This is a genomic window from Tenacibaculum amylolyticum, assembly GCF_964511145.1.
In the GTDB taxonomy this organism is placed as follows: Bacteria; Bacteroidota; Bacteroidia; order Flavobacteriales; family Flavobacteriaceae; genus Polaribacter; species Polaribacter amylolyticum.
Genome location: NZ_CAZEFZ010000076.1, coordinates 230,686 through 288,356 on the forward strand (window position 1 = coordinate 230,686; position 57,671 = coordinate 288,356).

60 protein-coding genes and 1 tRNA gene (2 of these 61 only partly in view) are annotated in these 57,671 nt (G+C 31.0%); 37 read left to right on the top strand and 24 right to left on the bottom strand.

Annotated elements, in window-relative coordinates:
- From ACKTTC_RS18960 to ACKTTC_RS18970, 3 genes are all read left to right on the top strand, one after another.
- On the top strand, positions 1-119 hold the 3' portion of the coding sequence (locus tag ACKTTC_RS18960) for an SsrA-binding protein (protein WP_408041441.1). 34 nt of this gene lie to the left of the window's left edge; only the last 119 of its 153 coding nucleotides appear in the window; its start codon lies off the left edge, out of view; its stop codon occupies positions 117-119.
- Positions 120-133: 14 nt separating this feature from the next.
- Positions 134-361 (top strand): putative signal transducing protein, encoded by a 228-nt coding sequence (locus ACKTTC_RS18965; RefSeq protein WP_408041442.1) that lies wholly within the window; start codon positions 134-136, stop codon positions 359-361.
- 44 nt (positions 362-405) lie between these two features.
- A tRNA-Arg gene (locus ACKTTC_RS18970) sits at positions 406-479 on the top strand.
- 115 nt (positions 480-594) lie between these two features.
- On the opposite strand, the gene ACKTTC_RS18975 is transcribed toward ACKTTC_RS18970, so the two are convergent.
- The gene (locus ACKTTC_RS18975) at positions 595-1,395 is read right to left on the bottom strand and encodes a hypothetical protein (protein ID WP_408041443.1); all 801 of its coding nucleotides are present in this window, start codon (positions 1,393-1,395) and stop codon (positions 595-597) included.
- A gap of 173 nt (positions 1,396-1,568) precedes the next feature.
- On the opposite strand from ACKTTC_RS18975, the gene ACKTTC_RS18980 reads away from it, so the two are divergent.
- The 5 genes from ACKTTC_RS18980 to ACKTTC_RS19000 all read left to right on the top strand — a co-directional run bounded on the left by ACKTTC_RS18980 (position 1,569) and on the right by ACKTTC_RS19000 (position 5,164).
- Positions 1,569-2,006: a MarR family winged helix-turn-helix transcriptional regulator gene (locus tag ACKTTC_RS18980; protein ID WP_408041444.1), complete on the top strand. Its 438-nt coding sequence runs from the start codon at positions 1,569-1,571 to the stop codon at positions 2,004-2,006.
- Positions 2,007-2,069: 63 nt separating this feature from the next.
- Positions 2,070-3,008, top strand: coding sequence for an NAD(P)H-dependent oxidoreductase (locus tag ACKTTC_RS18985; RefSeq protein WP_408041445.1), 939 nt, complete (start codon positions 2,070-2,072; stop codon positions 3,006-3,008).
- Between the two features lie 35 nt (positions 3,009-3,043).
- Positions 3,044-3,742 (top strand): SDR family oxidoreductase, encoded by a 699-nt coding sequence (locus ACKTTC_RS18990; RefSeq protein WP_408041446.1) that lies wholly within the window; start codon positions 3,044-3,046, stop codon positions 3,740-3,742.
- A gap of 35 nt (positions 3,743-3,777) precedes the next feature.
- A complete protein-coding gene (locus ACKTTC_RS18995; RefSeq protein WP_408041447.1) occupies positions 3,778-4,863 on the top strand; it encodes an ankyrin repeat domain-containing protein in 1,086 nt (361 codons plus the stop codon).
- A gap of 1 nt (position 4,864) precedes the next feature.
- A complete protein-coding gene (locus tag ACKTTC_RS19000; RefSeq protein WP_408041448.1) occupies positions 4,865-5,164 on the top strand; it encodes a putative quinol monooxygenase in 300 nt (99 codons plus the stop codon).
- 99 nt (positions 5,165-5,263) lie between these two features.
- Here the strand turns inward: ACKTTC_RS19000 and ACKTTC_RS19005 are convergent, their stop codons facing one another.
- The 3 genes from ACKTTC_RS19005 to trxA all read right to left on the bottom strand — a co-directional run bounded on the left by ACKTTC_RS19005 (position 5,264) and on the right by trxA (position 7,542).
- A complete protein-coding gene (locus ACKTTC_RS19005; RefSeq protein ID WP_408041449.1) occupies positions 5,264-5,968 on the bottom strand; it encodes a LytR/AlgR family response regulator transcription factor in 705 nt (234 codons plus the stop codon).
- A complete protein-coding gene (locus ACKTTC_RS19010; RefSeq protein ID WP_408041450.1) occupies positions 5,968-7,056 on the bottom strand; it encodes a sensor histidine kinase in 1,089 nt (362 codons plus the stop codon). The genes ACKTTC_RS19005 and ACKTTC_RS19010 overlap by 1 nt, the downstream gene beginning before the upstream one ends.
- 165 nt (positions 7,057-7,221) lie before the next feature.
- Complete coding sequence (trxA, locus tag ACKTTC_RS19015; protein WP_408041451.1) at positions 7,222-7,542, bottom strand: thioredoxin; 321 nt, start codon at positions 7,540-7,542, stop codon at positions 7,222-7,224.
- A 201-nt stretch (positions 7,543-7,743) separates the two neighbouring features.
- Here trxA and ACKTTC_RS19020 point away from each other — a divergent pair, with 201 nt between their 5' ends.
- From ACKTTC_RS19020 to ACKTTC_RS19040, 5 genes are all read left to right on the top strand, one after another.
- Positions 7,744-9,114 carry a dihydrolipoyl dehydrogenase family protein gene (locus tag ACKTTC_RS19020; protein WP_408041452.1) on the top strand — a complete coding sequence of 457 codons (1,371 nt, stop codon included), beginning with the start codon at positions 7,744-7,746 and terminating at the stop codon, positions 9,112-9,114.
- On the top strand, positions 9,111-9,830 hold the full coding sequence (locus ACKTTC_RS19025) for a glycosyltransferase (RefSeq protein WP_408041453.1): 720 nt from the start codon (positions 9,111-9,113) through the stop codon (positions 9,828-9,830). The genes ACKTTC_RS19020 and ACKTTC_RS19025 overlap by 4 nt, the downstream gene beginning before the upstream one ends.
- Positions 9,831-10,075: 245 nt before the next feature.
- Positions 10,076-10,981, top strand: a complete 906-nt coding sequence (locus ACKTTC_RS19030) for a hypothetical protein (RefSeq protein ID WP_408041454.1) — start codon at positions 10,076-10,078, stop codon at positions 10,979-10,981.
- Between the two features lie 101 nt (positions 10,982-11,082).
- Positions 11,083-12,624 (top strand): glycine--tRNA ligase, encoded by a 1,542-nt coding sequence (locus ACKTTC_RS19035; protein ID WP_408041455.1) that lies wholly within the window; start codon positions 11,083-11,085, stop codon positions 12,622-12,624.
- A gap of 81 nt (positions 12,625-12,705) precedes the next feature.
- Positions 12,706-12,921 carry a hypothetical protein gene (locus ACKTTC_RS19040; protein ID WP_408041456.1) on the top strand — a complete coding sequence of 72 codons (216 nt, stop codon included), beginning with the start codon at positions 12,706-12,708 and terminating at the stop codon, positions 12,919-12,921.
- 53 nt (positions 12,922-12,974) lie between these two features.
- Here the strand turns inward: ACKTTC_RS19040 and ACKTTC_RS19045 are convergent, their stop codons facing one another.
- Positions 12,975-14,639, bottom strand: coding sequence for a G-D-S-L family lipolytic protein (locus ACKTTC_RS19045; protein WP_408041457.1), 1,665 nt, complete (start codon positions 14,637-14,639; stop codon positions 12,975-12,977).
- 16 nt (positions 14,640-14,655) lie between these two features.
- Complete coding sequence (locus tag ACKTTC_RS19050) at positions 14,656-17,487, bottom strand: TonB-dependent receptor (protein WP_408041458.1); 2,832 nt, start codon at positions 17,485-17,487, stop codon at positions 14,656-14,658.
- Between the two features lie 182 nt (positions 17,488-17,669).
- On the opposite strand from ACKTTC_RS19050, the gene ACKTTC_RS19055 reads away from it, so the two are divergent.
- Both ACKTTC_RS19055 and serS read left to right on the top strand, forming a co-directional pair.
- Entirely contained in the window at positions 17,670-18,605 is a 936-nt protein-coding gene (locus tag ACKTTC_RS19055) for a bifunctional riboflavin kinase/FAD synthetase (protein ID WP_408041459.1), read from the top strand.
- A 54-nt stretch (positions 18,606-18,659) separates the two neighbouring features.
- Positions 18,660-19,934, top strand: a complete 1,275-nt coding sequence (gene serS, locus ACKTTC_RS19060) for a serine--tRNA ligase (RefSeq protein ID WP_408041460.1) — start codon at positions 18,660-18,662, stop codon at positions 19,932-19,934.
- Between the two features lie 75 nt (positions 19,935-20,009).
- Here serS and ACKTTC_RS19065 read toward each other — a convergent pair whose 3' ends face one another.
- Entirely contained in the window at positions 20,010-20,153 is a 144-nt protein-coding gene (locus ACKTTC_RS19065) for a hypothetical protein (RefSeq protein WP_408041461.1), read from the bottom strand.
- A 120-nt stretch (positions 20,154-20,273) separates the two neighbouring features.
- On the opposite strand from ACKTTC_RS19065, the gene ACKTTC_RS19070 reads away from it, so the two are divergent.
- From ACKTTC_RS19070 to ACKTTC_RS19145, 16 genes are all read left to right on the top strand, one after another.
- A complete protein-coding gene (locus ACKTTC_RS19070; RefSeq protein WP_408041462.1) occupies positions 20,274-22,049 on the top strand; it encodes a tetratricopeptide repeat protein in 1,776 nt (591 codons plus the stop codon).
- 59 nt (positions 22,050-22,108) lie between these two features.
- A complete protein-coding gene (locus ACKTTC_RS19075; RefSeq protein WP_408041463.1) occupies positions 22,109-22,438 on the top strand; it encodes a DUF4286 family protein in 330 nt (109 codons plus the stop codon).
- Position 22,439: 1 nt separating this feature from the next.
- On the top strand, positions 22,440-23,171 hold the full coding sequence (bla, locus tag ACKTTC_RS19080) for a subclass B1 metallo-beta-lactamase (RefSeq protein WP_408041464.1): 732 nt from the start codon (positions 22,440-22,442) through the stop codon (positions 23,169-23,171).
- Positions 23,172-23,188: 17 nt separating this feature from the next.
- A complete protein-coding gene (gene rsmA / locus ACKTTC_RS19085) occupies positions 23,189-24,001 on the top strand; it encodes a 16S rRNA (adenine(1518)-N(6)/adenine(1519)-N(6))-dimethyltransferase RsmA (RefSeq protein ID WP_408041465.1) in 813 nt (270 codons plus the stop codon).
- Positions 23,982-25,331 carry a magnesium transporter gene (gene mgtE / locus ACKTTC_RS19090; RefSeq protein ID WP_408041466.1) on the top strand — a complete coding sequence of 450 codons (1,350 nt, stop codon included), beginning with the start codon at positions 23,982-23,984 and terminating at the stop codon, positions 25,329-25,331. Before rsmA ends, mgtE begins: the two co-directional genes overlap by 20 nt.
- A gap of 272 nt (positions 25,332-25,603) precedes the next feature.
- Positions 25,604-26,461 carry an SMI1/KNR4 family protein gene (locus ACKTTC_RS19095; RefSeq protein ID WP_408041467.1) on the top strand — a complete coding sequence of 286 codons (858 nt, stop codon included), beginning with the start codon at positions 25,604-25,606 and terminating at the stop codon, positions 26,459-26,461.
- Positions 26,462-26,491: 30 nt separating this feature from the next.
- Positions 26,492-26,920, top strand: coding sequence for a hypothetical protein (locus ACKTTC_RS19100; RefSeq protein WP_408041468.1), 429 nt, complete (start codon positions 26,492-26,494; stop codon positions 26,918-26,920).
- Between the two features lie 122 nt (positions 26,921-27,042).
- Complete coding sequence (locus tag ACKTTC_RS19105; RefSeq protein WP_408041469.1) at positions 27,043-27,798, top strand: SDR family NAD(P)-dependent oxidoreductase; 756 nt, start codon at positions 27,043-27,045, stop codon at positions 27,796-27,798.
- 132 nt (positions 27,799-27,930) lie between these two features.
- Positions 27,931-28,848: a helix-turn-helix domain-containing protein gene (locus ACKTTC_RS19110; RefSeq protein ID WP_408041470.1), complete on the top strand. Its 918-nt coding sequence runs from the start codon at positions 27,931-27,933 to the stop codon at positions 28,846-28,848.
- Between the two features lie 114 nt (positions 28,849-28,962).
- Positions 28,963-29,517: a Crp/Fnr family transcriptional regulator gene (locus ACKTTC_RS19115; RefSeq protein ID WP_408041471.1), complete on the top strand. Its 555-nt coding sequence runs from the start codon at positions 28,963-28,965 to the stop codon at positions 29,515-29,517.
- A gap of 161 nt (positions 29,518-29,678) precedes the next feature.
- A complete protein-coding gene (locus ACKTTC_RS19120) occupies positions 29,679-30,440 on the top strand; it encodes an SDR family oxidoreductase (protein WP_408041472.1) in 762 nt (253 codons plus the stop codon).
- Between the two features lie 9 nt (positions 30,441-30,449).
- Entirely contained in the window at positions 30,450-31,673 is a 1,224-nt protein-coding gene (locus ACKTTC_RS19125; protein ID WP_408041473.1) for an acyl-CoA dehydrogenase family protein, read from the top strand.
- A complete protein-coding gene (locus ACKTTC_RS19130; RefSeq protein ID WP_408041474.1) occupies positions 31,673-32,737 on the top strand; it encodes a phosphotransferase family protein in 1,065 nt (354 codons plus the stop codon). Before ACKTTC_RS19125 ends, ACKTTC_RS19130 begins: the two co-directional genes overlap by 1 nt.
- A gap of 64 nt (positions 32,738-32,801) precedes the next feature.
- Entirely contained in the window at positions 32,802-33,620 is an 819-nt protein-coding gene (locus ACKTTC_RS19135) for an SDR family NAD(P)-dependent oxidoreductase (RefSeq protein ID WP_408041475.1), read from the top strand.
- Between the two features lie 258 nt (positions 33,621-33,878).
- Positions 33,879-35,396: a hypothetical protein gene (locus ACKTTC_RS19140; protein WP_408041476.1), complete on the top strand. Its 1,518-nt coding sequence runs from the start codon at positions 33,879-33,881 to the stop codon at positions 35,394-35,396.
- Between the two features lie 64 nt (positions 35,397-35,460).
- Positions 35,461-36,936 (top strand): hypothetical protein, encoded by a 1,476-nt coding sequence (locus ACKTTC_RS19145; protein WP_408041477.1) that lies wholly within the window; start codon positions 35,461-35,463, stop codon positions 36,934-36,936.
- A gap of 53 nt (positions 36,937-36,989) precedes the next feature.
- Here ACKTTC_RS19145 and ACKTTC_RS19150 read toward each other — a convergent pair whose 3' ends face one another.
- Positions 36,990-37,667 (bottom strand): LysE family translocator, encoded by a 678-nt coding sequence (locus tag ACKTTC_RS19150; protein ID WP_408041478.1) that lies wholly within the window; start codon positions 37,665-37,667, stop codon positions 36,990-36,992.
- A 14-nt stretch (positions 37,668-37,681) separates the two neighbouring features.
- Complete coding sequence (locus ACKTTC_RS19155; RefSeq protein ID WP_408041479.1) at positions 37,682-38,728, bottom strand: 2Fe-2S iron-sulfur cluster-binding protein; 1,047 nt, start codon at positions 38,726-38,728, stop codon at positions 37,682-37,684.
- Between the two features lie 163 nt (positions 38,729-38,891).
- On the opposite strand from ACKTTC_RS19155, the gene ACKTTC_RS19160 reads away from it, so the two are divergent.
- The 5 genes from ACKTTC_RS19160 to ACKTTC_RS19180 are packed head-to-tail and all read left to right on the top strand — an operon-like array spanning position 38,892 to position 41,917.
- Positions 38,892-39,230, top strand: a complete 339-nt coding sequence (locus tag ACKTTC_RS19160; protein ID WP_408041480.1) for a PadR family transcriptional regulator — start codon at positions 38,892-38,894, stop codon at positions 39,228-39,230.
- Between the two features lie 20 nt (positions 39,231-39,250).
- Positions 39,251-39,913, top strand: coding sequence for a hypothetical protein (locus ACKTTC_RS19165; RefSeq protein ID WP_408041481.1), 663 nt, complete (start codon positions 39,251-39,253; stop codon positions 39,911-39,913).
- The gene (locus tag ACKTTC_RS19170) at positions 39,897-40,568 is read left to right on the top strand and encodes a hypothetical protein (RefSeq protein ID WP_408041482.1); all 672 of its coding nucleotides are present in this window, start codon (positions 39,897-39,899) and stop codon (positions 40,566-40,568) included. The genes ACKTTC_RS19165 and ACKTTC_RS19170 overlap by 17 nt, the downstream gene beginning before the upstream one ends.
- Positions 40,569-40,571: 3 nt before the next feature.
- Positions 40,572-41,225 (top strand): hypothetical protein, encoded by a 654-nt coding sequence (locus ACKTTC_RS19175; protein ID WP_408041483.1) that lies wholly within the window; start codon positions 40,572-40,574, stop codon positions 41,223-41,225.
- Entirely contained in the window at positions 41,225-41,917 is a 693-nt protein-coding gene (locus tag ACKTTC_RS19180) for a hypothetical protein (protein ID WP_408041484.1), read from the top strand. The genes ACKTTC_RS19175 and ACKTTC_RS19180 overlap by 1 nt, the downstream gene beginning before the upstream one ends.
- Here the strand turns inward: ACKTTC_RS19180 and rsmI are convergent.
- Positions 41,914-42,588 (bottom strand): 16S rRNA (cytidine(1402)-2'-O)-methyltransferase, encoded by a 675-nt coding sequence (rsmI, locus tag ACKTTC_RS19185; protein ID WP_408041485.1) that lies wholly within the window; start codon positions 42,586-42,588, stop codon positions 41,914-41,916. The two genes, ACKTTC_RS19180 and rsmI, sit on opposite strands and share 4 nt — an antisense overlap.
- Before the next feature lie 178 nt (positions 42,589-42,766).
- On the opposite strand from rsmI, the gene dxs reads away from it, so the two are divergent.
- Entirely contained in the window at positions 42,767-44,539 is a 1,773-nt protein-coding gene (dxs, locus tag ACKTTC_RS19190; protein ID WP_408041486.1) for a 1-deoxy-D-xylulose-5-phosphate synthase, read from the top strand.
- Positions 44,540-44,746: 207 nt separating this feature from the next.
- Here dxs and ACKTTC_RS19195 read toward each other — a convergent pair whose 3' ends face one another.
- The 14 genes from ACKTTC_RS19195 to ACKTTC_RS19260 form a co-directional block, all read right to left on the bottom strand.
- The gene (locus tag ACKTTC_RS19195; protein ID WP_408041487.1) at positions 44,747-46,978 is read right to left on the bottom strand and encodes a hypothetical protein; all 2,232 of its coding nucleotides are present in this window, start codon (positions 46,976-46,978) and stop codon (positions 44,747-44,749) included.
- 91 nt (positions 46,979-47,069) lie between these two features.
- Complete coding sequence (locus tag ACKTTC_RS19200; RefSeq protein WP_408041488.1) at positions 47,070-47,609, bottom strand: energy transducer TonB; 540 nt, start codon at positions 47,607-47,609, stop codon at positions 47,070-47,072.
- 114 nt (positions 47,610-47,723) lie between these two features.
- A complete protein-coding gene (gene atpG, locus ACKTTC_RS19205) occupies positions 47,724-48,584 on the bottom strand; it encodes an ATP synthase F1 subunit gamma (RefSeq protein WP_408041489.1) in 861 nt (286 codons plus the stop codon).
- Between the two features lie 71 nt (positions 48,585-48,655).
- Complete coding sequence (gene atpA, locus ACKTTC_RS19210; protein WP_408041490.1) at positions 48,656-50,236, bottom strand: F0F1 ATP synthase subunit alpha; 1,581 nt, start codon at positions 50,234-50,236, stop codon at positions 48,656-48,658.
- A gap of 60 nt (positions 50,237-50,296) precedes the next feature.
- Complete coding sequence (gene atpH, locus ACKTTC_RS19215; protein ID WP_408041491.1) at positions 50,297-50,854, bottom strand: ATP synthase F1 subunit delta; 558 nt, start codon at positions 50,852-50,854, stop codon at positions 50,297-50,299.
- A 9-nt stretch (positions 50,855-50,863) separates the two neighbouring features.
- On the bottom strand, positions 50,864-51,361 hold the full coding sequence (locus ACKTTC_RS19220) for a F0F1 ATP synthase subunit B (RefSeq protein ID WP_408041492.1): 498 nt from the start codon (positions 51,359-51,361) through the stop codon (positions 50,864-50,866).
- 107 nt (positions 51,362-51,468) lie between these two features.
- A complete protein-coding gene (gene atpE, locus ACKTTC_RS19225; RefSeq protein WP_004569351.1) occupies positions 51,469-51,657 on the bottom strand; it encodes an ATP synthase F0 subunit C in 189 nt (62 codons plus the stop codon).
- 42 nt (positions 51,658-51,699) lie between these two features.
- Positions 51,700-52,866, bottom strand: a complete 1,167-nt coding sequence (atpB, locus tag ACKTTC_RS19230) for a F0F1 ATP synthase subunit A (protein WP_408041493.1) — start codon at positions 52,864-52,866, stop codon at positions 51,700-51,702.
- A 124-nt stretch (positions 52,867-52,990) separates the two neighbouring features.
- Entirely contained in the window at positions 52,991-53,371 is a 381-nt protein-coding gene (locus ACKTTC_RS19235) for a DUF6168 family protein (protein WP_408041494.1), read from the bottom strand.
- Positions 53,364-53,582: an AtpZ/AtpI family protein gene (locus tag ACKTTC_RS19240; protein ID WP_408041495.1), complete on the bottom strand. Its 219-nt coding sequence runs from the start codon at positions 53,580-53,582 to the stop codon at positions 53,364-53,366. The genes ACKTTC_RS19235 and ACKTTC_RS19240 overlap by 8 nt, the downstream gene beginning before the upstream one ends.
- Positions 53,563-53,997 carry a bactofilin family protein gene (locus ACKTTC_RS19245; RefSeq protein WP_408041496.1) on the bottom strand — a complete coding sequence of 145 codons (435 nt, stop codon included), beginning with the start codon at positions 53,995-53,997 and terminating at the stop codon, positions 53,563-53,565. Before ACKTTC_RS19245 ends, ACKTTC_RS19240 begins: the two co-directional genes overlap by 20 nt.
- 6 nt (positions 53,998-54,003) lie before the next feature.
- A complete protein-coding gene (gene porW, locus ACKTTC_RS19250) occupies positions 54,004-56,235 on the bottom strand; it encodes a type IX secretion system periplasmic lipoprotein PorW/SprE (protein ID WP_408041497.1) in 2,232 nt (743 codons plus the stop codon).
- An 89-nt stretch (positions 56,236-56,324) separates the two neighbouring features.
- Positions 56,325-57,020, bottom strand: coding sequence for an ABC transporter ATP-binding protein (locus ACKTTC_RS19255; protein ID WP_408041498.1), 696 nt, complete (start codon positions 57,018-57,020; stop codon positions 56,325-56,327).
- A 19-nt stretch (positions 57,021-57,039) separates the two neighbouring features.
- Positions 57,040-57,671: the final stretch of a DUF5687 family protein gene (locus ACKTTC_RS19260; RefSeq protein ID WP_408041499.1), read on the bottom strand. 838 nt of this gene lie beyond the right edge of the window; only the last 632 of its 1,470 coding nucleotides appear in the window; the start codon falls outside the window, past its right edge; its stop codon occupies positions 57,040-57,042.

Genomic DNA, 57,671 nt, shown 5'->3' on the forward strand with positions numbered 1-57,671 from the left:
TTAACAAAGCTCTACTACCTTCCTTTACCAAAAGGCAGTTAGATATTTCCAAAGCCTCAAAGTTACAGTTAGCAATAATTGGCTGGAGGGCTTTTATAACAATGAATTCTTTAGATTAATAAAAAAATGAATTATGAGTGATTTTATGAAAGTGTTTTCAGGAACATCTATTTTAGTGAATAGATTAGCTTACATGCTAGATGAGTTAGGTGTTGCATCTATGATTAAAGATAATAAAGAATCTGGCAGATTAGCAGGTTTTGGTACTTTAGGACAATCTGTAGATTTATTTATTAATCCATCAGATTTTGATAAAGCAAAAGAAGCTATTCAAAATTTTGAAAAAGAAATTTCGAAATAGTTTTTCTATTTAAAAAAATAAACTATATTTGCATCCGCAAAAACGGCCTCGTAGCATAACTGAATAGTGCACTTGATTACGGCTCAAGAGGTTGCAGGTTTGAATCCTGCCGAGGTCACAAGGAGTAAAATCCAAAAATATAAGCCTTACAAATCATCAGATTTTGTAAGGCTTTTTTTATGGTCAATTATATTTAATGTATTCTTATAGTTCTACTTATATTAAACGTCAAACTATATCTTAAATTCTTTTAAAAATAGTGGTCCTTTCCTTTTTATCTTTTGAATAACCTTTAAGTTTTCTTCTCTTTGCACATCTCTTACTATTTCTTCATCAATACAATAGTCTAAAAACTTAAACAATTGGTCTTCTGGTATTTTTAATTCATGAATTAAATTATGTTTTCCTACAATAGCAATTATCCTTTCTGGCAGATGATCTCTAAACACTTCTTTTTTCAATCTTTGTCCTAATCTTTTTTCCTCATTAGAAGTAAATATTGAAAAACGCAACAAACTAACACCTTCAAATGCTAAGATCGGATCAGTATTACGTTCTACAATGGTTGCTATATCTTCTCCTCCTTCTTGCTGTAAAATCACTCTTTTATCGGCATCAACCATAGTAAAATTTGCAGCTTTCTTAGACTTTTCTACTCCTTGGTTTACAGGTGTTTTTTTAATATCAGTAGTTAATACTTGTTGTAATTGTGTCTTTTTAACTTCGATCTCCTCAAGAATGTGTTGCTCTAAAACTAACAGAATATTTATTTTTTTCCTTTTCATAGAAATACTAGATACCTTCATTTTTTTAGTATAATGCTGAATAGAAGTCACCTGTAAAATATCCCCTAGTTTGGCATCTATAAAAAACTGTCCTTTATCGTCTGAAAAGGTTCCCTCCTTTGAAGTTTCATTTATTACGTGTGCATTGGCAACAATACCAATTCTGTCTGATATTACTCCTTCAATAGTAGTTCTTTGGGCTATTAACTGACAAGAAATTAAAAGAAGTATAAATGTGATTTTTTTCATAAGTAAGGCATTTTAAAGAATTGATTTCCCTTTTAAAATACAACAATAATTTGTTTTTTACTATGCTATTTATTTTAAAAAAGTATTAAAATACTAGCTTTTTAAATTCATTTACTCAAAAAAATATTTGTATGTACAACTAATTTTATATCTTTGTACTAAAATAATTTTATATGAGTGAATCTAATAGTACATATCATGAGTGCTGCCTTTACTTTACTGCTAATTCATTATCCAGATACATGAATGCTATGACTGACAATGCTTTTAGAATTACAGGGCTGGCTCCTGCTTATGCTCATTTAATGCTATTATTAATAGAAGAACCTGGATTAAGTCATAATGAGTTAAGTAATAAAATGAATGTAAAAGCATCTACAATGACTAGATCTATAGATAAATTATTAGCTATGGGTTATGTAGAACGTAAACAAGAAGGAAGAAATGTATATGTTTACCCTACTCCAAATGGTATTCATTTAAAAGAAAAAATTAACGAAGCTTTATCTATTTTGTTTAAAGAATATTGTAATGTTTTAGGTGAAGATTTTGCCGTAAAATTAACTGCAGATATTCATAAAGCAAATGAAATCTTAAAACAAGAAGAATAGAATTCATTGAAAAATAAATTCTATTTTTTAAAAAAACTTGTATGTACAACTAATAATTTAAAAATGAAAACAGTAATGATTTTAGCACATCCAAATTTAGAAGGATCGGTAGCTAACAAGAGAATTTCTGAGCAATTATCTCAAAAATTCGAAAACTTAGACATCAGAAATATTTTTGAACTTTATCCTGATTACAAAATAAATGTAGCCGCAGAACAAGAAGTGCTATTAAATGCAGATACTATTATTTTTCAATATCCTTTTTACTGGTATAACATGCCAGCGATTTTAAAGCTATGGTTTGATGAAGTATTCGCATACAATTTTGCTTATGGTTCTGAAGGTGATAAATTAAAAGGAAAAAACTTCCAGTTGAGTATTACCGTAGGCGGACCAAACGAATCTTATACTCCACTAGGTTACAACCATTTTACTATTGAGCAATTTACTAAACCATTGGAACAAACAGCATATTTAGCTCAAATGAATTTCTTACCTCCAATATACGAACATGGTATGGTGTATATTCCAGGAGTATATAACTCTAAAGAAATTGTTGAACAGAGAGCTGATAAACAAGTTCAAAAATTAACAAATGTTTTATCAGGATTACAAAACGTAACTCCAGAAAAAAGAATCAAAAATTTTGCAATAGAGTGGTTTCAAAACTTCGATATTTTAGCTGAAGATAATTATTTTAATAAGCATATTACAAGCAGTACAAAACTACATTTTCCAGAAGGTTTGTTTATTGGAAACGAAGGGTTCAGTGAATGGTATTCTGAAATTAAAAAGACAATTAAGCCCAACAACGAACATCGAATAGAGTCGATACATGTCTCAGAGAACAATGGGCATTTTGATGTTGATTTAGCTGTAAAACTGAAGGCCGAAACATACCAAAATGAGAGCATTCAACTCAATGTAAAAGAGAATTGGAAAATAGAAATCACTGCTGATGATTCTATTAAAATTCATGAATATCTCGTAAAGGAAGTCTAATCATAAAATTTAAAGTTCTGCTAAAATAAAACATCATGAAACAACAAATAGCATTAGTTACAGGTTCTAATAGAGGTATTGGTTTTGCCATTGCTAAAGGACTACTTCAAAAAGGCTACGCTGTTATAGCTACAGCAAGAAAAGAGATAGATGGGTTAAAAGCCAAGAGCAAATTAGAAAAATATGGCGATGTGCACTTTCATGTTTTAGATGTTTCTAATGCAGATAGTGTATATGCTATAAAAACGTTTGTTCAAAAAGAATTTGGCCATTTAGACATTCTAATTAATAACGCTGGAATTAATTACGACACTTGGCAAAATACCATTAATGCAGATTTAGAAGAAGTTGAAGAAACTATGAATACAAATTTTATGGGAGCTTGGCGTATGGCTCAAGCATTTATTCCTTTAATGAAAAAACAGCATTATGGACGTATTGTAAACGTATCTAGTGGTGCTGGAGCTATTAATAATATGGGAAGCGGAACTCCTGGCTATAGTATTTCAAAAGCAGCTCTAAATGTCCTTACAATACAGCTAGCTGCAGAGTTATATCGTCAAAACATTTTTGTAAATGCAGTTTGTCCTGGCTGGGTTCGAACAGACATGGGTGGAATGGGAGCAACCCGAAGTCCCGAAAAAGGTGCAGAGACTATTATTTGGGCAGCAATGCTTCCTGATAATGGCCCTACTGGAAAATTTTTCAGAGATAAAAAAGTAATTGAATGGTAAATCAATCATACAAAAAATCAAATTATTATAAAACTATGAGAAGCTATCAAACCATAACAATCGTAATCTTAGCACTTTTTATGTATAACTGTGCTAACTCAAAAAAAGAGACAACGGTGAAACCTCAAGATAAAAAACAGACAATAACACCAACAGGATTACCTGAATTGCATCAAGCAATTATTGATAACGACGAAATAAAAGTATTAACTCTTATTAAAGCTGGTGCCGATGTAAACCAGCTGGATTCACGTATGGGAAATGCTCCTCTGCATATTGCAGCACAAGGTGACAATCCTAAAATGATTGAAATTTTGTTAGAAAATGGCGCATTTGTAAATCTCCATACACCACATGCGGGTCATACTCCATTAATGGTTGCAGCTTGGTATAGCAAACCAGAAAACATTAAAGCTTTATTAAAAGCTCCAGATATTAACGTATATGCCAAGTCTCCTTACAGAGGTTCAACAGCAAGAAATTTTATAGGAGGCTTTGATAAAAATCGTACTTCAGAAGAAAATGCTAGATATGAAGCACTAACTGCAATTTTTGATGCATACGAAGAACAACTTAAAAATAAGATTGAGGATCAAAAAGTATATCAAGTTGTAGTAGATAATAAGTTAAGTGATTCTCAAAAAGCAGAGAAAATCCAAGAGTTAATTACGCAAGGAATTAATGTAAATACTGAATATTTTATTACGGGAAATGGTAATGATAAACATTCTCCATTATTAGTTGCTTCTAGAAATAATTATCCTGAAGTAGCAAAAGTTTTATTAGAGGCCGGCGCAGATATTGGACAAAGAGGATATTTAATGAATGCCATTGCTTTTCATAAAGCTGGATACATGGGAAATACAGAAATTATGGAAATGCTAGTCAACCATAAAGATGCGCAGAAATACATCAACGATCAAGGTTTAAATAATGGATATACCCCTTTACACGATGCAATTTGGCATGGAAATACAGAAGCTGCAAAAATATTAATAGATGCTGATGCTAGATTAGATTTAAAAACATATGAAGGTGACACACCTTTGGATTTAGCTAAAAGGTATAACTATAATGATATTGTAGACTATATAGAAAAGAAAAATAATTTAAATCAATAAAATGATCATACTCACAGTAAAAGCGACTCCACTTAAAGAACACAAACAAGATTTCATAAATGCCTTTCATGAAATTATCGATTTAGTATATGCCGAAGAAGGTTGTGTAGAATATGAACTACATACCTCTACTAAAAACGATAGTGAGTTATTTATTTTTGAAAAATGGACATCTAAAGAAGCACAAGAAAATCATATGACTACAGCGCATATGGTTGATTTTTTCAAGAAAATTGAGCCTTGGTTTGATACAGAAGCAATTATGCAGTTGTACAATGTAATAGAAGAAAAAACTTCTTAAAAACTTTTTATAATCCCCTTTTTAACTTTAAGTGTGTCCAACAAAGCCAATCTTTATAAAAGGTTGGCTTTTATTTTTTCATTCAAGAGAACTCTCAAACTATAACTTATTTGTTTCTAAATACGTTTTTAATCGATCTCTATAATTACTCCCTACCGGTATTTCGTGTTGTTCAATAAGAACACATTTACTATTGTACTGTAGTATTTTGTCTAAAGGCACAATATATGATTTATGTATTCTCATAAAGTTATAATTTAGAAGTGTGGCTTCTATAGATTTCAATGTTTTTAATGCTAAATAATAATTATTACCACATACTATTTTTGCATAATCTTTCATTCCTTCAATATAATCTATATCAGATACTTTAACCTTTACAAATTCGTCTCCTTCTTTTATAAAAAAAGATTGTGCTTCCTCTTTTACTTTTTCTACATTTGATTTTAATTGACTTTTAAAACGTTCAATAGTTTTTGTAAATCTTTCAAAAGAAACTGGTTTCAGTAAATAATCTATGACATCTAATTCAAAACTTTCTATAGCATATTCACTGTAAGAAGTAACCATAACAAATTTAGTTTTGCTTTGTGTTAACTTTACCAATTCTGTTCCAGACATTTCTGGCATTGCAATATCTGTAAAAACTAAATCTACAGTATTTGTACTCAAAAAAGAAAAGGCTCCTACAGGATTTACAAAAGTTTTTACGACTTCTATATCAGGAAATCGCTCCAAATAATGTAATAATACATCTATTGCTAAAGGTTCGTCGTCTATTATAACAACTTTATAAGAGATCATTATAATACGTTTATTTTAAGTTCAGCTAAAAATACATCGTTTTTCTCAGTTACTTTTAAACTCGAAGTTTTAGGGTATAATAATTTTAACCGCTTTTTTAAGTTTTCTAAACCTGTACCTTCTCTTTCACTAATCTGAAAATGCTGTTTTTTCTGAATACTGTTCTCTACAGAAAAAGACAATTCTTTATCTTTTATAGTTGCATTTATAAAAACAAAAGCTTTTGCATCATTAGTATAAAACCCATGTTTAAAAGCATTTTCAACAAGTGTTATTAATAATAATGGCTCTATTTGAATAGTCGATGCATCTCCAGTAACTTCAAAACGAATGTTAGCTTGTTCCCCAAAGCGAATCTTTTCAATTTCAATATATTCCTTAATAAAAGTAAACTCTTGAGTTAGCTTTATATTACTTTTTGCTGTATCATCTGTTAGAAACCGCATCATTCTTGAAAGTTTCAAAATAGTATCTGGAGTCTTTGGGTTGTTTTTTAAAGACATACTATACAACGAGTTAAATGCATTGTATAAAAAATGAGGATTAAATTGTTGTCGCAGTAATTTACTTTCTGCTTCTTCTAAGGCCTTTTTCATTGACCAAAAACGAGTATTAAAAATAAGATAAGGTTTATCTAATAGCCATAAAAAGGAAAATAAAATAGTACTTAATCCTATATAAAGCACTAAGTTTTCTAATGTTGAAAAGATTATATTATTTGGCGGTACTTCTTTAAAAACAGAATTATCTGAATACATAATAACGAACGTTTTACCACCAACTTCCTTATTATAAGCCATAATACCTAGAACGAATACTCCAAGCAATGCCCATTTTAGTTTACTTAAAAACAATCTATCTGAACGATAGATTAAATAGTAAAACAAATATGTAAGTAATGTAATTATGCTACCTTCAAATACATCTCTACCAAAAACTTTTTTATTAAAAAGATCATCTAAAGAATAGTTGTACCCAAAAGACATAATAGCTATAAATCCAGCAAAATAAACAACATGAAAACCTATCTTAAATCGTTTATACCACTTCTCATTTTTTTGCTCTATAGTATTAAAAATCAAATTCATTTTACCTTAAAAAATTATTGCTATTGTAAAAGTAGTATAAAACAGTACTTCTTTGTCGATCATAAAATATCAGTCATCGATTTATAAACTCTGTTTATCTACTATAGCTTTTTTTAAAAGGCAAAATGAATTCTAGGGATTGATTTTAATCAACTAATAAATCTATTATGCAGATTTTTGCTTATCAAGCTTACTTCTCAAGTCTTTTTCTGTAACTAACCCAACAATTCGTCCAATTTCTTTTCCGTCTGTTAATTGTACTAAAGTAGGAATGCTACGAACACCAAAAGCTGCTGCCAATTGTTGGTTCTGATCTACATTTACCTTTTTTATAGTTACTTCTCCTTCGTACTCTTTTGCTAATTTCTCTACAGTTGGTAATAATGTTTGACACGGTCCACACCAATCTGCATAAAAATCGATAAGTACATTTCTTTTATTTTCTATCGTTGTTTGAAAATCTTTTTGATCTAATTGAATATCCATAATCTATCTTTTTATTGCACTACAAAGATCTATCATATAAGCTTTTCAAAAAATGGACAAAAGTTCCTTATAGTTGGACAAACTCCTAAAAAAGAAAAACTTAACTTTACAATAGATCAAACACAAAAACCTTCTTGTAAGTTTCATCAATTATTTTAGTCTTATTTAAAAACTTAACTTTATAAAAAATCAATAACCCTTATGTTAGAATATGATTTAATTGTGATTGGTGCCGGTTCTGGTGGTTTAGTTGCTGCTACAACTGCCCAACGAAAAGGATTAAAAACTGCCTTAATTGAAAAAAATAAAATTGGTGGTGAATGTACACATTATGGTTGCGTACCCAGTAAAGCTTTATTAAATGCAGCTAAATCTTATAAAAATTTATCTAAAATGGATGCACTTGGTATAGCCGTAGAACAGCCTCCAGTAGACTTCAAAAAAATAATGGAGCAAGTAGATGCAATTGTACTAGGAATTTACCAACACGAAACTCCAGAAGTTTTTGAAAATATGGGAATTGATGTTTTTGTAGATTCATCTGGGGCAAAATTCATCGATCAACATACGATTGCTATTGGTTCAAAAACACTACAGGCTAAAAACTTTGTAATAAGTACAGGTTCTTCACCAAGGTTACCAGTTATAGAAGGCATAGAAAACGTAAAAATTCTTCATAATGAAAACTTTTGGGCATTAAGAGAGTTACCTCGTAAAATTGTATTCATTGGCGGCGGTGTTATTTCTGTTGAATTAGGACAAGCTTTAGCTCAATTAGGTTCAGAAGTTTGTATTATGGAACGTAACAGTCGTATTTTAAAAGTTACCGATCCTGAAGTAGGAGGTTATTTAACTAATGAATTAGAGAAAGATGGAATTGAATTATTATTAAATGCCACTGTTTCAAAATTTACAGATGCAAATACGTTAGCATATACAGAAAACGGAGAAACTAAAACAGTTACAGCAGACTATTTCTTTTTAGCAGCTGGTAGAATTCCAAATGTAAATGGATTAGATTTAGAAAACGCAGCAATAGAATATTCCTCTAGAGGAATTGTAACCAATCAATATTTACAAACTTCTACACCTCACATTTTTGCTTGTGGAGATGTAACAACACGTTTTAAATTTACACACACAGCTTCACATCAAGCCAATATTGTAATTGATAATATCTTACAACCAAATTCAAAAGAAAACGACTTAAGTGTATTACCGTGGGCTGTTTTTACAAATCCTCAAATAGGACATGTTGGTTTAACAGAGCTAGAAGCAATAGAAAAATATGGTAAAGAAAATATTGCTATTTTTAAAGTAGATGCAGCCATAGATAGATTTATTACAGATAGAAGTACTGGAGGATTTTTAAAGGTTCTATTCAACACAAATAATGAAGTAATTGGTGCAGAAGCTGTTGGTGCTTATGCTGGAGAATGGATACAAATTTTAACCATAGCTATAAAAAATAAAATTCCTGCAGCACAAATGGCAGATACTATATTTGCATATCCTACCTATACAGAAATTGTAAAAAAGGTATTTACAAGATACTTAAGAACCTTAGAATGAAAAACCTTCCTAAAATAACTGCCATTATTGTAGCTTACAATGAAGAGTTAATGATAGAGCAGATCATTTCAGAACTTAAAAAACAAAATTATAACGGTGAAGTAGAATACATCTTAGCAGATGGTGGTAGCAACGATCAAACAGTTGAGTTAGCTAAAAAACACCACCTTAGTATAGTTCTTAGTAAACAAAAAGGAAAAGCAGTTCAAATGAACACTGCCGCACAAGCTGCAACAGGCGATGTATTATTTTTTGTTCATGCCGATATGCAATTCCCCAACAATACATTTACTTCCATAATAGATGTTATAACACAAGGATATGCTGGAGGTGGATTTGCAAATGTATTTGATAGTCAAAATGAAAAGATTAAAAACCTTGGAAACCTTTTAAATCTTAGGTTTTTAGATAAAAGAGAACAATCCGATAAAGGTGTTTTTTATGGAGACAATGCAATTTTTGTACTAAAAGATGCGTTTCATACTCTAGGAGGATTCAAAGAAATACCAATTATGGAAGATTTTGATTTTTCTAAAAGGCTAAGTAAAAAATACAAAACCTTTAAAATAAGAGAGCCACAAATTATTGTTTCCTCAAGAAGACATATTAAAGCAGGCTTTATTAAGACAAGGTTACAATGGGTATTCATCAGGATTTTTTTCCAATGGGGAGTATCTCCTTTTTTACTAGCAAAATGGTATAAGGATATTCGATAAATATGATTTATTTTTTTAAATTGTACAACTAACTTTAAACTCAACAACTAAACTTTTATGGAAACACTTCTTTTAAATAAGCGAATCGCGAAAAGCATTGATCTATTATAATAAATAGTATCTTTAAAGGCTGTTTTTTTTGATTTAATTCAATTAATTGTATCTTGGCAGCCCTAATTAATATTCTATAACCAATTGGTTATTAGATTAATTTCACTAAAGTTCAACACCCAATAAGTAATATAATGAGTACTAAGATCCCCATGAAGCCAAACGGTTTCAAGTATTTAATTGCAGCATTGGTCATTCTATTGATTATATATTCGTTTAAGTTAAATAGCGATTATCAGAAACTAGAAGACGCTTTTTCAGAACAGAAAATAGAACTTCAGGCGGAATTAGATGAAATCATAGAAGACTACAGAAATGTTAATGTGAAGAATAAAGATTTATCTCAACGACTGGTTAAAGAGATAAATAAAATTATTCTTCTGAGAGATTCTATCAAAAATCTCAAAAAATCTAATTACAATTTAATTGTAAAATACTCTCGCAGAATTGTAAAGCTTGAAAGAGAGAACAGAAGGTTATTCATACAAGTGGATTCTCTAAACAAGCAAAACTTCGAGTTATTACAAGAAAACATTGTAGTAAAACAACAATTAGACGAAAATAATAAGTCTAATAAAACGCTGCTTAGAAAAAACAAAAACTTAGAAAAAGAGCAAGTAAAACTAAAAGCAAAAGTAGATATTGCTGGTATTATAAAAGTTAATAACGTTATTGCTGAAGCGATGAAAGAAAGAAGCAGCGGTAAATTAACAAGTACTTCAAGATCTAGAAGAACAGATGCTTTTAGAGTTAAATTTGATTTATTAGCAAATCCAGTTACTACTCCAGGAAAGAAAGAGATTCTTATCCAAATTTTAGATGAAAATAAAAAAGTAGTAGCATCAAAAGGAAATAAAAAAATAAAAAATGGTTCTACTGTTTTCTTTAGCGATAACATGTCTGCTAACTACGATAACAACCAATTAGGTGTTGTATCTTTAATTTTAGTAAACAGAGATGATATTAAAAGAGGAATGTATACAGTTAATGCTTATGTTGATGGCATTTTTTCAGGCAAAACACAAGTAAAGCTCAGGTAGATTCAGATAAAATACAAGTATAAAAAAGTGAAGAATCTTATTTTCTTCACTTTTTTATTTTTAAAATACTATAAATTAAAACCATATTATATTTTTGCACCATGGCAAAACAAGAAGATCAATTTAAAAAGGTAATTTCACACGCTAAGGAATACGGATATATTTTTCAATCTTCTGAAATTTATGACGGTCTTAGTGCTGTATACGACTATGCTCAAAATGGAGTTGAGTTAAAAAAGAATATCAGAGACTATTGGTGGAAAGCAATGGTACAAATGCATGAAAACATTGTAGGTATCGATGCTTCAATCCTAATGCATCCAACTACATGGAAAGCATCTGGCCATGTAGATGCCTTTAATGATCCTTTAATTGATAACAAAGACAGTAAAAAAAGATATAGAGCAGATGTTTTAGTAGAAGACTATTGTGCTAAAATTGAAGCTAAAATCGAAAAAGAAGTTAAAAAAGCTGCTAAAAGATTTGGAGACTCTTTTGATAAAGATCAGTTTTTAGCAACGAATCCAAGAGTTCTTGGATATCAAGAAAAAATAAACTCGATTCTTTCTAGGTTAGCAAAATCTTTAGAAAATGAAGATTTAGCAGATGTAAAAGCATTAATTGAAGAGTTAGAAATTGCAGATCCATTAACTGGTTCTAAAAACTGGACAGATGTTAAGCAATTCAACTTAATGTTTGGTACGCAATTAGGAGCTTCAGCAGATAGTGCAATGCAAGTATATTTACGTCCAGAAACAGCACAAGGTATTTTTGTAAACTTCCTAAATGTTCAGAAAACAGGAAGAATGAAAATTCCTTTTGGAATTGCACAAACAGGAAAAGCATTCCGTAACGAAATTGTAGCAAGACAATTTATTTTCAGAATGCGTGAATTTGAACAAATGGAAATGCAATTCTTTATAAAGCCAGGAACACAAAAAGAATGGTATAAACACTGGAAAGAAGCACGTTTAAAGTGGCACTTATCTTTAGGAATGGGTGCTGACAATTATAGGTTTCACGACCATGAAAAATTAGCGCATTACGCTGATGCTGCTGCCGATATTGAATTTAAGTTCCCATTTGGTTTCAAAGAATTAGAAGGAATACACTCACGTACTGACTTTGATTTAAAAGCACATGAAGAGTTCTCTGGAAAGAAATTACAGTACTTCGATCCAGAAGAAAACAAAAGTTATGTTCCTTATGTTTTAGAAACCTCTATTGGTTTAGATCGTATGTTCTTAGCTGTTTTCTCTAAATCTTTACAAGAAGAGGAATTAGATAACGGAACTACAAGAACTGTACTTAAGTTACCTGCTGTTTTAGCACCAACAAAAGCTGCTGTATTACCATTAGTTAAAAAAGATGGTTTACCAGAAATAGCTAGAAAAATTATAGATGACTTAAAATGGGACTTTACTGTCGCTTATGACGAAAAAGATGCTGTAGGGCGTCGTTACCGTCGTCAAGATGCTGCAGGGACTCCTTTCTGTATTACAGTAGATCATGATACATTAGAAGATAATACAGTTACAATTCGTCATAGAGATACTATGGAACAGAAACGTGTTAAAATAGAAGAATTAAGAGCAATTATCAAAGAAGAAGTAGATATGCGCACTTGGTTAATGAAAATGTAATAAAACACTCTTAAAATACATTTAAAACCTATCAATAGCTTTGGTAGGTTTTTTTATTTTTACCTCTTTAAAAGTTACGATATGAAAACCTTAGTTAAAATACTATTCATCATATTTCTAATTTGGATGATTATAGGCGTTTATTTACTAAACACCCAACACCCAAAAGCGCAAATTGTTATGGGCTTAGGTGTATTATACATGTCATTTATACTCATGCCTGTTTTTATATATCATCGTTATAGAAAAGGAAAGTATAAAAAGTACATTATAAATAACGATCAACAGAAAAAATAAAAGGTTGAGGATTTATTCCTCAACCTTTTATACATTATGATATTAAAAATACTCTACCTTAATAATGGCGAGTAATTTGTTGGGAAATTATTTGCATTAGCTAAACCATCTGTAGCCTCAGCAAAATTACTTCCATATGTTGTATCAATAGCTTCTAAAAACTTATTCGCCATTAAAGCATATCCTCTAGCAGTTAAATGCACACCATCTAAACTTATCAAACCACCAGTAACTAAATTAGTAGTCATGATAAAATCATCAAATGGTAATCCATTTGTAGCAGCTTCTTGTAAAATTGTTTTAAAATCAACAAAAGCTAAACCTTTGCTATCTGCAATTGTTTTTATCGTAGTATTATACGAATCTGTAGCTGTTTTTATCTCAGCTTGCTCTTGAGGTGTTAACACCCACTTATCAGCTAAAGGAAGTGTAACTCCTTCAGCAGAAAATTGCCCTGCTAAAGTTGCTGGTAATAATCCTCCACTATCAGCAATTAAAGAAGCAGCCTTTGCTTCATTAACTGTACCAATAATAGAACTACTTGGCAACACAAATAAATCGTTAGCTGTTGCAGATCTTGCCTTTCCGTATTGTTCTCCTAACAACTGCGCTACTAATGGTGCAGCAGCAGCAGGTAAACCTAAAGACTGTACAAAAGGAACAAAAGTAGGACTAGCTCCTAATGTTGCAGTAATAGCACCAGATAAATCTCTAGCATCTTCATCAAAAATAACTAAAGGGTTTGTTGCATCCGTAGCAAAAACAATTGATCTTTCTGCTTCTCCAGCTCCAGCATAAACCTGATTAATAGCTCCATACACTGTATTTAATAACGGGATTTGAGCTGCTAGTTGAGCCCCAGCATCTGTTGCTGCAGTTGGATCTAATGGATTGTAAGGAACTGTTGTAAAGTGTGCTAATGAAGTAATATATGGAATATTAGCCATTACTCCTTTAACTTCAGGATTTGTTGTTAAAGTGTTTACCATAGTATTTAAAACACTTGTAAATACATTTGGATCTGTAATATCAGCAGAACCATATGTAGAAGCGTCAAGATTTCCTAATTGGTTTACACCTGTACCTCCAGATAATGCATAACCTAAAACATCATTTCCTCCAATTTCAGATAATGTGAAAAATGTCGGATTATTTGCCATTGCATCACCTAAAACTGTTGCTGTCTCAGAAGACGAAAATCTAGCAAAATAAGGATTTGCTCTTTGCAATGGTACTGCATTTACACTTCCATATCCTGGTGCAACAAAGTGATAACTTTTTGCTCCCGGTATACCAAAGTTATTTGTTTGACTTGGTAGTTTTACTGTTACATCTGTAGTTGGTGTAGCATCTAAAACAGCAGGCGCAGAACCATTAAAAAATAATCTTGGGGCTTGAATTACATTAGGACCAAATAATAATCCTCCAATATTGTCATTCATTAAAGGTTGAGAAAAATCTCCTCCTCCTGCCATTTGAAATTTCTTTGCCATTGTATTTGGAAAAGAATTTTCTTGTGCAGCTATAAACAATGCATTATCTGTAAAACCAGCAGTAAAAGATGCTCCAATAGAAATATAATTTGAAAAATCTAATCCTGTTGCGCTAATTTCAACCACAGGTGTTTCTATTGCTGGAATTGGTTCTAAATCATTATTAACATCACATGCTGTTAAACCTAACAATGCAATTGGTAACCAGCTATATTTAAATTTCATTTTTTTCATCTTTTAGTTAGTTATTAATTGTCCAAGAAATGTAATATTGAGAACCTATTGCTCCAACACCAGGTGCACTAATATATTCTTGACCTGTTAAGTTTGCTCCTCCAATTTTAAATACTGACTTTATAGAAGGAACTCTATAATTCACTTGTGCGTCTAACACTGTTCTGGCATCAACAATACCATCTAAGAAAGTAGATTGCCATAAAAACTCATCTTGCCATCTTACATTTACATTAAATCCAAAGTTTTCAAAAACATTTGAATGTCCAAATTGGAATTTAACTTTGTGCTCTGGTGTATTAAATCCTGGTTCAAAATCTGGATCAGAGGCTTGGTTGAAATCAAACTTAGACCATGTATAATTTAAAGCAACATTAAATCCGTTAAATACTTTAGTAGTTAAACCTAATGTAGCTCCATAAGAACTAATATCTGCACTAGAATTTGTGTAAGCATTGAATACAGCTCTATCTCCGTTTGCTAAAGCCGCAAGTGCCAATGGAACTTGTGCTCCTCCTGGACCAATTGGTGCAGTATCAGAAAGATTTACATTACCATAAAGTGGTGCTACCACATTTTCTACAGAGATAAAATCTTCATAGTCGTTATAATAGATACTTAAATCAACACCTAATTTATTATCTCCAGTAGGAATCGCACTACGATATCCTATTTCATAAGCAGTAACTTTTTCTGGTTTTACTAAACCAGCATTAGCCGCTTCAGGATTTCCAGCTAAAACAGATGATAAAGAGAATGCATTTTCATAAGCCACTCTACCTGATAAAGACATCGTTGGAGCACCTACAATAGCAGCTCCAGCTCCACTTAATGTTATTGCTGGCGTAGTATATCTATCTAAGTTATCTGGTGCAGAACCTACTAAAAACGCTCTACCAACATCTAAACCAATATATTGATCTTGCGTAGTTGGGTTTCTAAAACCAGTTTGGAAAGAAGCTCTGAAATTATGATTTCTTTGCTCTCCTGCTGCATATGCAAATGAAATTCTTGGAGAGAAATTTCCATCAAAATTTTGTGCTTTATCATAACGGATAGATCCAGTAAGCTTTAACCTATCATCCATTAATTTTTTCTGTACTTGTGTATATACACCATACTCATCGTACGTAATTGGTCCATCAAAGTCTGTATAAATAGTTCCACTAGAACGTAAGTTATATTCTCTATAAGAACCTCCTACTTGCACTTCTGCAAAATCAATATATTCTTTTAAATTTAAGTTTGCATCAACGTGACGGATTTGAGATCTATCTTGGAATTTAGAACCTCTCGTTAAATCTGGTTCTGAAGTTACTGTATTAAAAGCGTTTTGGAATGCTGCAGTTCCAGGAACTAAAGCTCCTTGTTGTGCAGTATTTCTAGCGATAACATGTGCTTGATCGTTTGTAGCACCTCCTAAAACTGCTCCTAAATATCCTCCTACATATTCACCAAACCAAGTTTGATCATCTTTCCAACTTCTGTTAATGTTAATTGCAGTAAATCGTGTATCGTAAGAATCTCCTGCATCTTCAGAAGTAAGGTAACCTCTAACAAAGAAATACTTTCCTCTCAACTCTAATTTATGTTGCTCCATAAAGAAGTTCTTAATATAGTAGCGGTTTGCACCTTGGTAAATCGTATTACCTCTACCATATTTAGTATTCCATATAATTTCTAAGCGATCGTTACCCCAAGGACGGTAATGTAAAGATCCTCCAAATTTTAAACTTCTAGCATCATAATCCATTAAATCTCTCTCTTCATAACCCGTTCTACTTACATCGACACTTGGTACTAATGCTGAAGCACCAGCAGGAACAACTCCTAATCCTTCTAATATTTGAGCAACACCTCTAATATTTGTAGAAACCTCATCACCATAAACGTTTAATCCATCATAATTGATATCAGTTTCTCTTGTTCCAGAAGTATAAGCTCCATTAACTGTATTTCTGTAATCTGTAGCAAACCACTCTGTACCCTTTAAATAAGATAAGCTAGCTTTTGCAGCAAAATAATCGTCGAATGTATATGCCATACGAACACTTGCATCGTAAAATTCATTATCTCCAGCTGCTTGTTGACTTGTTAAACCTGTTTTAACTACAGCACTAATCCCTTGATCATTGAAAGGATTTTTACTTGTCATAAACATAATTCCATTAAAAGCATTTGCTCCATATAAAGCAGAAGAAGCTCCTGGTAATAATTCTACGCTGTTTACATCTAATTCAGACAACCCTAATAAATTACCTAACGAGAAGTTTAATGCAGGTGATGCATTATCCATTCCGTCAACTAATTGCATGAAACGCGTGTTAGCAAAAGTGGCAAAACCTCTTGTGTTTACAGACTTAAATGTTAAACTATTCGTATTTACATCTACTCCTTTTAAGTTTTCTAAACCATCATAAAATGAAGGAGATGATGTATTTTTAATTGCTCTCGAATCAAACCTTTCAATTGTTACTGGAGACTCCATCACTCTTTCAGGTGTTCTCGAAGCAGAAACTACAACTTCATCTAACGCTGTAGCATTTTCTTTTAATGCAACTTCAACAACTTGGTTGTTTTGCGTAATCTCTACTGTTTGTGACTGATACCCTAAAGAAGATATTACAATCGTAAATGGTGGTGTATCAGAAACAGTTAAAATAAATTTCCCGTCAAAATCGGTATTTGTACCCACCGCTTTTCGGGAAACTTTAATATCGGCCCCTGGTAAAGGACCTCCAAGACTCGCATCATTTACAGTACCTGTAATGGTAGTTTGTGCGATCATTAATGAGCTACCAAACAACGTAAACGCTGCCAATAATAACTTTTTTATCATAATGTAAATAATTTGTTAACTATTACGCAAAATACAATTTTTTTTCATTCCTAAAATATTTTGTCAGTTTTTATTAATTTTCATTCAATATTTATCGCTTTTTTTATCATTATCACATTTTATTCTCAAAAATCTCTATTTGGCATTTTAACTTGTAAATTTGTCCAAATTATATTTTCAATTTGGAAACAGTCCATTCAATTTTCAAGTTTATTCCTACACAAGAAACTTATGTTACCATAGGAACTTTTGACGGCGTACATATAGGTCATCAAAAAATTATTAAAGATTTGGTCGCCCAAGCTAAGGCTTATAATAAAAAATCTGTTTTGCTTACCTTTTTCCCACATCCAAGAATGGTACTTCAAAAAGAATCATCGGTAAGACTTATTAATACAATTGATGAACGCATTCAATTATTAGAAAAAACAGGACTGGATTATTTAATTATACATCCATTTAGTAGAGAGTTTTCAAGGCTTACTGCACTAGACTTTGTTAGAGATATTTTAGTTAACCAACTCAAAATATCAAAATTGATAATTGGTTATGACCATCACTTCGGGAAAAACAGAGAAGGTAATATTGAGCAATTAACTGAATATTCACACATCTATAATTTCGAAGTTCAAGAAATTCCTGCTCAAGACATAGATAATGTATCTGTAAGTTCTACTAAAATTAGAAATGCCTTAAAAGAAGGAAAGCTGAAAACAGCAAATGACTATTTAGGTTATAATTTTTCTATAAAAGGCAAAGTAGTTGATGGAAAAAAGATTGGAAATACGATTGGCTTTCCAACTGCTAATATTGAGATTGCAGAAGATTATAAAATTATTCCAAAAGCAGGTGTATATGTTGTGAAAGCAATAATAGCAGAACAATCTTACTTTGGTATGATGAACATTGGAAATCGTCCAACACTAAATGGCGACTCTCAAACTATTGAAGTAAACTTTTTTGATTATTCTGGAGATTTATATGGTACCTACATTAATGTAGAGTTACTTTACTTCCTAAGAGAAGAACAAAAATTTGACTCTATAGAAGCGCTTACCAATCAATTAAAAGCTGATAAAGTACAATCATTAAATTACATTCAGAATAATATAAACTAGCCGTTGTTTAAATGTTAGGCTTCTTTTATCTTTGTCGCCTAAATTTTAAACATCATGTTACAAGTTCAATTTATTCGAGACAACAAACAAACTGTTTTAGAGGGATTGGCAAAAAGAAATTTTGCGAATGCCGAAGAAATTCTTGAGGAAGTATTAAAAGTTGATGAAACTAGAAGATCTACTCAGGTTTCATTAGATACTACTTTAGCTGAGTCGAATAAATTGTCCAAAGAAATTGGTAGTTTATTTAAGTCTGGAGAAGTTCAAAAAGCAAACTTACTTAAGGAGAAAACAGGTCAATTAAAAGAAAGTTCAAAAACCTTAACAGAAGAATTAAATACGGCTACTGCTAAACTTCAAGAATTATTATATCAAATTCCTAATGTTCCTCACACTTCTGTGCCTACTGGAACTAGTGAAGATGATAATGAAGAAGTTTTTCGTGAAGGAACTATTCCTGACTTAGGAGAAAAAGCATTACCGCATTGGGAGCTTGCTAAGAAATACGATATTATCGATTTTGATTTAGGTGCTAAAGTAGCTGGAGCTGGTTTTCCTGTATACAAAGGAAAAGGAGCTAGCTTACAACGTGCTTTAATTAATTATTTTTTAGATAAAAATATAGCAGCAGGATATAATGAAGTACAAGTACCTCATTTAGTAAATGAAGCTTCTGGTTTTGGTACAGGGCAGTTACCAGATAAAGAAGGTCAGATGTATCACGTAACTGCAGATGATTTATATTTAATTCCAACTGCAGAAGTGCCTATAACAAATATGTTTCGTGGCAATTTATTAAAAGGCTCGGAATTACCAATTAGTGTTACTGGATACACACCTTGTTTTAGAAGAGAAGCTGGAAGTTATGGTGCACATGTACGTGGATTAAATCGTTTACACCAGTTTGATAAAGTAGAAATTGTTCGTGTAGAACATCCTGAAAATTCATACAATGCATTGAATGGTATGGTAGAGCATATCAAAGATATTTTACGTGAATTAAAATTACCATATCGAATTTTACGTTTATGTGGTGGAGACACAGGATTTACATCTGCACTTACTTTCGATTTTGAATTGTATTCTACTGCGCAAGAAAGATGGCTAGAAATTAGTTCTGCTTCAAACTTTGAAACGTTCCAAGCGAATCGCTTAAAATTACGTTTCAAGAATAGCGATGGAAAAAGCCAATTAGTACACACATTAAATGGTAGCTCTTTAGCATTACCACGTGTATTAGCTGGAATTTTAGAAAATTATCAAACAGAAGAAGGAATTAAAATACCTGAAGTATTAGTTCCATATTGTGGGTTCGATATTATCAATTAAATTAGTATTTAGATGTTCAGTAATCTGTGCGCGCCTCAGATTACTGGATTTCTTCAAACAAAATTTATATATCAATTAATTGGCTGCAATCGCAGTCATTAATTTTTTGTATCTATTCATTTCAAGCAAAGCTTCAAAATATTGAGATATTTGTCCATTCTTCATAAACTCCTTTGCTTTTTTATTTGTAACGTCGTATTGTCTAGATAAGTTTTTCATAATTAAATTGGTTTAGTTTCTACAATAGAGACAAACTTCGTGCCAAAATATTACAGTCCTTTTATAAAAAACTAGAGGATTTAATTAAATTTTAACATTTATGTTCCTTATTTTTGATTGATGAAAGTACGATTCCTACTACTTATTTTATTGATATATAACACTTTTAGTTATGCACAAGCTAGCACTTTTGCCTTAGCTGAAAATTATTTTAGAAATAACGAATTTAAAAAAGCTGCTCAGCTTTATAAACAACTGGTAGATAAAAGTCCATATAACACTACGTATCTACAACGACTTATCTCTTCTTATCATGAAATTAATCAGTTTGAAACCGCAGAAAAATTACTAGCTGACAAACTAAAAAACAGACCTAACCTTGCTCCTTTGTATGTGATATTAGGATACAATTACGAAAAGAAGCAAGATACTGTAAACGCAAATGTTAATTATAAAAAAGCAATTAACGGTATTATTAAAAACCCAGGTTATGGTGGTAGTATTGCAGATTTACTCAGAGGATATAATAAATTAGATTTGGCTATAAAAGCTTATAAAAAAGCTTCTGAAATAAATAAAAATGCAAATTACGGCTTTCAAATAGCCCGTATTTACGGAGAAAAAGGTGATTTTGAGTTCATGTTTAATGAATATATTAATTATCTGGATAAAAATGACAGCTATCTAAATTTTGTAAAACGAAATGTTGCTAGATACATTACAGATGATAGTGAAGATGAAAATAACATATTATTTAAGAAAGCTTTGCTACGTAAGTCGGCAAAGAATCCTAAAGATGTTTGGAATGATTTGTTAAGTTGGCTTTTTATCAAACAAAAAGATTATAGCAAAGCTTTTATTCAAAACAAAGCACTATACCAAAGAAATAATGATCGTTTGGCTGGCATTTATCAATTAGGTGAAATTGCTTTTGAAAATAGTGACTACGAAACGGCTAAAAAAGCATTCGATTTTACCATTGCTAATACAAGTTATCAGCGAGATAAATTCAATGCAATTCTAATGAATTTGCATATTGCCGTAGCTACTAAAGATCCTGAAGTAGCACAAAAATTCAAAGCTGTTTTTGATGAGTTTGGTATCAATCGAAATACGTTCCCAATACAAGTTGCTTACGCAGATTATCTAACCTTTCAGAAGAATCAACCAGAACAAGCTAAAAAAGTATTAGAAACTGCACTTCCATTTGCTACCAATAAATTTCAAAAGGCACGGGTAAAATTAAAATTAGCCGATGTATTAGTCTATCAAAACATTTTTAACAAAGCACTTATTTACTATTCTCAAATTCAAACGCAGTTAAAAAATCATGAACTAGGACAATTAGCAAGATATAAAGTGGCACAAACTTCATATTTCAAAGACGATTTTAAATGGGCCAAAGCACAATTAAAAGTTTTAAAAGGTTCTGCTACACAATTAATTGCTAATGATGCTGCTGATTTATTCCTAGTCATTTCTGATAACGAACCAAAAGACAGCATACCTTCTGGTTTAAAAGCATATGCTAAAGCGGACTTATTATCATATCAAAACAAAAATGAGGAAGCTTTAACTATTCTAGATAGTATATTAAAAAATTACAAAGGACAATCTATAGAAGATGAAGCGTTGTTTAAGCAAGCTTCTTTGTATGTAAAAAAAGAATTGTTTGATAATGCTTTACAAAATTACGAAGCTATTATTGCTTTAGATCCACAAGGTATTTTAGCTGACGATGCATACTATCGAATTGCTGAAATCTATGCCAATAAATTAAACGACATAGAAAAAGCAAAAGAATACTATCAAAAAATTATTTTTGAGTATCCATCTAGTATTTACTTAGTAGATGCCAGAAAAAAGTACCGCAAACTACGTGGTGATACTATATAATATTAGTTACTTTGCCACTTTAAAGAAGGAAACACGAGTTTTCTACAAAACAAATTAGAATGTATATATATAACGTTACCATAAATATAGACGAAAGTGTTCATGACGAATGGATTACGTGGATGCAATCACATATTCCAGAAGTATTAGCAACAGGTAGATTCTTAAGTGCTAAAATGGCACAAGTATTAGTAGAAGAAGAAATGGGAGGAGTAACCTATTCTATTCAATATACTGCAAAAACAAGAGAAGACTTAGATAATTACTATAAGCACGATGCTGAAAAACTACGTTCAGATGGTATGAAAAAGTTTGCTGATAAAATGGTAGCTTTCAGAACAGAATTAAAAGTTGTTGAAGAATTTTATCCAACAGTTACTAGTAATTAAGATGAAAAAAATCATTTTACTTTTTCTACTAGTATTAGTATCAAATTGTAAAAGTAAAATAGAAAATTATAAATCCGATATTTTAGAAATCTCTAAGATATCGGATCATGTATTTTTACATACCTCCTTTTTAAAAACTGAGAGCTACGGAAATGTCCCTTGTAATGGTATTGTAATTTATAATGAAAAAGAAGCGATTGTTTTTGACACTCCTGCAAATGAAAAAGCATCAAAAGAGCTTATAAATTGGTTACAAACTAATTTAAAAATCACGGTTATTGCTGTTGTTCCTACACATTTCCATGTAGATTGTTTAGGTAGTTTAGATTCTTTTCATCAACAACAAATTCCTTCTTATGCTTCTAATCTAACAATTGACTTGGCAAAAGGTAACAATACTACACTTCCTCAAATAGGATTTGATAATATTAAAAAATTTCAGATAGGAGATGAAAACATTATTGTTCAATACTTTGGAGAAGGACATACAAAAGATAATGTTGTTGTTTATTTTCCTAAAGACAACTTATTATTTGGTGGTTGTTTAATCAAATCCCTAAAAGCTAAAAAAGGAAACCTAAATGATGCCAATACCACGGCATGGCCAACAACTGTTTCTAAAATTAAAAACACGTATCCAAAAATTACAACTGTGGTTCCTGGTCATGGAAAAATTGGCTCTACTGCACTTTTAGATTATACCATTAAACTATTTACTAAAACCCCTGAATAAGTTGCTATCTTTGCCACATGAGTGTAAGAGCAAAAAAACATTTAGGACAGCATTTTTTAACTGATGAAAACATTGCTAAAAAAATAGCAGATTCATTAACGGGGCAAGGATATGAAAACGTATTAGAAATTGGTCCTGGAATGGGTGTTCTAACAAAATACTTATTAGAAAAGAAATCAAAAGTTACCGTATTAGAACTCGATTCAGAATCTGTAACCTATTTGCAAGAAACTTTTCCTATAGAGCACATTACACTCAACACTTCTAAAGAACATTTTTCTATTATAGAAGGCGATTTCTTAAAACAAAATTTACGTAAACTTTTTAATGGTGCGCCTATAGCTATCATTGGAAACTTCCCTTATAATATTTCTTCTCAAATAGTTTTTAAAGCTTTAGAGTATAGAGATCTCGTTCCTGAGTTTTCTGGAATGTTTCAAAAAGAAGTAGCACAACGAATTGCTGAAAAGAAAGGAAGTAAAACTTATGGAATTTTATCTGTTTTAGCCCAAGCTTTTTACGATGTAGAATATTTATTTACTGTACCTCCAACAGTATTCAACCCACCGCCAAAAGTAGACTCTGGAGTAATGCGTATGATTCGAAAAGAGAATTATACACTTCCTGTAGATGAAAAACTATTCTTTAGAGTGGTAAAAACTGCATTTAACCAACGAAGAAAAATGCTTCGTAGTAGTTTAAAATCATTTAATCTTTCGGATACCTTAAAAGAAGACCCTATATTTGCCATGCGTCCCGAACAATTATCGGTACAAGAATTCATAGTATTGACGGACAAAATTGCAAACAATGGCAATAGAGATCACTAAAGAGCTTCTTGAAAACGTTTCAAACCTAATCGCAAATCAAAAAGATTCGCAGCTTTCTGACCTATTTATAAATGTACACCATGCAGATATTGCAGAAGTACTAGATGAATTAACTTTTGATGAAGCTGTGTACATTATACGTTTGTTAGACAGTGAAACTACTTCGGAAGTTTTAATGGACGTAGACGATGATGTTCGTGAAAAAATTCTACAGCAATTATCTGCCAAAGAAATTGCAGAAGAAATTGAAGAATTAGATACCGATGATGCTGCCGATGTAATTGCTGAACTTCCTGAAGGTCGTAAGCAGGAGGTAATGAATCAGATTGAGGATGAAGAGCATGCCAAAGAAATTGTAGAATTACTTCGTTTTGATGAGAACTCTGCTGGTGGACTAATGGCCAAGGAATTGGTAAAAGTTAACGAAAATTGGTCTGTTTTAGGTTGCGTTACTAAAATGCGAGAACAAGCTACAGAAGTAACCCGTGTACATTCTATTTATGTTGTAGATGATAGCGGAAAATTAAAAGGTCGTTTATCTTTAAAAGATCTTTTAATGGCTTCTACCAAAGCTAAAATTGCCGATGTATATATTCCAAGAGTAGATTATGTAACTGTACATGATAGCGCCGAAGATGTTGCTAATAAAATGCGTAAATACGATTTAGAAGCAATTCCTGTAGTAGATGAATTAGGTATTTTAGTAGGAAGAATTACCATTGACGACATTGTAGATGTAATTAAAGAAGAAGCAGATAAAGATTATCAATTAGCAGCGGGTATTACACAAGATGTAGAAGCAGACGATGGTATTATGGAACTTACTCGCGCTCGTTTGCCTTGGTTATTTTTAGGGTTAATTGGAGGAATTGGTGCTTTTCTTATTATGGGTGGTTTCCACGATGCCTTTAAAGAAAATGCTGTTTTATTCTTTTTTACGCCATTAATTGCTGCCATGGCAGGAAATGTAGGAGTACAATCTTCTGCAATTATTGTACAAGGTTTAGCTAACGACGATGTAAAAGGAAGTATTAATAAACGTTTAATTAAAGAAATGCTTTTAGCTACCTTAAACGGATTGGCTTTAGCCATAGTACTCTTTATCTTTATTTTATTATACGACGGTGATTTTCAGAAATCTTTTGCTGTATCTGTCTCTTTAGTTGTTGTAATTATTGTTGCTGGGCTAATTGGTACATTTATTCCTTTATTTTTAGATAAGAGAGGAATAGATCCGGCGATTGCTACTGGACCGTTTATAACAACTAGTAACGACATTTTTGGTATCTTAATATACTTTAGTATTGCGAAGTTAATTCTAGGAATATAATACTTATTTAACAAAAACTTCAAATTAATCATCACTTCTAAAATTTCCATTCGTCTATACAAAACGAAACTTTTCCTTCAAATAAATGGCATTTTATCGTATTGATTATGAGTTATTAAAAAAAAATCCGAAATTTACATTGTAAGTTTAATGGGGAGCTAATATTAAAGTAATAAATTTTATTAGGTAGAGAGGATTCAAAGACCATTGAATAAAATAGTGCGAGCTAAGATTTTATCCCCCATAAAAGTAAGTTTTCAAACATTTTATTTATGAACAAGTACACCCACCAAATCGAGAGGATACAATCGAAGCTAAAAAAAGCAGCTACAATTGATAAAGATCAACAAGTTTTTGGCGCAGACAGACATCAATACATAGTAAACGATCCCGTTACTACAGATACTGTTACTGCTTTTGAACAAAAATATGCGCTACAACTACCCGATTCATACAAAGCATTTATTTTACAATTAGGAAATGGAGGAAAATCATTTGCAAATTCTGCAGCAGGTCCTTTTTATGGAATTTATCCGTTTGGAGAGCAAGTAGATGAGCTTATTTATGAGAATACGGAAGTTAATTTAAAAAATGATTGTGTCTTACACCCTGTAATGTCTGATAGTTATTGGGAAAATCTTATAGCTATTGCTGAAGATGATGACACTTCAGATGATGTATATGCAGCAGAAATTGGAAAGATATTTGGCGGTATTCTTCCTATTGGTTCACAAGGATGTTCGTATATACACGGACTAGTATTAAACGGACCTTATACAGGAAAAGTTGTGAATATCTCTATAGAAATGCAAAAACCAAAATTTACGTTTGAAGACAACTTTTTAGATTGGTACGAACGCTGGCTAGACGAAATCATTTCTAAAGATTTATTGGCCGATACTCCAACTTGGTTTGGTTATGCAATGGGAGGCTCTGAAGAAGAATTATTAGAAGTATTTCAATCTACCGCAGATGCTGCTGTAAAAGCAGAAGCACTTATTGGTTTGTCTAAAAAACAAAACTTAAACAATTCAATTTTAGATACGTTACAGCAAGCATATAAAAATACCAACGAAGCAATTTCTAGATTAATTCTACAAATTTTAGAAAAACATGAGTTTTCTATCTAAAGAAAATTCATCCCTTTCTAATAATTAAAAATGAAGTCACATTCAAGCATTACGATAGTCAAAATAGTTATTTACTTATTAATTCTTTGTGTAATTAATAGTTGTAATTTGAGTTTTGAAAAAGAAAAAAGATTAAGAGAGGTACAAGCTAAACTTAAAACGCAGTTAATCTTGAATAATGAAGATAAAGTTTATGAGTTAAAATATTTTAAAAGTAATAAAGGTAACATTTACTCTTTTAAAGCTAATTCTAATATACTAGAAAAAGTAATTAAACAATTACATATGACCATTGACTCAACTGGAAAATATATATGGATACCTGAAGAATCTCCAAATTGGTTTTCTCCTTCATTAGATTATATCAAAACTTATATTACTGATAAACCTAATAGAAAAGAATTTCTACAATTTGATGAGGATCAGAATATATATTATTACGCTAATTTAAGTTGGTAAGTATAAAATATATGACCCTATAATTAACCTCCAACATAGATTCTAACAACACAAACGAAGATTTGGAAAAATAATCCTTGAGTTACTATTGCAACTTTGCCTCATAATTAAAACTTCAAATTATGAGTAACAAAACAGCAATTATAACAGGAGCCAGTAGAGGACTAGGAAGAGATATGGCTATTAATCTGGCTAAAAATGGTATCGATATAATCTTTTCGTATCATTCTAATACAACAAAAGCAGCAGAAGTTATTGCAGAAATAAATTCTTACGGACAAAAAGCAGTGGCTTTCCCTTTTAATGCAAATCACCCTAAAACAGGAAGCGATTTTATCATCAAAGCAACGGAATATTTACAACAAGAAAACGGAAATCCAAATTTCGATTTTTTAATCAATAATGCTGGTACAGGAACCTTTAATTTAATTGAAAGTACTACAGAGAATCAGTTTGATGAAATGATGAATGTACATTTAAAAAGCGTTTATTTTCTTACACAAGCAGCCTTACCTTTTATAAATAAAAATGGAAGTATTATCAATATTTCTAGTGGTTTAACCAGATTTAGCTTTCCTGGAATGTCTTCTTATGCTATTATGAAAGGTGCTATAGAAACATTTACTCGTTATCTGGCAAAAGAATTAGGAAGCCGTAAAATTACAGCCAATACAATAGCTCCTGGAGCCATTGCAACCGATTTTGCGGGAGGAAGTAATAAGGAAGAAAACAAACAAACCATTATTTCTAATATTACAGCATTAGGTCGTGTTGGAGAGCCTGAAGATATTGGAGGAGTTATAGCGTTCTTATGTACTGAAAAAGGTAAATGGATTAATGGGCAGCGCATAGAAGTGTCTGGAGGAATGTTAGTATAATTCCTAATACTGTTCAGAATGACAAGTAATGTCATCCTGAGGAATCGAAGGATCTATCCTAAGAAAAGGTAGGAAAACAATAGATTCTTCATTTTGTTCAGAATGACATGACTTTTATTTATTTTTATAATAATGAAACACAGGCAACATTTTAAACATATTCGAGATTATCATACTTTGGCTAGTTTACCTGCTCCAGAGCATCCATTAATTAGCCTAGTTAATTATGAAAATGTACAATATCCTAATAATGGAACAGATTTAAAATGGATGCAAGATTATTACACTGTAGCTCTTAAAAGAAATATTCCTTACAAATTTTTTTATGGGCAACAAGAATATGATTTCGATCAAGGAGTTATGACATTTATTGCTCCAAAGCAAGTAATGAGTTTAGCAGGAAATCCGAATATAAAAGCTAAAAACCCTTCGGGTTTCTTGTTATTATTTCATCCTGATTTTTTTTGGAACACTTCTTTAGCAAAACGCATACAACAATACGATTTCTTTGGTTACGCTATTAATGAAGCATTATTTTTATCAGAAAAAGAAGAAATACAAATCACAACCATTTTCAAAAATATTCAACAAGAATACCAAGCCAATATCGATCAATTTAGTCAGCAAATAATGATTTCTCAATTAGAACTTCTGCTAAATTATGCCGAACGTTTTTATGAGCGACAATTTATTACCCGTAAAATTAATAATCATCAAATTTTAGAACAATTAGAAATTGTACTTCAAGAATACTTTACCATCGATAATTTACGCAATAACGGACTTCCAAGCGTTCAATTAATTGCAGATACGTTACATCGCTCACCTAATTATTTAAGTAACATGCTTTCTTCTTTAACTGGATTAAGTACTCAGCAACATATTCATAATAAAGTCATAGAAAAAGCAAAAGAATTACTATCTACTACCAATCAATCCATTAGCGAAATAGCTTATGATTTAGGATTTGAATATCCTTCATCTTTTACCAAATTATTTAAAAATAAAACACAACAATCTCCTTTAGAATTCAGAAAAACATTTTTCTAAATATAGGTTTACTAATTTCTGTGTATTAGTTTTTTAGCTTTGCTACTTTATAAGAAGTATATTTAGACGCTATAAATGCAACTAATTTGCAATGCCTCCTAAAAACTAATTGGAATGATAAAAATAGATCCAACTCTTATTGACGATGATGTTTTTCAAACGTTGTTCGTTACCTCTACAGAATTACATTTTAAGCGAAATGAAATTATTGTAGAATCTGGAAAAGTCTGTAATTATTTATTCTTAGTACAAAAAGGAATGCTTCGAAGTTTTTATTACGATAAAAAAGGGAACGACATTACCAATTGGTTTTCTAGTGAAGACATGTTAATTACTTCCGCACATAGCTTTTTTAAACGCCATCCTAGTTTTTTAAATATTGAAGCTATTGAGGATACTACAGTACGTGCTATTACACATCAACAATTAGAAGAGGCTTTCCAAAAATCTCATAGTTTGGAACGCTTTGGAAGACTCTTTACAATAGAAGTGATGTTGGCTGTAGGAAAAAAAGCTATTTATTTACAAACAAAGAGCGCAAAAGAACGTTATCATGAACTTTTAAAAACCTATCCAGATATTTTTAATCGAGCAAAATTGCGACATATTGCAGGTTATTTAGGCATAGCACAACAAAGTTTAAGTAGAATTAGATCAGGGTCGAAATAACATTATTATTCTCGAAATAAAATTTTCACTTCCAAGCAACTTACCTTTTATTCTATTTAGTATTTTATAGCAATATGCTAAAAACACTATCTGTTTTTTAACATAAGTGAAGTATTTGCGTATATCTTTATGATACATTTATAAAATTCAACAAATCTATAATGATTAGAAAAAATATTTTAATCACAGGAGCTAGTTCTGGATTAGGAAAAGGCATGGCAATTGAGTTTGCTAAACAAGGATGTAACTTGGCATTATGTGCCAGAAGACTAGAAAACCTCGAACTACTAAAAAAAGAACTTCTAGAAATAAATCCAAACATTCTTGTTTTCATCAAACCCTTAGATGTTACTATTCCAGAAGATGTATTTACCATTTTTCATGCATTTAAATCAGATTTTGAAAATCATAATCAAACATTAGATCGTGTAATTGTAAACGCTGGAATGGGAAAAGGCGCTCCTTTAGGAAAAGGATATGCAAAACAAAACATGCAAACCGCAGTTACTAATTTTTGTGGAGCTCTTAGTCAAATGGAAGCTGCTATGGAAATTTTCAGAACTCAAAATCACGGTCATTTAGTTGTTATTTCTTCTATGTCCGCTTTTAGAGGATATCCAAGAGCTATGTCTGTATATGCAGCTACTAAAGCAGCCGTAAAAAGTTTAGCAGAAGGTGTGCGTATAGATGTTTTAAACAAACCAATTAAAGTATCTACAATTTTCCCTGGCTATATTCAATCGGAAATTACAGATGCTATTGCCAAACCTCCTCCGTTTATGATTTCGCTTGACAAAGGATCTAAACTTCTTGTTAAAGCAATTAATAAAGAAAAAGCTAATGCTTATGTACCTTTTTACCCTTGGTACTTTTTCAAATTATTAATGCCATTTATGTCACTAAAAATGCTACGCAAATTTTAATGTATCTCTATGAACTTTACTCCTTCCACTACATCAGAAAAAATGAAACTCCGTTTGCAAAAGTTTATGCAACAATATGTATATCCTTTTGAAAAAGAATATATCGATTATAATAAACAAAACAATCCTGATGGGAATTGGCAACAATGGACAACGCATCCAAAACTGAAAGAATTACAAAACTTAGCCAAAAAAGAAGGTTTATGGAATTTGTTTTTACCAGATCCTGAATTAGGGCAAGGATTAAGTGTACTTGAATATGCTCCTTTAGCGGAAGAAATGGGACGTATATACAATGCTGCGGAAATTTTTAATTGCAATGCTCCTGATACTGGAAATATGGAAGTATTATATCATTTTGGAAGCGAATCTCAAAAAGAAGAATGGCTAATACCTATGTTAAATGGTGAATTTAAGTCTGTGTTTTGTATGACAGAACCACAAGTTGCTTCTTCTGATGCTACGAATATTGAAACTTCAATTGTTGAAGATGGAGACAGTATTGTAATCAACGGAAAAAAATGGTGGTCTACTGGATTAGGACATCCTGAGGCTAAGCTAGCTATTGTATTAGGAAAAACTGACACCACTGCTGATAAACACAAACAACACAGTATGGTTTTGGTACCATTAAATACTCCTGGTGTTGAAATTAAACGGATGCAAAATACATTTGGAGTATATGATGCGCCATCTGGACATGGAGAAATTCATTTTACAAATGTTCGCGTACCTAAAAAGAATCTAATTGTAGATTTTGGAGCTGGTTTTGCTATTGCACAAGGACGTTTAGGTCCTGGTAGAATTCATCATTGTATGCGTTGCATAGGTGCTGCTGAACGTGCTTTAGAATTGGCTATTTTAAGAAGTGGAACCAGAGTTGCATTTGGAAAACCTTTAGCTAAATTAGGCGGTAATTCAGAACGTTTTGCTAAAGCTCGTATTGCTATAGATCAAGCAAGATTATTAACACATTATGCCGCTTGGAAAATAGATCAAGTTGGTGTAAAAAACAGTATGACAGAAATTTCTGCTATTAAAGTAGTAGCTCCAAATGTTTTACAAGAAGTTACCGATATGGCAATGCAAATTCATGGTGGCGCTGGACTCTCTGATGATTTTCCTTTAATCAACTTCTTTATTCAAGCAAGAGCATTACGTTTGGCAGATGGTCCAGATGAAGTTCATTTACGTATGATTTCTAGATTAGAGTTTAAAAAATTCCTTTCCTAATGGCAAAAACAAACTATCTAGAAAAGCAACAAAGACCTGGCGAAGAATTAGATTTACAAAAATTACTTCCTTGGATACAACAACATTTACCTAAAGTAAACGATATTCCTGTTATTACTCAATTTACAGGAGGTGCTTCTAACTGGACTTATAGATTACAATTTAAACAACAAGATTTAATTCTAAGAAGAGCTCCATTAGGAAAAAAAGCTGCAGGAGCACATAATATGCCCAGAGAATTTCACCTTCAGCAAAAATTAAAACCACATTACTCATACGTTCCAGAAATGATTGCAGTTTGTGAGGACGAAAGTATTTTAGGATCTACCTTTTACCTCATGGAACGTTTAGATGGTGTCATTCTTCGAAAGAATTTTCCTAAAACAATAAACTGGAACGCTACAACTATTCGTGAAATGTGCTATTCGTTTTGGGATAAAATGATTGAATTGCATCAAATAGATTATAAACAACAAGGACTGGATACTTTAGGGAAAGGCGAAGGTTATATTGAGCGGCAAATTACAGGATGGAACAAACGTTATACCAATGCTAAAACTTGGAATGTGCCCTCTGGGAAAAAAGTAATCAAGTGGCTGGAGGAAAATATGCCAAAAGAAACCAAATTATGTGTAATTCATAATGATTTTCGATTAGATAATGTTGTAATTGATGCAGCCAATCCAAAAAATATTTTTGGTGTATTAGATTGGGAATTGGCAGCCATTGGAGATCCTTTAATGGATTTAGGAAACAGTTTGGCTTATTGGGTTGAAGATAATGATGATTTCTTTGTTAAATCTATCCGAAGGCAACCTAGTAATGCTGTTGGTATGCTTACTCGAAAAGAAGTTATCGCATATTATTGTAAAAAAACAAATCGTACTATCGATGACTTTAGATTTTATCGAATTTATAGTCTTTTTAGACTTGCTGGAATTGTACAACAAATTTACTATCGCTATTCAAAAGGGTATACTAAAAACAAAGCTTTTAAAAATTTCTGGTTGATTTCTTGGTATTTGATTAAAAACTGTGAAAACGTAATCAAAAAAGGCACTTAATAATTATTCATTACTATCAATTACAAAGCCCAACTCAAAACAAATAACTTATTGCTAATAAACTATGGAACTCACTAAACTTAATTCAAAATTCCCTAATAAATGTGCTTTTATAACTGGTGCAGGATCTGGACTTGGGACTGCTTTTGCAAAATTATTAGCAGCAAATCATTGGACATTACATCTTTCTGATATTAATGAAGCTACACTATCGGAAACAAGTGAATTATTAGCACATCAAACAACGGTATATACATATATATTAGATGTAAGTAATCGAAATCAATATGAGCAAGTACACCAAAAAGTAATTAGAAACTCTCCTCAAATAGATTTGGTTATTAATAATGCTGGTATTGGTGATGCTGCCTTATTTAAGGAATATACACTAGCAAACTGGGAAAAAATGATTCATATTAATTTATTAGGTACTTTCTACGGTTGTCATTTTTTTACACCAACACTTTTGTCACAACAAAGTGGACTTATCATCAATGTTGGAAGTGCTGCTGGTTTTATGAATTCTCCTGGGGCATCTGCATATAATGTTTCCAAAGCTGGCGTATTTTCCCTTTCTGAAACTTTATATCATGAACTAAAACCCCATAATGTTCATGTTAGTGTAGTAACTCCTACTTTTTTTAAAACTAATTTAATGGATGGTGCTAATGGTTCTAAACGACTTAAAAACTCTGCTGAAAAGCAAATGAAACATTCAAAAACGAATGCACATAAAGTTGCCGCTACCGCACTTATAGAAGCAGCAAAAGGTACATTTCAAATTATTCATCCATCTAATGCAAAAAGAATGTATTTTTTGAAGAAATGGTTTCCAAGCTTTATAAATAAGCAGTATAAAAAAATGATGGAAAAGATTTCCTAATTTTTATTGTTATAATTTCAGAGAAAAACCAAAAATCATATTCACAACTACCAATTCTCTTTTAAAAACAACCATATAATTATTTTAGGAATAATTATATACACAAACGTCTAGTTTTGCCGCCACAATTAGGAGTTGAGAGCTCTAATTCTAATAATCGTAGTTGTAATTTACAATCTAAAAACACTTCGTTTTAGAACTACATTAAAGCTTCTCATCCTCCCTAAACAATAATCAATTCACAAATAAATCATTTATATGAAAAACCTAAATGGTATTAAGTCTATTATGCTAGGTGGACTAATGTTTAGCGTCCTATTTTCTTGTCAAAAAGAAGAATTAGAAATTGACATGTCTGACCCAATTCTTCATAGTCAAAATTACTCAAAGAGTTCTTCTTCAGAAATGACTAAGCTAGGTAAAAAACTAGAAAACCCTTATTCTGTTGAGAATATGAAAAACGCTTGGGAAAGTTTAAAAAATAAAGTTAAAATCACCAAAAACATTGAGATTAAAACAACTCATTATTACGTTAAATTCAAACCTAAAACAGAAGAAGAACTCAACATTTTAAGAAAAGACGAGTCATTAATACTTTATGATATACCTTTAGACTACGAAATTATAGAACAAGGTGATTTTTATCACGACCCTGAAATTCCAACTGACCAACCTACATATCAATACGCCTCTATTCCTGTAGAGAATAAATTACCAGAAAAAATACATTTCGAAATATTAGAGAAACTATTCATTCCTGATGAAGATAGTGAAACAAATCCTTCAAACTCTGATGGTACAGTAGAACTACTCGTAGATGAGTCTTTAAAGTTAACAGACAATTTAGGTGATGAAAAAAATGAAAAAGCTAAGTTTTTTACCAAGTTACCTAAATGGAGGCCTCAAGGTAATATTATAATATGGGATGACAATCTTCAACGTTATGTTCCTCTAGCTGGTTTAAAAGTAAGGGCAAGAAGATGGTTTATAACATATTCCGGGTACACTAATGGTAATGGTTTTTTTTCATGTAATGGGCGCTTTCGTAGACCTGCCAATTATTCATTCAAATGGCAAAAATATGATTTTGAAATACGTAGACAGCCGCTCTCTATAGCAAAATTTAATGGACCTTACATAAGAGGTGATTGGAATGTAAACATCCGTAATGGAGAGCAAGAATTTTGGGGCACTATATATAGAGCAGCATTTCACTATTATTATGGAAACATTAAAGGATTAAGAAGACCTCCATTAAATGGAGTATTTAATATTAAAATGAAAATTAGAGCTATATATCAAAATAACAACTCAATTAATGGCCTTCATTGCGTTAGTTGTAAATACCTTGGACTAGGTAGTCAGGTTAAAATTTTTAATCCCCAAAAAGATAGTCAAGATATATATGCCACCACAATTCATGAATTAGCTCATGCATCTCATTGGGCAATGGATAGCTTTGGCTATACCGTTTTACCTACTGTTATGATCGAAAGTTGGGCTAGTGGAATTCAATGGGAGTTAACAAGAATGGTATACCCTAATTATACTCCACATTATATTAAAGGAAGTTATACTGGTATTGTCCAAGACATGATTGATCCCATTCAACAACCTTATGATAAAGTAGCTGGATACACTATAAGACAATTAGAAGATGCCATAAATGGACAAACTACTTGGAGAGGTTGGAGAGATGCTATCATTAATTCATATAATAATCCATATGAATTAAACCTGCATAATTATCAATTTCTCTACTGGAAATTTTATTAAAAGAAAGTATTTCTAATAGTTATTAACCTTCATAATAAACTAATATTCAAAACAAATTATTTTAATGAAAAACTTTAAAAATTTCTCTTATATAATACTAGGAGGACTTATGTTTGGCTCTCTATTTTCTTGTCAAAAAGAAGAATTAGATATTGACATATCTGATCCTATTCTTCATCGTCAAAATTATTCAAAGGCTTCTAATTCTTCAGAAATGACTAAGCTAGGTGAAAAGCTTAAAAACCCTTATTCTGTTGAAAACATGAAAAAAGCTTGGGAAAGTTTAAAAGAAAAGACTAAAGTATCTCAAAACATTGAGATTAAAACAACTCACTATTACGTTAAATTCACACCTAAAAATGAGGAAGAACTTTCACTTCTTAAAAGTGACAAATCTTTAATCCTTTTCGATAGACCTTTAGATTATGAAATAAAGCAGCAAGGAAATTATTATCACGACCCAGAAATTCCTACTGAACAACCTACATATCAATATGCATCTATTCCTGTAGGGAATAAATTACCAGAAAAAATACATTTCGAAATATTAGAAAAACTATTTATTCCTGATGAGGATAGCGAAACCAACCCTTTAAAATCTGATGGCACTATAGAACAACTTGTAGATGAATCTTTAAAACTTACGGGGAATCTTGATGAAAATGCACCTATGGAAACTTGGTTTTCAAAATGGAAGCCTGCTGGTAAAATACAAGTTTGGGATAATGCTCTTAATCGTCATATTCCTTTACATGGCATACAAGTATATGCTGTAAGATGGTTTACTGCTTACACTGGAAAAACAGATGCTAATGGCAACTTTTCTTGCAATGGTAACTTTAGACATAGAGCTAACTATTTTTTTAGATGGGAAACTAATGATTTTAGAATTGGGAGTGAAATAGTCAAATTTAAAGAATCATTTTTTTATCGTAAAAGTAATTTTCCTAAAGGAGGATTCAGATTGAATGGACCTAACAAAAAAGGAGATTGGAATTTAAACATTCAAAATGGAAAAGATAGAATTCATGGCACCATATATAGAGCTCTTTATCATTATCATTATGGAAACATAAAAAATTTAAGAAGACCTATTTACGGAAGTAATACTATAGGTATAATAGAAATATCAGATTACAATACAGTTCCAAACAACACCAGTGAACTTTATGCTGAAACAATAAACTCCATAGTCAGAATAGTTCATGCAGATATGAATCCTAATATTTATAATAATATTTCAGCAAAAATGAGCCTTAGTTGGGCTAAAGGTGTGGAATGGGAGCTAACAAGAATGGTCTATCCTAACTATCAAGCTACATACAATAATGATAATATAACAGGCATAGTTCAAGATATGATTGATCCTATTCAGCAACCTTATGATAAAGTAGCTGGATATACTATAAGACAATTAGAAGACGCTATAAATGGTCAAACCACTTGGAGAGGTTGGAGAGATGCAATTATTAATTCGTATAATAATCCGTATGAATTAAACTTACATAATTATCAATTTACCGTTTGGAAGTTTAAGTAAAAAATAATCCCCTCAATAAATTAGTTATTGAGGGGATTACCTTAAAGAAATATTTATTTACTTATCTCTACTTTATCAATAATTTCATTAATCTTTTCTTTAGGAATAAAAGCTTTCAACATTAAAATAGCTCCAAAAACTATTAATAGCACTCCCATTCCTCTTTTGATTCTATAAATAACTAATGGTGTTAATTTATTACGTAATTGTTTCGCTAGTAAAATTTTTCCAATATCTGTAGTTACATATCCTATAATTACTACTGTGAAATATCCCAAAATAGAAGTTGGATTCATTCCTAAAGTTGGTCCTACTACAACCATAATACCTAACCAACCTGCTAATACTCCTACATTAATAAAATTCAGAAAAAAACCATTTAAAAACAGCTTAAAATAATTATTTCCTTTCGCAACTTTTATAGCTGTTTCATCTAGCTCTTTTTTATTATTCTTATCGAGATAAGTAATTAATCCGTATACAATAAGAATTAAGCCTCCTATTAAAAATAATCTAGGATCGTCTTTGATTTTTTCTAATAAATTTCTACTTCCAAAATAGGCAATACACATAAAAACGATGTCTCCAAGTACCACACCTATATCAAAAGCCAAAGCTGCTCTTACTCCTTTTAATACACTTGTTTTTAAAAGCATAAAAAAAACTGGACCAATCATGAATGCCATGAAAACCCCAACAAAAAAAGCATCTTTATAATCTAATAAACTCATGTTTTTATAGCAATTTATACATCGTCAAAATCTACCGTAATTGTTGGTGTTGTAGGATGTGCTTGACAAGTTAAAATGTAACCTTCTTCTAATTCCTCATCTGTTAAAATCTGATTTTTAACCATTACGGCTTTACCATCTGTTACTTTAGCAATACAACTACTACACACTCCTCCTTGACATGAATAAGGCGCATCTATCTTATGGCGTAAGCTTTCTGAAAGAATATCTGCTGTTTGTGACATCGTAAAAGTTGTAGTTTCGTCGTCTAAAAGTACTGTAACTTCTGTTTGACCTTCTTTTACTTGGCTAGCAGCTTCTTCGTCTATTGAAGCAGTGAATAATTCATATGAAATTGCATCTTCAGCAAAACCATTTTCTGATAATGTTGCAGAAGCAATCTTGATCATTTCTTCTGGACCACATAAAAAGGCTTTCTCAAAACTTGTTTCTTTGTAGATATTCTTTATGAAGTAATTTACATGGGCTTTATCTATTCTTCCAAAAACATTTCCTTCTACATTTTCTCTACTAAATACATAGTTTACAAAAAGTTGTTTTGAATATTTTTCTTGTAATTCGTTTAATTCCTCAAAGAAAATAGTATCCTCTTGCGATTTGTTACCATATATCAACGTAAATGTGGTTTGTTCGTCTGTTTCTAATACAGATTTTATCATAGACATGATAGGTGTAATTCCACTACCTGCAGCAAACCCAATATAATTTGCACCAGAAACAGGTTCTAATACAAATTTTCCTTCTGGTTTTGAAACTTCTAAAGTATCTCCCGCTGTCAGTTTTTCATTAGCAAATACAGAAAAAGTTCCATTTTCTACAGCTTTTACAGAAACTTTAATTTCATTACTCTTAGGTGATGAAGAAAGAGAATAAGCTCGCCTAACTTCCTCATTATTAATTGTAGCCTTTAAAGTAATGTATTGTCCAGCTACAAATCCAAACTCTCCTTGTAATGTTGTAGGTATATCAAAAACTAAGGAAACTGCAGCAGCAGTTTCTCTTATAATTTCTTTTATTTTAAGTGGGTAAAATTGACTCATTTCAAAAATTTGATCTACAAAAATAGCAAACTAATGATGAATCTATCTCATAATAGTTTCACAAATAATACCTAAGATTTTTATACATAAGAAAATTATGTATATATTTGTATGCCTAAGATTTTTAGGTATACAGTAAAAATTAATCATTTCACCACTAATTATGGGAAATCAAAAATTATATAAAGGCTCATTACAAACAATCATTTTAAAATTATTAGCTGAAAATGATAAAATGTATGGTTATGAAATTACTCAAAAGGTTAAAGAATTAACCAAAGGGGAATTAAAAATTACTGAGGGTGCTTTATATCCGGCATTACACAAATTAGAAGCTGAAGGTTTACTAGATGTTGAAGTTGCTAAAGTAGGAAACCGTTTACGTAAGTATTATAAACTTACAGAAACTGGAACAAAAGAGACTGTAAATAGGTTAACTCAAATGCAAGAGTTTTTAGACACAATGCAGCAATTAGTGAATCCTAAGTTTGGTTTAGAATAAAAATTTAAAAGAAAAAAGTTATGCAATTGAACTATGAACAAATTTCACAAATAGAGCACTACCTTAAAAAAAAAGGTGTTTATTATGAAGATATTAAAATAGAATTATTAGATCATATTTGTATTCAAATTGAAGCTTTAATGAGTTCTGGATACGATTTTAATACTTCTTTCGAAGAGATAGTAGAGAAGTGGGATCCTATGCTTTCGTATTCTTCTAGTTTTTATTTAGGTTATACTTATTCAAAACCAAAAATTATCATAGATAAAATGAAATTGAGGGTTAAAGGCTATGTTTATAAAACATGGTGTATTATTCTTCTTTTTTTGACTTTTATTTATTTTACAGGCCATGATATTGCCGTTAACAACTCACAAGTAATAAATATATTCAGTCTTTCTTTTTTATATGTGTCTTGTATTGCAATTGTAGCTGGTTATTTCTTTATCAGAAAAACGAAACAAAAAACATCTTATCGTTTTTTATATGAAACTCAAATATTACCTATTCTAACTGTTCCTATTATACTTTCAAACTCAATTTTGAACAAAGACGGTAATTTGGATCTTTTAAAGTTTATGTTACTTGTGTTTATTGTTATTGCAATTCCATTTGGAATAGAGTTATTTAAGAAGCATGTAGAGATTTCCAAAAAATATAGTGATTATGAAACAATTGAATAGTAATCAAATTAAACATATTGATAATTTTTTGGAAGCTATAGGTGTTGATTTTGTAGATATTAGACTGGAAATGATAGATCATATTGCTTCTGAAATAGAAGAAAAAGTTTCAGATTTCGATCATTTTTTTCAAGATCAAAAATTACAAAGTCCATATTTAAAATATTTGCTTAGCAAGCAAAAAAGTTTTAATGAGCTATACAACAAACAATTAAGAACTAAATTTTGGACTAATTTTTTAATCATTTTAAAACAGCTCTTAGAACAAGTTATAGATATTAAAAACATCTTAATCTTAACTGCTTTTATTCTCCCTGTATATTTTTTAAATATTCAGTATACAAAGCCTATTACGCAAATACTGTTTTTAAGTACAATAGGAATTTACTTATATATTTCTTTATCTAACAAAAGATTAGAAAAAAAAATTGGGAAATTAAAAATAACTCAAAGTTATATCGCACTACTTAGTATTATTACTTATATATACGTATTTCTACCTGTAACTAGTATTAATTTCAACTCTGAAAACAAATATGAACCAATCAATATGTATTTTCATTTTGTTTTTTTCTGTCTTAGTTTTTTAATATTAAAAACATACAAAAAGAGCGAAAAAAAAATTAAGAAAAATTACTCTGTTTTAACCAATTAAGCTATGAAGTTAACAAAAGTACAAATACAATATATAGAAAATCTACTCACAAAAAAAGGTATTAAATATTGGGATCTTAGAATAGAAATGATTGATCATATTGTTTCTGATATAGAGCTGCGTGCCACAACTCAAAATTTTGAAAAGGAGTTACAAGCTGCATTCAAAAGAATAGGTTGGAATAAAAATTTAGCAGCCGTTAATAGAGTAGGCTGGCAAAACGTAAATAAGCGTTATAGAACATTATTTAAAAATACATTTCTTGGCTTTTTTTCCTCTTTTAAAAACTTACTTGTTATAGGTATGTTAGTTATCCTATATTTTTCATTTTCTGAAACGATTTCTTTTCAGATTTTTACAAGAGTAAGCCTGGCTTTATTCATAGCTCCTATTCTGATAATTATTGGATCTCTTATTTGGTTGTTCACAAAGAAGTTTGGAAAATCTGTACATATTAATTATGGTGTATTTTATTTCTCATTTTCATTTCTAATGATGAATATGATTGTACAGTTTATGAGATATACTTCAGAAGAAAATCAAAAGATTATCTGGTTAGTTATGCTTCCTATTTACCTAACAGCGACTTATGCTGGGTATCAGGTTTTCAAAATAGCAATAAAAAAGATTCAAAAAATTAAAAAAGAATTAGTGTAATGAAATTAACTCAACAACATATCAACCAACTATATCAATTTACTCGTCAACATTACGTAGAGCATTTTGATGTACAAACAGAATTAGTAGATCATCTAGCTAATGACATCGAACAAATTTGGGAGCAAAATCCAAGTATCTCTTTTGAGCAAGCTAGAGATATTTCTTTCAAAAAGTTTGGTGTTTTTGGTTTTATGGATGTTGTAGAAAAAAAGCAAAAGCAAATGAATAAAAAATACTTAAAAATTATTTTTGGTTTTGTAAAAGAATGGTTTAGCATTCCTAAAATCATTCTAACGCTCTCATTATGCTATACTTTCTACTTATTATTAAGTCTACCTTTTGCTAACTATATATTCACTAGCTTCTATTTTACACTAATCATTATAGAATTCATAATGATATTTAAAAAAAGAAAACAACTCAAAAATAAATTTAAGAAGACTCAAAAAAAATGGATGCTAGAAGAGATTATACAAGCCCAAGGGCTTGGTAATATTGCTTTATTATCATTCTATATTTTCCATTTTCTTACTCCTGATTCTTATACAGATTTGAGTCTTTTTGCTAATATTATAATTGCCTTCTCCTCTACCTTATTGGTTATTGTAGGTTATATTACTTTAATTGTGATTCCTAAAAAATCTGAAGAAATACTAGAAACTCATTATCCTGAATATAAACTAGTTTAATTATTTTTCCCTTCAACAATAATCACAATTTCACCTTTAGCTGGCTTATCTGTATAATATGATATTATTTCTTCTATACTGCCTCGTTTGGTTTCTTCAAATACTTTGGTCAATTCTCTAGAAACTGAAGCTTGTCTATCTGCCCCAAAATATTCTGAAAAATGCGTTAATGTTTTTAATAACTTATGTGGGCTCTCATAAAAAATCATTGTACGAGTTTCCTCTGCCAATAACTTTAAACGAGTTTGCCTACCTTTTTTTACAGGAAGGAAACCTTCAAAAACAAATTTATCGTTTGGTAAACCAGAGTTTACTAGAGCAGGAACAAAAGCAGTTGCACCTGGTAAACATTCTACTTCAATATTATTTTGAACACAAGCACGTGTAAGTAAAAAACCTGGATCGGAAATCGCTGGTGTTCCAGCATCAGAAATTAAGGCAAACGTATCACCACTTTCTATTCTTCTTACAATGCCTTCAACTGTTTTATGCTCGTTATGCATATGGTGTGATTGCATAGGTGTTGCAATATCAAAATGCTTTAATAATTTCCCACTAGTTCGTGTATCTTCTGCTAAAATATAATCTACTTCTTTTAAAACTTTAATCGCTCTAAAAGTGATGTCTTCTAGATTACCAATAGGTGTAGGCACTATGTACAATTTGCTCATATGACAAAGGTAGTAATTAGTTTGGAGGTGTGAGAAGTGAATAATAATTCAAAAAACATTTTTTAAAATAATTGATAACAAAAATTTCTTCTTTTTAATTGTACAATAAGATTTCTGTAGAAAAACTTTACATTCACTAACTTTTAACTTTAAACCTACAGTTTTGTACATTTGCTGTATGTCTGAAAAACTGTTAGATCATATTGATTTCCCTGCTGATGTTAGAGCATTAAGCACACAACAATTACCTAAATTGGCAGATGAATTACGCCGATTTATTATAGATATTGTAGCAACAAAAGAAGGACATCTTGGTGCTAGTTTAGGCGTTGTGGAATTAACAATTGCGTTGCATTATGTTTTCAATACTCCAAATGATTTATTAGTTTGGGATGTAGGACATCAAGCTTATGGACATAAAATTCTAACAGGAAGAAAAGAGCGTTTTCATACGAACAGGCAATTGAACGGTATTTCAGGCTTTCCTAAACGTAACGAAAGTGAATATGACACGTTTGGTGTTGGACATTCATCTACCTCTATTTCTGCGGCTTTAGGAATGGCTATTGCTTCCCAGCTTCAAAATATAGACAAGCATCATATTGCTGTTATTGGAGATGCTTCTATTGCTAGTGGAATGGCTTTTGAAGCTTTAAATCATGCAGGAGTTACCAATGCTAACTTATTGGTTATTTTAAATGATAATGCTATTGGAATTGATCCTGCTGTTGGGGCTCTAAAAGAATATTTTACAAGAGTAAAATCTAGCAGAAATGATGTTGAGCAACACAACATTATTGAAGCTTTGAATTTTGATTATTCTGGTCCTATTAATGGACATAATTTAGAGGAGTTAATAACTGAGCTAAACCGTTTAAAAGAAATTAAAGGTCCAAAGTTTTTACATGTTACTACTGTAAAAGGTAAAGGATTAAAACAAGCTGAAGAAGATCAGGTAAAGTATCATGCTCCAGGAAAATTTGATAAAGACTCTGGAGATTTATTACCGAAACCAAATGTGGTTCAACCACCAAAATATCAAGATGTTTTTGGAAAAACGATTGTAGAACTTGCTGAAAAGAATAATCGAATAGTAGGTATTACTCCGGCCATGTTAACAGGAAGTTCTTTAAAGTTTATGATGGAACAATTTCCTAGCAGAACCTTTGATGTTGGTATTGCTGAACAACATGCCGTAACATTAGCTGCTGGTATGGCAACACAAGGATTGATTCCATTTTGTAATATTTATTCTACATTTTTACAAAGAGCTTACGATCAAATTATACACGATGTAGCAATTCAAAACCTACCTGTTATTTTTTGTTTAGATAGGGCGGGGTTGGTTGGTCAAGACGGAGCAACTCATCATGGTGTTTTTGATATTGCCTATTTACGATGTATTCCTAATCTAATCATATTCGCTCCTAGGGACGAAATTGAATTACGAAATATATTATATACTGCTCAATTAGAGTTGGAGCATCCTATTGCTATTCGTTATCCAAGAGGAAGAGGAATTACAATAAACTGGCAGCAACCTTTCGAAAAGATAGAAATAGGAAAAGGAGCTTATTTAAAAGACGGAAATAAACTTGCAGTGTTATCTATTGGTACAATTGCTAAAAATGTTTCAGAAGCCTTAAAATTGATCTCTGAGAACAATGAAGTTGCACATTACGACTTACGATTTGTAAAACCGCTAGATGAATCACTTTTACATAATATCTTTCAAAAATTTGAGCATATTATTACTATTGAAGATGGTACAGTTAAAGGTGGATTCGGATCAGCTATTTTGGAATTTGCTTCAGATAACAATTATAACAACACTATTAAGCTTTTAGGTATTCCTGATGAATTTATACATCATGGAACTGTAGATGAACTACATAAAATCTGTGGAATTGATGTAGAGTCAATTCAACAAGCGATTAAAAATATATTATAAAAAAAGCGAATCCGAATAGATTCGCTTTAAAATTATCTAATAGTTGGGTTTAAAAACCACCGTCGCTACATTGCAGTTTTCAGTATATAAAATATATTGTTCAGTTCTTGTTCCTACACTGTTTATAACTGTTAATGTCACTACATATCTTCCTAGTCTATTCTATTTATATTTACTAAAGCTTCATTTCCTGTAAAACTAAGTTGATTACTTTTTAGGGAGTTTATAAATAATTTTTACTGCTAATGTAAATTTTATTTTATCCTCTTGATCTATAGTATTCATTTGATCATTGTATTTGTCAAATAAGTGTAAAATATAATTTATATGTTCAGGAAAAGAAGTAAAATCAATAATATTATTATCTTTAATATTTATCATTTTTTGTGTAGCCTCATCAATAGCTCCATTTACAAACTCATAAAACAAGTATAATATATATAAATTATCTACTTCTGGATTTAACTTTGAAATACGCTTAATATATTGTAGTCGCTTTTTAAAACTAATTTCTTTATTCTCAAATACTGAATTTATTTCTTTTACATAACTATTCTTATACGACCAAGATGCAGCAACACTCATTTGAAGTTTCATTAAATTAAGTGTTTCCTCTATTAAATCATTAGAATTAAAAAGAGTTATTAAATTTAATAAGTCCTCTTTATTTTTAGTTTGTTTATATAATCTTCTTAATCTCTTTTTTAGTTTTTGATTGACTATCTTTTCTAATACTACTTTACTAAAATTCAATTTCCCGTAATGGCTTATATCGCTTAGATAACTATCTAAATATTCCTTATAGTTTTTGTTCGCTTCTAAAACCTTTAAATAAAGATTTCGAAGATTAAGATTATGCTCATTTTTTGAAATTTTCTCTTTAAGTTTATCTATTATTATCCTACTTTCTTGTTCGTTTATGTTATCTAATAAAATACTAATACAAACCTTATCTTTATCTTGATCATTACTATTAAAAATAATTGCGCTCAAAGTATCGTTAAGATTACAAATGTTTTGTATTAAATTATTTTGTGCACCTTTAAAATATATTGGGTTAGCTTTACTTTGATTGAGGCTTAATAAATCTATAAATGCCTTTAAGATATTTTTCGAAGTATTAGCGTTTAATTCAAAGTAGTCTTTATTAGATACTAATAGATTTAATAATAGCTCTTTTTGATAGTAATTAAAATTATTAAACTCATTAAGTTTTTTTAACACTTCTCTATACTTGCTAAGTGTTAGTATTTCAGGTATTTTTACAGCATTATGTAGTGGGTTACTTCTAAGGTAAATTAAATACTTATTCCAAGATTGTAGATCTCTATAATGAACACGAGAGATTAATTTACTGTATTCATTTATATCTTTTTCTTCATTTTTAAGATATGTAATAAGTCCTAAAAACAAGAAAAGTTCGTTATTTGTAATTTTATTTAAGTAGCTTTCATTAAAACTTGTTAGAACTCCTTTTAGAAAAGATTGGTTTTTTAAGATTAACCTCAATATTTGATCCCTATCTAAATCCTCTTTTAAAAAATTTATAAAATGATCCGAAAGATCTATACTCCCGTTTTCTCCTAAAATTTGTCTAAAATCTCTAGGCAAATAGTTTTCTTTGGCATGCAAAAATATAAATGATTTATATATTAGTTTTGAATCATTGTTTATAACTCCTTTTAAAACTTCTGTGAGCTGTTTCTCTATTGAAGTTTGATTTTTATCTAATAATAGCTTTTTAATACTTTCTAGATCATTTTCTTTTATTTTTAGAGTATCTTTTACTTGGATACATAATTTTTCATTACAATCTTCTATATACTTTACAAGGTTTTTCGAATTAAATTTTTTCGGATATCTTTTATAAAGATTAATAAGTGAAAAGTATTTTTCTTTTCTTCTATATGCAAATTCTACATCAATTTTTGACAACATTAAAAACAAATAGTTATCATCACTATTTATATCAACTTTCTTTAAGTAAGAATTTATTTTTTTTGTTAGGTTTGTTTCTCTAGGTTTATTTTTAAGTACTTCTCTTATTGATAATTTTAACTGTAAACATTCTTCTTTAACTAATTTTTTATAATACCCATAATCATCTATATTATCCGTTAATAAGCTTACTAATGCTTTGTAATAATTGTGTAATTTACTCTCTAGTCCTAAATTATTTATGAATTTAAAACTCTTATTTTTTCCATAAAGGTTATATTCTAATAAACTTTTACCTATTATATATTCTTCAGAAACTTTGTCTACATTAGAAATTAATTTAGTTGCTTCTTCTAGATTTCCTCCAAAACTACTAGCTGTTATTATTTGATTTAATTTTAAAAAGTCATCATTTAAATTCACAACCCTATCATCAATATATGATAATTGAGATTCTATTTTAAATGAAAAGATGAGTAAAAAAAATAGTAACCTTTTCATGAAGTAAATAATTTAAAAAAGAAAAAAAATAAGTATTGACTATTTTCATAGGAATACTTATTTTATTAATCAATAATTTTAGTATTCAAACTTATTCTACTCTAAAAGTAATTGGTAATGTATAACCTACTCTTACAGGAACTCCTTTTTGTAATGCTGGTTTTTCCATTTTAGGAATTAATTTTGCAATTCTAATAGCTTCTTCTTCTAATTTTGGGTGTGGGCCTCGGGCGACTATATTAATTATTTCTCCTGTATAGTCTATTTTAAATTGTAAGTATATTCTTTTAACCCCTGGAGTTAATCCTGAAGTACATTCTTCCTCTTCTATACCTGTTTCTTTGTTTTTTACTAATATCTTTTCTAAACAGTTCATCATTTCTATATTGAAATGTTTACCTATATGCTTGCGCATACTCAAATTAAAACACTTTTTCTTTTCTTTATTTGTTTTTAATATTCCACATCCAGGAAACACAGGTACCTCTTCAATAACTCTAAAAGGTACATCTTTTATAGTATTCGAAGTCATTGTAGAGTCTTCTTTTATAATCTCTTTCTCTTGAGCTAATGTATTATTAATGTAGAAAAATAGAACAATTGTTACAAGGTTTGGAATTATTTTTTTCATAATATTATTTTTTTGATAATGCAATTTAATCTTTAGTAGATGCAATAATAAAAACAAAACAGGGAACTCTAAAAGAATTCCCTGTTTTATATTTATATAAATAAGACTTATGCCTTAATTATTCAATGCTTCTGCACCACCAACAATCTCTAAGATTTCGTTAGTAATAGCAGCCTGACGAGCTTTATTATATGTTAATAATAAGTCATCTCTTAATTCCTTAGCATTATCTGTTGCTTTGTGCATTGCAGTCATACGAGCACCGTGTTCGGCAGCAAATGAATCACGTACTGCTTTGTATAACTGTGTTTTTAATGACTTAGGAATTAAATCTAATACGATCTCTTCTTTAGAAGGTTCGAAAATATAATCCAATTGTATATTATCATCACTTTCTACTGGTTCTATTGGTAAAAACTGCTCAACCATGGCAATTTGCGTTGCAGCATTCTTAAAACGGTTGTAGATAATTTCTATCTTATCGTAAGAACCTGCTACGTATAAATCCATTAATTGTTCTGCAATTTCAGCAACATTATCAAAAGTTAAATCATCAAAAACATCGTTTCTGTTTTCAAATACATTATACTCTTTAGATAAAATATCGTTTCCTTTTTTACCAATTGTAAAAAGGTCTACTTCTACATTACCATACTTCTCTTGAACAGTGCTAACTGTCTTTTTTATGATAGATGAATTAAATCCTCCACATAAACCTCTGTTAGAAGTAATAGCAACTAATAATACTTTAGATACTTTTCTTTGTTCAGAATATGCTCCTCCAGTATTTCCTTCTAAAGTTGCACTTAAGCTTTGTAAAAGCTCAGTTAACTTCGAAGAATAAGGACGCATTGCTGTAATAGCATCTTGTGCCTTTTTCAACTTTGCAGCAGATACCATTTTCATGGCAGATGTAATCTGCATTGTTGAACCTATTGAAGTAATTCTGTTACGTATTTCTTTTAAGTTTGCCATACTTGTAAGTATTTAGTATTGAGTACTGAGTATTGAGATATGGTTTCTCAATACCCAATACTAAAGTCTTTTTATGCTGTATATTTAGCAGAAATTTCTTTTGCTGCTTCTCTTAACACATCCGTAGCTTCATCAGTTAATTTTCCTGATTTTAATACGTCTAATGTATCTCTATGCTTTGCATTTAAGAACTCGATATAGTTTGCTTCGAATTCTTTTACTTTATTTACAGGTACGTCTTTTAATAAGTTTTTAGAACCTGCATAGATAATTGCAACCTGATCTTCTACAGTAAAAGGATCTCCTTGATTTTGCTTTAAGATCTCTACGTTACGCTTACCTTTTTCAATTACGTTCATTGTAGCTGCATCTAAGTCTGATCCAAACTTAGCGAATGCTTCTAATTCACGATATTGCGCTTGGTCTAACTTTAATGTACCAGATACTTTCTTCATTGATTTAATCTGAGCAGAACCTCCTACACGCGATACTGAGATACCTACGTTAATTGCAGGACGTACACCCGAGTTGAATAAGTCAGACTCTAAGAAGATCTGTCCGTCTGTAATCGAAATTACGTTTGTTGGAATATATGCAGAAACGTCTCCCGCTTGTGTTTCAATAATTGGTAAGGCTGTTAATGATCCTCCACCTTTTACTTTACCTTTTAAAGACTCTGGTAAGTCGTTCATTTGTGCAGCAATTGAATCATCATTAATAACTTTTGCAGCACGCTCTAATAATCTAGAGTGTAAGTAGAAAACGTCTCCAGGGTACGCCTCACGTCCTGGTGGACGACGTAATAATAAAGATACCTCACGGTAAGCTACCGCTTGCTTAGATAAATCATCATAAATGATTAATGCTGGGCGTCCAGTATCTCTAAAGTACTCACCAATTGCAGCTCCTGCGAATGGTGCATATACCTGCATTGGTGCAGGATCTGAAGCGTTAGCTGCTACGATTGTAGTATATGCTAAAGCTCCTTTTTCTTCTAACATATTTGCGATTGCAGCTACTGTAGAACCTTTTTGACCTACTGCAACGTAGATACAATATACTGGCTCTCCTGCATCGTAAAATTCTTTTTGGTTTAAGATAGTATCAATTGCAACAGTTGACTTTCCTGTTTGACGGTCTCCAATGATTAACTCACGTTGTCCACGTCCAATAGGAATCATTGCATCTACAGACTTAATACCTGTTTGTAATGGCTCAGTTACTGGCTGACGATAGATAACTCCTGGTGCTTTACGTTCTAAAGGCATTTCATAAGTTTCTCCTTCGATTGGTCCTTTACCGTCAATTGGGTTACCTAAAGTATCTACAACTCTACCAACAATTCCTTCTCCTACTTTTAAAGAAGCGATTCTTTCTGTACGTTTTACCGTAGAACCTTCACTTACACCAGTTGAAGATCCTAATAATACCACCCCTACATTGTCTTCTTCTAAGTTTAATACGATTCCTTCTAAACCGCCACCAAAATCAACTAATTCTCCGTATTGTACGTTAGATAAACCATATACACGAGCAATACCATCACCCACTTGTAATACAGTTCCTACTTCATTAAGAGTAGCTTTTGATTCGAAATTTGTTAATTGTTCCTTTAAGATTGCTGATACTTCAGCTGGTTTTATTGCTGCCATTTTATTATTTTTTTGCTTTTAGCTTAAAGGCATAAAGCTTATAAATATTAACTTTTAAATTTAAATTTTTGGGATGTAATGACTGTTGTCAAATTCTCTTCTTAATTCGTCGAATTGATTTGAGATACTTGCGTCGTATTGTACATCTCCAACACGTAATATAAATCCTCCAATAATATCAGGATTCACAATGTTTTCTATTGTAGCACTGTTTCCAGTAATTGCTACTATTTTATCTTGAATTTTCACTTCTAACTTACTATTTAATGGAACAGCTGTAGTTACTTTAGCTGTTTGCATGTTCTTGTAATAATCGAATATGATAGAATATTGCTTTGCAACTTTTTCTAACATAATCATACGCTTGTTTTCTGCTAATAAGTTAAACAACCCTTTCGTAATATTATTTACCTTATCTCCAAATAAAGCATCAAGAACTTTCTTTTTATCAGAAGCTTTAATAACAGGACTTTTAAGCATTGCATCTAAATCATCGCTAGTAGCAATAGTTGCAACAATAGATTTCATATTATCATTTACTTCTGCATCTTTTCCTTGCTCTTTAGCTAGGTTTAATATTGCTTTTGCGTAACGTAATGCTGGTCTTGCTCCTTTCATCTTTTTAGATTAGTTTAAAGTAACTTCTTCTAACATTCCTTCTACAAGCTTTAATTGATCGTCTTGTGAAGCTAATTCTTTCTTTACAACTGTTTGAGCGATACCAATAGATAACTCAGCTACATTCTTCTTTAATTCTGCAATTGCAGCTTGTTGCTCTTGCTTGATTGTTGCTTTAGCATTTTCGATCATCGTAGCTCCTTGTTCTGAAGCTTCTTCTTTTGCCTCAGCAATGATTTTATCTTTAATCTCACGAGCTTCTTTTAACATAGCATCTCTCTCTGCTCTTGCTTCTTTTAATAATCTATCGTTATCAGCTTGTAAGTTTTGCATTTCTTTCTTTGCTTCTTCAGCAGCATCTAATGCACTTTGGATACCCTCTTCACGCTCAGTTAACGCTTGCATAATTGGTTTCCAAGCAAACTTCATCATTAAAAATATTAAGATTAATAAGATGATTGCTTGCATGATGAACAACCCTGGTGAAAAATCTTCTAATAAATTCATTTCTTCTGTTGTTATGTGGTAGTATTATTTTTTTGTTTAATTCTTTTAAAACACTTTCTGTAGCCAACCGCTACAGAAGAGTGTTTTTCTGTTTGTCTTTTCCGGAATTATTTTCCTAAGATTAAAGCACCAAATGCTAAACCTTCTAATAATGCTCCGATGATGATCATCGCTGTTTGGATTTTACCAGCAGCCTCAGGTTGACGAGCAATTCCTTCCATTGCTTTTCCACCGATTTGACCTAATCCGATTCCTCCACCGATTACGATTAATCCTGCTCCAATTAAATTGTACATACTAATTGATTTATATTAATTAAACAAATTCTTATTCTAAACTTAAATTATTGTGTTATCCTCATATCCATGTCCTTCTGCATCGTGCGCATGATCGTGATCGTGCTCTTGTACAGCCATACCGATAAATAAAGATGATAACATTGTAAAAATGAATGCTTGTAAGAAAGCAACTAAAATTTCAATTACAGAAATAAATAGTGATAATATTAATGAAATTCCTGTTGAACCTACAGCTCCAAATTGACTTTTTAAAGTAATCATTAAAGCAATTAAACTCATTACTACGAAGTGACCTGCTGTCATGTTTGCGAACAAACGAATTAATAATGAGAATGGCTTTGTAAACATCCCTAATATTTCAATAGGTGCTAAAATGATTTTCATTGGCACTGGAACACCTGGCATCCAGAAAATGTGCCCCCAATAATCTTTATTTGCACTAAACTGCACAATAAAGAATGTAAATAAAGCTAAACAAACTGTTACTGCTATCTGTCCTGTTACGTTAAATCCTAATGGAGTTAATCCCATTAAGTTTAAGATCCAGATAAAGAAGAATACCGTTAAAAGGAATCCCATAAATTTACGATAGTGCTTTTCTCCAATATTTGGTCTAGCAATTTCGTCTCTTACATATAACACTAGTGGTTCTAGTACTCTACCAATACCTGTTGGTACTGGTCCTTTTTTATATCCATTTGCTAACGAGCGGAATCCTAAGATCATTAATAAACCTGCGATTAACATTCCGAATACACTTTTAGTAATAGAAAGATCCAATACTTTGTGTGCATTTGTAGCATGATGATCTGCATCAAAAGTTACTTCTGTAGCTCCTTCGTTTAATTCATAAATTTTACTATGAATCTTTGTTAACTTCACACCACCTTTATCAACAATAACATGTCCGTTATCATTGTGATGAAATGCAGAAGACATAAACATCTTCAATCCTTGGCTTGTCCAAACAATAACTGGCAATGGAAAACCAACATGAACTCTTTTCCCTGAATCGTTTGTATACGAAAACAGCGAAAAATCATGAGAATCCGCCAAGTGATGTTTAATATAACTTTTAATTGATTCAGGTGAATTAATTTGTTCTCCTTTTTCAGAAGCTCCACCTCCTCCAGCGAAAGCTGGTAACGAAGATAACACTGTTACTAGTGCTATTAAAAAACTGATAGGTTTTTTTGCTATCATCATACCTTTATAAAATAGATTTATGCGCTCTAAATTTCCGTGCAAAGGTACACAATTAATTAAAACTACAAACCCTTTTTTTACCTTAGTTTTTCATACCCTTTTAAAAGGGGTTTTTAACCGCAAACTATTTACTATTCAACAGTTTTGAAACAGCTATAGCTTCAGTTATTAAAAAAACAAATAAAGGTATTACTAATGAAATTCGTTCTGGTTTGGTCAATGCTTCGTTTCCGAACAAGTCTGTATTAAAAATAAGAACGAAAAAACCCATTTTTAAGAAAATAGATGCTAAGTATGCATAACCTGCTTGCGTTGGTAATTTTTCAGCTACAAATTCAATAATTACATAAATAAGACTTGCTGCTATTACATGAAAGAGATATACACTCGATAAAGAGAAAGAAAGTACTGTTTTGTTAGCACTTAATATATATTGATGAGAAAAATAGGTTACTAAAAATAATACTATTGCTACTGCAAAAAATAGTACAATACGTTTAATCATTGTCGTTTGAAAGTTTGGATACTTGACGAATTACAGAATACATTGCGCCAAAAACAGCCAGTAGTGTTACAATTTTTGTATACATTTCGGAATCGTTAGGGAATTTAGTATCTAACCATTTACCTAGTAAACTACCTAGGTAAATAGTAAGTCCCATTTGCATTGCTATACCGCTAAACCGAACGTATTTATTAAGCTGTTTTTTGGGCATTATTTCCTTTGCCTATCTCTTTTACTTTTTCTTTGGTAGGTTTAACAACTGGTGCACCTTTCATATTACAAGTAGCGTTAAATGTTGCTCCTGGTTCTGTAGAAATTTGACCTACTGTTACATTCCCTGTAATATATGCTGTAGACTTTGCTGTTAGTGTATCAAGTACATTAAAGTCCCCTGAAAATTTCCCTTCAACATCTGCATTGTTACACTCTACTGTTCCATTGATAAAACCATCTTTACCAATAATAACACGTCCTTGTGTTGTAAGTGTACCTTCTAATGTTCCATCTATTCTAAAATCACCTTCTGATGTAAGATCTCCAACAATTTTAGTTCCTTTACCTATTACATTTCTATTGGTTGATTTTCTTTCAACCATTGGTTCTTTTTTGTTTTTATTACTGAACATAAGGGATTATTTTATACGTTTGATTATTTCGTTTGCTTCCTGACCTTCAATACTATTAGGGTAATTGGATGTCACAAATTCAAGAGCTTTTTTGTATTCCTCCTTGGTTTTGTACTTTCCAATTGCTAAAGCTCTTAAGAGTGCAAATTTAGCAATTAAATCTGAATTCTCTATATCCTCCCATAAAATATCTACCTGATTTACAACATCTTCAAAACATTTCTCTTTGTAAATCGCATAAGCATATTTATATTTTTCATCTACTTCGCTAACTTTCTTATCGTTAGAAATCTTACTATCTGGATTATTAATGATTTGAGCGAATTTAGAATTTGGGTAATCATTAAGAATTAATGTCTTTTTTGCAGCCTCTTTTTCTTTTTCGTTTTCTTGACCGTATAACTGATATAAATGATAGTTAATAGGTAAAATTAGCTCTGGTTTCTTATTCGTAACTAACAGTTCCTCCAAGTTTTTAATTGCCAATTCAGGATTCTTAAATTGTTCTTTATAAATTAGTCCTAATTGGTACAATGCTGCATTTCTATCTTCTCTCAACTTCTCTATTACAGCAGGGTCGGTTGGTATTTTACTAAGATACGTTTCTACTTTGTACTTACTATCTGTTTTCTCCGTTTGTACTTCTTCCTCTTCTTCTACTGCATCTGTATCTACCTGTGATTTATCTGACCAACGCCAATTATCTTCTAAAGGCCTTGTTCCCCAAGTTTTTTGAAAGTTTACTTTTCCAAAACCTTTAGATTGGTTATTATAAAAATACCATTTCCCTTGATTATTTCCACCAAAAGAAGCTCCTCCTCCAAACTGACTTCCAAAATTTTGAGAGTTTAACAATCGCTGTCTTTTATTCTCATCTGCTTCTTTTAATTTCTCTATATAACCTTCAAAGAAAATCGTTCTTTCGTCAGGCGTCATAGCTACAAGGCGAAGAATACTATCGTTAGTTATAACTGTTTCTTCATAATTCTTAAGCTTTGTAAGCCCTTTATTTTTTCGCTTTATTCTTCGGATTCTCTTCTCATTTTCAAACTCTTCGGTAGTAACTTGTAACACACTATCATAAAAAGAACCTGCTAATAAATAGTCTTGTTTATTGAAATAAATATTCCCTAATCGTTCGTAAGCATGTGTTTTCTGATAAACATCGTTACTTTGCTCTTCTAAGGACTTTAAATAATATTCTATAGCTTTTTCAATATTCCCTCTATCTTCCTGTAATACTCCTGCTTGGAAATACAATTCATTTAAATACTTTCTATTATCCGTATTCCTTATTAACTTTCGCATACGGTCAATCAACAGAACATTCGAAGAATCTTTAGCTTCTATATTTTTTACAAGCTCAATACTTGCGTGAACTCTATATTTTTCTGGGATCCCTCTACCATCTGCTAACTTTCTAAAAACCATTCTAGCAGAATCTTTTCGACCTAACTCACTATAAATCTGACCTAATACAAAAGCATTTCTAGCCGACTGATGGTTTCTTGTAAGCTCTATAGATTTTGTTAAGTTTTCTATTACTTTTTGAATACTATCTGCTTTTTCATAAGCCATTGCTAATGCAGTATACGCAGATTGACGTTGTACTTTAGATAGATTCTTTTCATTTTCATCTAAAGCCACTAATAATTTTAACGACTCAATAGCAAGTTTCTCATTATCTAAACGAATGTTAGATTTTGCTCTCCAAACTTTAGTATCGTAAATTAAATCTGCTTTCGGGTAATTTGCAATAATGTAGTTAAACGCCTCTATTGCAGGAATAAACCTTTGTGTATAGTAACGAGCTTTTCCTAGCAACAAATAAGAATCGTCTATTTGTCTATTTTTTTCATACCCTTTAATGTTCATAGAGTGTTTTTGAATTGCTTTTACAGCTTTTTCTTCAGCTCTATCGAAAGGTGTAGCAGGTTTAGAACTTTCTTTATCTTTATTATCAAAACCATCTCCAGGTGAAGCAAACTTAATAGCTCCAATGCTTCTTTCATTGAACTTTATAGGTTCAATTGGAAGTCTTTTCCAGAAATTATCTGTATAATTTTCTTCAATACCTTTCAACCCTTTTTCAAATGCTTGTTCTCCGTTAAAAAGCACATTATATTTTGTAGTTAATGCATGAAAGTTCCTGTTAATAACAGAGTCTTTTTTTGTACTACAAGAAAACACAATGCTAGTAACTATTGTTAAGGGCAGTAAGTAATAAGATTTTTTCATAAAAAAACGCTCTACTGAATACAACAGATAAAATTATTAACTATTGTACTCATGAGCGTAAAAATAGAAATAAAAAGCTAATTTTCTAGCTATGATGAGAAATAGCTCTCTAATTCTTTTAAAGTTACCGGAGATGTTTGTATATCTTTCACAACATTTCCTTTTTCTAACACAACAATACGTTCACAAACTTCAGTTACATGACTCAAATCGTGACTAGAAACTAGCACTGTAGTTTCTTGTTCTTGTATTAAATTTTTGATAATGTTTTTTAATCGTATTTGAGTAGTTGGATCAAGATTCGCAAAAGGCTCATCTAATACCACAACCTTAGGATTTCCCATCATTGCAGCTACAATACCTACTTTTTTCTGGTTTCCTTTACTTAGATCTCGTAAGAATTTTTTCTTCCCTAAAATTTCGTCATTAAAAAACTCTTCAAACTGAGTTAAGAAGCTTTTTATATCTGCATCATTCATACCACGCAACTCGCCTATAAAATCGAAATATTCATTTGGTGTTAAGTAACCAATTAAAAAGCTTTCATCTATAAATGACCCTGTGAATGTTTTCCAATCTTCACTTTTACTAACCGTTATACTGTTATTATCTATATTTCCAGTTGTAGGTCTAATTAAATCCAATAAAAGATTAAATAATGTTGTTTTACCTGCACCATTATTCCCCACCAAACCAAAAGATTCTCCTTTAGGAATATCTAATGATGAAATATTTAAAACTTCTGTTGATCCGTATTTTTTTGAAATATTTTTGACTTGTATCATTTTCTTCTTATTTGTGTAATTATTTTTTTTGATTGAATGCATGAATTGCTGCATACTTATTTTCGATATACTTTTTCTCTATCAAATTCATGATGTAGTTTTTAAAGACTAATCCTAAAACCCCTACAGTAGCAATCGCGATAATTCCCGCATTAAAACCAACAAGTTTATTAAAGATCCAAAATAAAAACATTGGCACTCCCATAATTGGAATAATAATTAAGAATTGAGTGGCGCTAGTTCCCTGTGTATTTCCAAATCCACTAGACTGTAAATCAATTCTCTTTCTATTAAAAGACCCTGCAAAAAGTAAAAACAACGTATTAAATCCAATATTAAAAACCGCACCAGCAGTAATCATTAAAAACTTGTCCAATCCATAATACAAATATGGAATACTTAAGATGTACAACACAAAAGTTACTACTGACATTAACAACCATTTACTTTCTAAAAATTTACGGTAACGAATATTTTGACTCATAATCATTTTATAATATTCACTATCCCAAGCAGGAATAAACTGACCATAATTAATAGCAAAACCACCGGTTACAAAAAGTGATGCAAAAATTAAAAAAGCAGGCATATTTTCTTCATATGTTTTATTTGAAAAGAAAATAACTCCATAAAACAAAAACAAGAAAGACA

Bases quoted from the DNA above. Each gene is read 5' to 3' on its own strand.
- atpA (WP_408041490.1), bottom strand. From the start codon at position 50,236: ATGGCAGCAATAAAACCAGCTGAAGTATCAGCAATCTTAAAGGAACAA.
- ACKTTC_RS19000 (WP_408041448.1), top strand. From the start codon at position 4,865: ATGATCATACTCACAGTAAAAGCGACTCCACTTAAAGAACACAAACAA.
- ACKTTC_RS19175 (WP_408041483.1), top strand. From the start codon at position 40,572: ATGAAGTTAACAAAAGTACAAATACAATATATAGAAAATCTACTCACA.
- ACKTTC_RS19120 (WP_408041472.1), top strand. From the start codon at position 29,679: ATGATTAGAAAAAATATTTTAATCACAGGAGCTAGTTCTGGATTAGGA.
- ACKTTC_RS18990 (WP_408041446.1), top strand. From the start codon at position 3,044: ATGAAACAACAAATAGCATTAGTTACAGGTTCTAATAGAGGTATTGGT.
- ACKTTC_RS18975 (WP_408041443.1), bottom strand. From the start codon at position 1,395: ATGAAAAAAATCACATTTATACTTCTTTTAATTTCTTGTCAGTTAATA.
- ACKTTC_RS19195 (WP_408041487.1), bottom strand. From the start codon at position 46,978: ATGAAAAGGTTACTATTTTTTTTACTCATCTTTTCATTTAAAATAGAA.
- ACKTTC_RS19235 (WP_408041494.1), bottom strand. From the start codon at position 53,371: ATGATTAAACGTATTGTACTATTTTTTGCAGTAGCAATAGTATTATTT.
- ACKTTC_RS19115 (WP_408041471.1), top strand. From the start codon at position 28,963: ATGATAAAAATAGATCCAACTCTTATTGACGATGATGTTTTTCAAACG.
- ACKTTC_RS19145 (WP_408041477.1), top strand. From the start codon at position 35,461: ATGAAAAACTTTAAAAATTTCTCTTATATAATACTAGGAGGACTTATG.
- ACKTTC_RS19200 (WP_408041488.1), bottom strand. From the start codon at position 47,609: ATGAAAAAAATAATTCCAAACCTTGTAACAATTGTTCTATTTTTCTAC.
- ACKTTC_RS19220 (WP_408041492.1), bottom strand. From the start codon at position 51,361: ATGAATTTATTAGAAGATTTTTCACCAGGGTTGTTCATCATGCAAGCA.
- ACKTTC_RS19070 (WP_408041462.1), top strand. From the start codon at position 20,274: ATGAAAGTACGATTCCTACTACTTATTTTATTGATATATAACACTTTT.
- ACKTTC_RS19125 (WP_408041473.1), top strand. From the start codon at position 30,450: ATGAACTTTACTCCTTCCACTACATCAGAAAAAATGAAACTCCGTTTG.
- ACKTTC_RS19010 (WP_408041450.1), bottom strand. From the start codon at position 7,056: ATGAATTTGATTTTTAATACTATAGAGCAAAAAAATGAGAAGTGGTAT.
- ACKTTC_RS19035 (WP_408041455.1), top strand. From the start codon at position 11,083: ATGGCAAAACAAGAAGATCAATTTAAAAAGGTAATTTCACACGCTAAG.
- mgtE (WP_408041466.1), top strand. From the start codon at position 23,982: ATGGCAATAGAGATCACTAAAGAGCTTCTTGAAAACGTTTCAAACCTA.
- atpG (WP_408041489.1), bottom strand. From the start codon at position 48,584: ATGGCAAACTTAAAAGAAATACGTAACAGAATTACTTCAATAGGTTCA.
- rsmI (WP_408041485.1), bottom strand. From the start codon at position 42,588: ATGAGCAAATTGTACATAGTGCCTACACCTATTGGTAATCTAGAAGAC.
- ACKTTC_RS19050 (WP_408041458.1), bottom strand. From the start codon at position 17,487: ATGATAAAAAAGTTATTATTGGCAGCGTTTACGTTGTTTGGTAGCTCA.
- ACKTTC_RS19155 (WP_408041479.1), bottom strand. From the start codon at position 38,728: ATGAGTCAATTTTACCCACTTAAAATAAAAGAAATTATAAGAGAAACT.
- atpB (WP_408041493.1), bottom strand. From the start codon at position 52,866: ATGATGATAGCAAAAAAACCTATCAGTTTTTTAATAGCACTAGTAACA.
- ACKTTC_RS19180 (WP_408041484.1), top strand. From the start codon at position 41,225: ATGAAATTAACTCAACAACATATCAACCAACTATATCAATTTACTCGT.
- serS (WP_408041460.1), top strand. From the start codon at position 18,660: ATGTTACAAGTTCAATTTATTCGAGACAACAAACAAACTGTTTTAGAG.
- ACKTTC_RS18995 (WP_408041447.1), top strand. From the start codon at position 3,778: ATGAGAAGCTATCAAACCATAACAATCGTAATCTTAGCACTTTTTATG.
- bla (WP_408041464.1), top strand. From the start codon at position 22,440: ATGAAAAAAATCATTTTACTTTTTCTACTAGTATTAGTATCAAATTGT.
- ACKTTC_RS18965 (WP_408041442.1), top strand. From the start codon at position 134: ATGAGTGATTTTATGAAAGTGTTTTCAGGAACATCTATTTTAGTGAAT.
- ACKTTC_RS19095 (WP_408041467.1), top strand. From the start codon at position 25,604: ATGAACAAGTACACCCACCAAATCGAGAGGATACAATCGAAGCTAAAA.
- ACKTTC_RS19170 (WP_408041482.1), top strand. From the start codon at position 39,897: ATGAAACAATTGAATAGTAATCAAATTAAACATATTGATAATTTTTTG.
- ACKTTC_RS19135 (WP_408041475.1), top strand. From the start codon at position 32,802: ATGGAACTCACTAAACTTAATTCAAAATTCCCTAATAAATGTGCTTTT.
- dxs (WP_408041486.1), top strand. From the start codon at position 42,767: ATGTCTGAAAAACTGTTAGATCATATTGATTTCCCTGCTGATGTTAGA.
- ACKTTC_RS19100 (WP_408041468.1), top strand. From the start codon at position 26,492: ATGAAGTCACATTCAAGCATTACGATAGTCAAAATAGTTATTTACTTA.
- ACKTTC_RS18985 (WP_408041445.1), top strand. From the start codon at position 2,070: ATGAAAACAGTAATGATTTTAGCACATCCAAATTTAGAAGGATCGGTA.
- ACKTTC_RS19110 (WP_408041470.1), top strand. From the start codon at position 27,931: ATGAAACACAGGCAACATTTTAAACATATTCGAGATTATCATACTTTG.
- ACKTTC_RS19005 (WP_408041449.1), bottom strand. From the start codon at position 5,968: ATGATCTCTTATAAAGTTGTTATAATAGACGACGAACCTTTAGCAATA.
- atpE (WP_004569351.1), bottom strand. From the start codon at position 51,657: ATGTACAATTTAATTGGAGCAGGATTAATCGTAATCGGTGGAGGAATC.
- ACKTTC_RS19105 (WP_408041469.1), top strand. From the start codon at position 27,043: ATGAGTAACAAAACAGCAATTATAACAGGAGCCAGTAGAGGACTAGGA.
- ACKTTC_RS19025 (WP_408041453.1), top strand. From the start codon at position 9,111: ATGAAAAACCTTCCTAAAATAACTGCCATTATTGTAGCTTACAATGAA.
- trxA (WP_408041451.1), bottom strand. From the start codon at position 7,542: ATGGATATTCAATTAGATCAAAAAGATTTTCAAACAACGATAGAAAAT.
- ACKTTC_RS19165 (WP_408041481.1), top strand. From the start codon at position 39,251: ATGCAATTGAACTATGAACAAATTTCACAAATAGAGCACTACCTTAAA.
- ACKTTC_RS19240 (WP_408041495.1), bottom strand. From the start codon at position 53,582: ATGCCCAAAAAACAGCTTAATAAATACGTTCGGTTTAGCGGTATAGCA.
- ACKTTC_RS19030 (WP_408041454.1), top strand. From the start codon at position 10,076: ATGAGTACTAAGATCCCCATGAAGCCAAACGGTTTCAAGTATTTAATT.
- ACKTTC_RS19065 (WP_408041461.1), bottom strand. From the start codon at position 20,153: ATGAAAAACTTATCTAGACAATACGACGTTACAAATAAAAAAGCAAAG.
- ACKTTC_RS19020 (WP_408041452.1), top strand. From the start codon at position 7,744: ATGTTAGAATATGATTTAATTGTGATTGGTGCCGGTTCTGGTGGTTTA.
- ACKTTC_RS19045 (WP_408041457.1), bottom strand. From the start codon at position 14,639: ATGAAATTTAAATATAGCTGGTTACCAATTGCATTGTTAGGTTTAACA.
- rsmA (WP_408041465.1), top strand. From the start codon at position 23,189: ATGAGTGTAAGAGCAAAAAAACATTTAGGACAGCATTTTTTAACTGAT.
- ACKTTC_RS19130 (WP_408041474.1), top strand. From the start codon at position 31,673: ATGGCAAAAACAAACTATCTAGAAAAGCAACAAAGACCTGGCGAAGAA.
- ACKTTC_RS19075 (WP_408041463.1), top strand. From the start codon at position 22,109: ATGTATATATATAACGTTACCATAAATATAGACGAAAGTGTTCATGAC.
- ACKTTC_RS19255 (WP_408041498.1), bottom strand. From the start codon at position 57,020: ATGATACAAGTCAAAAATATTTCAAAAAAATACGGATCAACAGAAGTT.
- ACKTTC_RS19245 (WP_408041496.1), bottom strand. From the start codon at position 53,997: ATGTTCAGTAATAAAAACAAAAAAGAACCAATGGTTGAAAGAAAATCA.
- ACKTTC_RS19140 (WP_408041476.1), top strand. From the start codon at position 33,879: ATGAAAAACCTAAATGGTATTAAGTCTATTATGCTAGGTGGACTAATG.
- ACKTTC_RS19160 (WP_408041480.1), top strand. From the start codon at position 38,892: ATGGGAAATCAAAAATTATATAAAGGCTCATTACAAACAATCATTTTA.
- ACKTTC_RS19150 (WP_408041478.1), bottom strand. From the start codon at position 37,667: ATGAGTTTATTAGATTATAAAGATGCTTTTTTTGTTGGGGTTTTCATG.
- ACKTTC_RS18980 (WP_408041444.1), top strand. From the start codon at position 1,569: ATGAGTGAATCTAATAGTACATATCATGAGTGCTGCCTTTACTTTACT.
- porW (WP_408041497.1), bottom strand. From the start codon at position 56,235: ATGAAAAAATCTTATTACTTACTGCCCTTAACAATAGTTACTAGCATT.
- ACKTTC_RS19040 (WP_408041456.1), top strand. From the start codon at position 12,706: ATGAAAACCTTAGTTAAAATACTATTCATCATATTTCTAATTTGGATG.
- atpH (WP_408041491.1), bottom strand. From the start codon at position 50,854: ATGAAAGGAGCAAGACCAGCATTACGTTACGCAAAAGCAATATTAAAC.